The organism is Sphaerisporangium perillae (assembly GCF_023276435.1).
Classification (GTDB): domain Bacteria; phylum Actinomycetota; class Actinomycetes; order Streptosporangiales; family Streptosporangiaceae; genus Sphaerisporangium; species Sphaerisporangium perillae.
The window spans coordinates 54791-111266 of sequence record NZ_JALLPO010000007.1 but is presented as its reverse complement, the minus strand read 5'-3'; the positions used below and the strand labels follow the sequence as shown (position 1 = coordinate 111266).

Sequence of the window (56476 nt, the reverse complement as noted above, 5' to 3'; positions counted from 1 at the left end):
CTGGTCCTTGTCAACGATCACCGCGTTGTTGACATTGCCATTTTCGATCTGGCTGATGACGAACGAGGTGTCCTTCTGGGCATAGTTGCTGTTGCCGCTCCAGAATGTGGAGGCGAGGAGGAGCAGCACGACGATGCCCAGGATCCACAGCAGTGGCCCACGTGTAAATCGCTTGAGATCCATCCGATGCGGAACCCCTGCGGGCCCGTCCCTTCCTGAACACGGCCTGACGCCCCGGGCGAACCCGGGGTTAGCGGCATCCCGAACCGCTCCTACTGACTGCCCGGAGGCAGTCGAACCTCCGGAGACATCCGAAGGTACACCGGGGCGCGGCGCAGGGTCACTGCTCCGGCGACACCGGCTTTGTCCTACCAACGTACGTCAGGTGGCCCCGTGTTCCCCACGAGGAGACCGAATGACGACGTATCTCACCAGTTGACGGCACAGAACTTCGCTCAGGGCTTACTCCGCACCGTATACGTGCCGCGCCAGGGTGCCGATGAACGGCAGATTGCGGAAGCGCTCGGCATAGTCGAGCCCGTATCCGATCACGAATTCGTTGGGGATGTCGAACCCGACGTATTTCACATCGATCGGCACCTTCACGGCCTCCGGCTTGCGGAGCAGGGTGCAGATCGCCACCGAGGCGGGGTTGCGCGACTGGAGGTTGTGCACCAGCCACGACAGGGTCAGCCCGGAGTCGATGATGTCCTCCACCACGAGGACGTGGCGCCCGGCGATGTCGGTGTCGAGGTCCTTGAGCGTCCGGACGACGCCCGACGACTTGGTGCCCGCCCCGTACGACGAGACGGCCATCCAGTCCATCTGGACTTCGATGTGCAGCGCGCGCGCCAGATCGGCCATGATCATGACCGCACCCTTGAGCACCCCGACGATCAGTAGGTTCTTGCCCTCGTAGTCCGCGTCGATCTGTCCGGCGAGCTCCTTGATCTTCGCCTGAAGTTCTTCCTCGGGAATGAGGACCTTTTCCAGGTCCTTGCCCATGTCGGCTGCGTCCACCTGGGGTTTTCCTTCATGAGAGGGTGCTGGCGAATATCAGGGTGCCATACCGCCGGACCACTCCCACCCCCCCGGGTAGCTCCACCAGCCGCTGCCCGCGCCATTCGGTGACCAGGCGGTCCACCTGCTCGATGTGGACGGCCGCCAGAGCCGAGGCCGTCGCGCCCGCCGCGAGGGCCGCCCGCTGGATCACCCTGCGGCGGACCGCGGCGGGAAGTTCCTTCAGCCCCTCGACCGTCAGGTCCACGCCGATGCCCCTGAGCCGGGCGTAGACCTCGTCCGCCCAGTCGTCCAGCGCGTCGGCGTCGTCTCTGCACAACCCGGCGGTACGCGCGAGCGCCTCGGTCACGCCGGGCCCGAGCGCCCCCTCGAGCACCGGGAGGACGTCGTGCCTGACGCGCACCCGGGCGTACGCGGAGTCGGCATTGTGTGGATCGTCCCAGGGAGCCAGGCCCAGGGCCTCGCACGCGCGCCGGGTCGTCTCCCTGGCGACGCCGAGCAGCGGCCTGCGGTAGATGCCCCAGGCCGCGGGCATCCCGGCCAGGGAGCGGGTGCCGCTCCCCCGCGCCAGCCGCAGCAGCACGGTCTCGGCCTGGTCGTCGCGCGTGTGCCCGAGCAGCACCGCCGAGGCGCCTAGCCGTCTCGCGGCCGGCGACAGCGCCGCGTACCTGGCCTCCCGCGCGGCGGCCTCCGGCCCGCCGGCCTTGCCCACCGTCACGGTGAGCGCCTCCGCCGGCGTGAGGCCGAACCTGGACGCCAGGCCCACGACCTCCTCCGCACGCTCGCGCGAACCCTCCTGCAGGCCGTGGTCGACGGTCAGCAGCCCCGCGCGCAGCCCCTGCCGGGGCGCGGTGAACGCCAGGCAGGCGGCGAGCGCCAGCGAGTCGCCGCCGCCGCTGCACGCGACCAGGACGAGGGCGCCCTGCGGCAGATCGGCGAGCGACAGCCGTACGGCACGGCGGATCTCCGCGACGGCGGGATGCGGTCCCATGCTCCTAGTTTGGTGCGGAGCGGGACCTACCCGTGCCCGTTCGCCGACGGGAGCTCGGGGGCGTGCACCACGCGGGCGATCCACTGCTCGGGATTCTTGATCTCGCTGTGGTCGGGCAGCGTCGTGGGCGAGCCCCAGACGCGGTTGAACCCGTCGATGCCGACCTCGTCGACGACCTTGCGCACGAACGCCGACCCCTCGGCGTACTGCTTCAGCTTGAGCTCGACACCGAGCAGGCGCCTGATCGTCTTGTCGAACCGGGAGCCGCCCTCCCTGCGGTGCTGGAACTTCGAGCGGATGTCGGCCACCGATGGCACCACGGTGGGCCCGACGGCGTCCATCACGTAGTCGCCGTGCCCCTCGACCAGGGTCATCACCGCGGTGAGCCGGTCGAGGATCTCCTTCTGCTCCGGCGTCTGGATGGCGTCGATGAGGTTGCCCTCACCGCCCTTGAGCGCGTCGGCGACGGCGTCCGAGGCCGCGCGCAGGCGCTCCAGCATGGTGCCGAGGTCGATGTCGGAGGCGAGGAGGAACTCGGTCATCTGGGCGCGCACGTACTCGCGCAGCCACGGCACGCCGGTGAACTGCACCCGGTGGGTCTCCTCGTGCAGGCAGACCCAGAGCCGGAAGTCGCGGGGGTTGACGCCGAGCTCCCGCTCGGTGTGCACGATGTTGGGCGCGACCAAGGTCAGCCGCCCGATGGGGGAGCGTCCGCCGGGGTCGGGCGGCAGGAACAGCTCGTACTGCCCGAGCACGCGCGTCGCCAGGAACGCCAGCACCGCGCCCACCTCGACGCCGGTCACCCGGGAGCCGACGGCGCCCACGATGGCCGGGATCTGGGTGCGCCGGGAGGTCATGCGCTCGGTCAGCGGCTCCAGGACGACCCGGAACCCCTCGACGTTGGCGCGGATCCAGCCCGGGCGGTCGACGACGGTGGCCTCCTCGGGCTCCGCCGCCCCGTTGATGCGCGCGAACTCCTGCACGTGCCCCTCGGCCTCGCGCGACAACCGCCGGAGCTCGGTGACGGCATGCCTGGCCTCCTCTCGGGTCACCTGTGGCCCGGGTCGGACAAGGCGGACACCAGTAGAAACGGCCAGATCCCAGTCGATCACCTGCATATTCACCACCGTACGTCGTGCGGTGCGGTTATGAGCAACCGCACCCGCTGACGAGCGCGGCCAGCCGGTCGAGCGCCGCCACTGCCCCGTCGGGATCGGTCACCTTGTCCGCCATGAACGCGAAGGCCACGAGCCGGCCATCGGCGGTCCTGGAGAGTCCCGTCAGGGTGTTCACCCCGTTCAACGTGCCCGTTTTGGCCCTCACCACTCCCGCCGCCGCCTTGCTGTCGCGCTTGTCGTACCGGTGGCCGAGGGTGCCGGTGAACCCGGCGACGGGCAGCCCGCTGATGACGGCGTGCAGGTGCGGGTTGGCCGGCGAGGCCGCCAGGGCGATCAGCCGGGCGAGCGCGGCCGGGGTGATGCGGTTGCGGGTGGACAGCCCGCTGCCGTCGTAGACCAGGACGCCGTCGGCGACGCCGAGCCTCTTGAGCGTGCTCTGCATGGCCTGCGCGACGCCCGAGAACGTGCCGGGCCTGCCCTCCTTGACCGCGACGAGGTGGGCGAGCGCCTCGGCCAGGTCGTTGTCGCTCTGCGTCAGCATGTGCTCGACCAGCTCGTACACCGGCGGGGACTCGACCCTCGCGATCTCGCGGGCGGTGGACGCCGTCTCGTCCCGCTTGACCTGCTTGCCCACCTTGAGGCCGTAGCGCCGCAGCAAGGAGGCGAAAGCCTCGGTGGCCGACTCCGGCGGGTCGGCGTACCGCGCCGAGCCGCCGGGGTTCTGGCGGCCCTCGTCGATGGTGAGCGCGGTCACGGGGGCGACGCTGCCCTCCGGCACGTACCCCGGCTTCCAGCCGGGCGCGGTGCGCGGCCCGCTGAACAGCGAATCGTCGTAGGACAGGCTCACAGAGGTGACGCCCGCCGCCTTCAGCGCGCGCGCCGTGCGGGAGGCCAGCATGACCAGCGAGGCGGAGCGGGGATAGCCGGGCGACCTCGCGGCCTTCGGACCGGCGAGCGTCGGATCGCCCCCGCCGACCAGCGTGATCGTGCCGGGCTTCTCCTGGACGACGCGCGTGGCGACCCGCGTGTCGGGGCCCAGGGAGGTCAGCGCCGCGACGGCGGTCACGATCTTGGTGGTGGAGGCGGGGGTCAGACCCGTGTTCGCCGCGCTGCCGAACAACGTGGACCGCCCGCCGACGTCGATCACGACGGCGCCGACGCTGCCGCCGAGCGCGGAGTCGCCCAGCGCGCGGGTGAGCCGGGCCGCCAAAGTACCCTTTCCCGGAAGAGGTCCGTCAGGAGCCGGTGGCAGCACCGGGCCCGCGGTCACGATGGCGACGGGAGCCGGTGTCGGCGTGACGGTCTTGGCCGGGGCCTTCGTGGCGAGATCGTCGCCCGGCCCACCTGCGAGAACGTATGCGCCGGCGGCGCAGACGAACGCCTGCAGCAGGGCGAGGGTCGCCACCGCTACCAAGCGCTCGCGCCGCACCACCTCACCGACCTCTTTCCCGCATGCGTCATCCTGGATATACGCCTACGAGACATTAACGCCCGCCCCGGACTGCCCGGGAGGCTTGAGCGGAGGAACCGCAGTGGAGTTCGACGTTGTCGTTGAGATCCCTAAGGGACAACGCAACAAGTACGAGGTTGATCACAAGACGGGCCGCATCCGGCTGGACCGTCTTCTTTTCACCTCCACGCAGTACCCCGCCGACTACGGCTTCATCGAGAACACCCTGGGTGAGGACGGCGACCCGCTCGACGCGCTCGTCCTGCTCCAGGAGCCCACGTTCCCCGGCTGCCTGATCAGCTGCCGGGCCGTCGGGATGTTCCGGATGACCGACGAGAAGGGCGGGGACGACAAGGTCCTTTGCGTTCCGGCCACCGACCCCCGCATGGAGCACATCCGCGACATCCACCACGTCCCGGAGTTCGACCGGCTGGAGATCCAGCACTTCTTCGAGGTCTACAAGGACCTCGAGCCGGGCAAGTCGGTCGAGGGCGCCAACTGGGTCGGCCGGGTCGAGGCCGAGGTGGAGATCCAGCGCTCGATCAAGCGCGCTCTCGATCACGAGGAGCCGGCCGAGGGTGAGGAGCCCGCCGCGGGCGAGGAGCATCCGGTCATCGACGAGCACTGATCGCCGTCCGCGCCCGTCCGCGCCGGCGCTGTACGGCCGCGCGGCACGCCATGACGAAGGACCGGCCGCCGCGGCCCGCCGACACCAGGCAGGCGAAGCACCACGCGCCCGTGCTCACGTGGCGACCCGGTTCTTCGGCCGGACCACGCCGACCATGTTCGGGCGCCAGATGGAGGCGATGCGCACCACGTCCCCTCTCTTGGGGGCGTGGACCATCTGGCCTCCGCCGATGTAGATGCCGACGTGGGCGATGGTGCCGGGGTCGCGCGTGCGACGCCCGAAGAACAGCAGGTCGCCCCGGCGCAGCGAGGCGAGCGGCACCCGCCGGCCCGAGGTCCACTGGGTCCCGGTCCAGTGGGGCAGGGGCACCCCCACCCGCTGCCACGCGCGCATGGTGAGGCCCGAGCAGTCGTACCCGCGCGGGCCGGCGGCGGCCCAGACGTACGGCTTCCCGAGCTGGGTCAGCGCCCAGTTGGCCGCCCGGTCGCCGAGCCGCCCGCCCGTCACGGGCCGCCCCGACCAGGCCGCCCATGACCCTGGCGACCAGTAGGCGGTGGCGGCGGGGTGGGCGCCGGTCAGGGCCCACGCCGCGCACTCCGAGGTTCCTACCAGGCCGCAGGCGAGGACGATCGCCACAGCGGCCGCACGGCGTCGCACATCCCGTGGCATGCGCACCCCTCTCGACTCGCCAAGGTGAGGATGAGGCGTGGCGCGGAGTGACATCGCGCCACACAGTCCACAGGATTCCCACCGGTCACGCTCCGCACACGCCTTTCGCTACTCTCCGTGACCAGGCGAGGTCAGGCGAGGTCAGGCGAGGCGGAGCAGGCGTGAGATCCACGGGCGGACGCCGGCCGGTGGGGGCAGAGGGCTGCGAGGGTAGGTGAAGACCGGCGCCTCGCGTCCGTACGCGGCGCCCAGCTCGGCGGCCTTGCACCAGTCGGCGACCGTGCGGCACGCCGCCCACGCGGCGCCCAGGGCGGGCCGCGCGTCGGCGTGCCGCTCCCAGATGCGCATCAGCGTGACGGTCGCCTGGGCGGCGGTGTAGCCGTCGTCGGGATAGGCGGTGCCGGCGAGGTAGGGCGCCGTGACCTGGCCGGCGAACCGGGTGTCCAGCACCCAGGTCCAGTTGGAGACCACCAGGCCGAGCACAGGGTCGGGGATCGCGGTGGCCGCGGTGTACATGAGGTGCTGGCGCGGCCCGGTGAGGCGGCGGCCGGGCCAGAGCCAGGCGACGTCCCCGGGAGCCTCGCCGTGCGACAGCCAGGAGAGCACGGCCAGCCCGCGAGCGGTCTGCAGGCGGCACAGCTCGAGCAGGTCGCGCAGCATGCGCGGCCCCGGATCGTGCCAGACCGGCCAGTCGACACGGTGGACGCGGGGGACGAGGCGGGTCAGTTCAGGCGCGACCGGGCGCGGGAAGACCCTGCACCCGAGAGGGGAGTCCTCACTGAGGGTGAACACGGCCCACGGCCTGAGGCGGGGACGCCGGGCTGTCCGCCGGAGGGGACGCGCCGTCCGCCGGAGGTGACGCGCCGTCCGACGTGGCCGGCGGCGGCGAGGGTGAGGTGCCCGTCGCCGTCGGGGTGGGCCGGGCGCTCTCGGGGCAGGGGCTGCGCCGGGGACGGTGCTGATGGTCGCCCCTCGGGCCGGGCCTGCCCGGCGGCCGCTCCCGTGGCGGGCCGGGAGGCGTGGCCGGGGGCCGGGGCGTGGCCACCGGCGGGTCCACGCTGGTCGGACCGCCGGTCGGCCTGTCCGCGGGCTTGTCCGTGGGCCTGTTCGTCGGTTTGTCCGTGGGCTTGGTCGTCGGCTTGTCCGAGGGCTTGGCCGTCGGGAACGAGGACGGCGCGGACGACGACGGGGCCGGCGCGCGCGGCGGCCGGGCGGCGAGCCCGCCGGCGGGCTCGAAGACCGCGATGGGCACCGCCGACGCGGGCGAGGGCTCGGGCGGCGTGTCCCCGGCGACGGGGGTCAGCGACGAGGGAGGCTCGGCGGCGGCCGAACTCGCCGGCGCCTGCCCTGCGGAAGGAGGCCGGGGCGCCGGGAAGGCGCCGTAGACGTTCCCAGCGAGGGGTGCGTCGGCCTGGCGTACGGCGCCGGCGAGGACTACAGCGGCGATGACGATCGCGATCGCCGCCACAGTGCCCGCAAGAATCTGAGGCCGCCGCCGAGACCCTTTGGTCTCGCGGGCCGGGAAGCCGTCGGCGCCGAGCAGGCCGGTGCGGCGGGCGACGAACCGGCGGTAGGGAACCAGCTCGGGGTCGATGAAGCAGCTCATCACGCGCACGCGCAGCGTCTCGGGCAGCCCGGCGAGCGGAAGCAGGTTGAAGACCTTGGCGGCCGAGACCTGGCGCTCGCGGTGGGGGGCGCAGACGGTGCAGTGCTCGATGTGCGCGAGAAGCCGCTCACGCCTCTCGGTGTCGAGCGTCCCGGAGAAGCCGGTGAGGATGTGCGCCCTGCCGGCGCAGTCGGGGGAGGCGTTACGGGCGAGGATCTCGGTGGTGACGAGGTCCTGCAGCCGGTCGCAGGCGGCGTGGCGGAGCTGCTCGGCCTGCGAGGCCGTGATGCCGAGCACGGCGCCTAACTCGTCCTCGGGGATGGCGTGACGGGTGAGCAGATCGAGGATCTCCCGCTCACCGTCGGGCAGCGCTCCGACGGCGTTCATGGCGACCAGCCGCAGGTCGGCGTCCGGGGCGTCGGGCGGGACCGTGCCGGGCGCCGTCTGGTCGCCGTCCACCGGCTGGAGTGCCGATCTCCTGCGCAGGCACTCCCCTCGCGCGAGGGCGTAGAGCCAGACCCGTAGACGCTCGGGAGCGGCCAGCGCGTGGACGTGGGCCTCTGCCGCGATCAGCGTGTCGCGCAGGGCGACCTGCGCGCTGTCGGAGTTTCCGAGCAGCGCCCAGGCGTATCTGTAGATGCTCTCGGCGTAGGTGTCGTAGAGGGCAGCGAGGGCCCCCGGATCGCGGGCGCGGAGTGCCTCGACCAGGACGCTGTCATTCATGTCACCGACAGTAAAGGTTCGGTAACTCCTCGCTCCACCGCTTCCCGGACAATGACCTGCCTTGTATTAATACCGTAATGAAAGTCGGCAAGATTGTTTGGGATGGCCCGCGTCCGATATGGCCATCAAATTCGACAAATCACCATTAGTGGGGTCGGTGGGCGAAGGTGCAGGTGAACGGCGGTGGAACATCGCCCCTTTTCATCACCTTATGGTGCCACTTTTCGCATGACGACTGATTCCGCCAAGCCTGCCATTAGCCCCGAACGGGCTCCCGCCGATCAGGCGGAGGCGTGCAATCCGGCCTGCTCGCAACCTCGCGCCAGGGACGCGAGCCCGAAGGCCTCGACCGGTCCCACCGCTCCACAGGCGGCCACGCCCTCGGTGGCGGCGGTGACGGCCCCCCAGGCCAGCACGCGAGCGGTGAAGTCGTACGGGTCACCGCCGTACAACTGGACCGTGGCGATCTTCTTGCCACCCTTGTCGTAGGCCTCGGCGACGATCTCGGAGGTGATCCCCTCGCCGGCCGTGGCCGGCGCGCCGTCGCGGCCCGCCGTTCTGATCACGCGGTCGGCGACGGCCTCGGTGACCCGCTTGGCGCCGGGGATCGCCGCGATGAACGGGGTGGCCCTGGCCAGCACGCCCGCGGCTCTGGTCAGCCCGCCGAGCCAGCCCAGGTAGACGTTGACCTCGCGAAGCCCGGAATGCGTCCGGGGCAGGGCGAAATGCTCGGAGGCGCCCACGGACAGCGCGTGCCGGCTGCGGCCGTTCACGGTGAAAACCCGGGTGCGTCCGTGCTCGCGGAGAATGCGGCCGTCGCGGAAGCCGTACATCGGGTCCAGGACCATGCCGAGAGCGGAGGCACGCGTGCCCGCGCTGGCCCGGCGCGCCATGTTGCCGCGGACGAAGTACCCGACATCCACTCGAACCGCTTCCGAGCCCGCCTCCTGGAGCGCGAGCGACGCCGCCAGGTTCCCTGGCACGTAGTCATATCCGAAGGCGGTGAGCAGCGTCGCGCCCGACGCGGCCGCCGCCGGGCCGTACCGCTGGAAGATCCGCCTGATGAACGTCGGCTCGCCCGTGGAGTCCAGATAGACGCCGCCCGCCTCGATCGCCGCCTCGACCGCGGGCTCCCCCCAACGGGCGAACGGCCCGACGGTGGAGATCAGCACGGTCCCCGGCTCGATGATCCGCCGGAGCGTGGCCGGCCGGTTCACGTCGGCCACGGCGGTCGGCAGGTCCACCGGCAACGATGAGGCGAGCGCCTCCAGCCGCTGCGGGTCGCGTCCGGCCAGCACCGGGTGGGCGCCGCACGCCAGAAGCGCGTCGACGGTGAGCCGGCCGGTGAACCCGGTGGCACCGAACAGGACTATCCGGGGGGAAGTCATGTAAGTACCGTAACCCGCCGGTGATTTCAAGATCCATAGTGGGGCGGGCCGGTCGCCGCCGGAAATGGGAACCGTCAGCCCGGCGCTCACGGCCGTCGGTCGACCGGCATCGCCTGGTACCCCCGGTCCCTCGCGAACGGCGGCGTCTTCGGCCTGGCCGTGCTCGGCGGCATCGCGCCGCTCATGGCCAGTTCCTCGTACGGCCTGCCGCTCGATCCCCACGTGCGGGCGGTGATGTCGGTGCGCGTCACCGGGCCCGTGCCGTTGAGGCTGTCCACCGTGAGGACGAACCGGCGAGGGGACCCCGCGTGCACGTCGTCCACGTATGTGCTGGCGCCGCCGACGAGCCGGCCGGCGGCGTCGCGCAGCAGCGCGGTCACCACGAGGCTGGTCGCCGCCTTCTGGTACGGGTTGCCGACCGCGCCGGTCACCAGGTAGGAGCCGTTGCCGAGCTTCTCGGTGTTGGCCGACGAGATCGGGAACGGCACGAACGCCGAAGGGATCCGCGACGCCAGCCGCCACTGGGCCGGCTTGTAGGTCAGCTTCACGTCGACCGGCCTGGCCGACGCCGTCGCCTGGCCGGTGAACTTCAGCGACCCCGACGGCGGCACCGCGTCCAGCGGCTGCTCCATGCGGACGACCTCCTTGCCGGCCGCGTCGCGTCCCACCACCGTCGCGGCGACGTTCTCGCCGAAGTACCAGCGGTTGGGATTGCCGATGACGCCCGCCCACGTCACCACGTAGCCACCCGTCCCCTGGGTGACCGACGACGTCTGCTCCTTGATCACGAGCGGCTTGAGCGGCGGCCGCTTCGGCTCCGGCTCGCCGCCGCACCCGGTGAGCAGCGCCGCCGCCGTCCCGAGCGCCAGTACGAGTGCTGTCGTAATGCTTCGACTACGGTGGGTCACAAGGCCGTCATAGCCCGGCTAGTCGGGCGTGACTCCTCCGACACGCGCAAGCCGTACCAAACCTTTAACGGCCGCAGGGGCCCGCTCAGCGCTCGCGGGCCACCCGCGCCTCGTCCCACACCGGCTCCGGAGCCTCGTACACGCGGCCGTCCGCGCCGAAGACCAGGTAGCGGTCGAAGTCGGCCGCGAACCAGCGGTCGTGCGTCACGGCCAGGACCGTGCCGTCGAACTGGTCGAGCCCGTCCTGCAGCGCCTCGGCGCTCGCGAGGTCGAGGTTGTCGGTCGGCTCGTCCAGCAGCAGGAGCGTCGCGCCCGACAGCTCCAGCAGCAGGATCTGCAGCCGGGCCTGCTGGCCGCCGGAGAGCGTCTCGAAGCGCTGCTCGGCGATGCTCCCCGCCAGCTCGTAGCGCGCCAGCGCCTTCATCGCCTCGTTCTTCAGCCTGGCGTGCTCCTTCATGACGATCTCGCAGGGAGTCCGCCCCTGGAGCTCGGGCCGGGCGTGCGTCTGGGCGAAGTGCCCCGGGACGACCCGCGCGCCGAGCCGGGCGACACCGGTGTGCCGGACCTCCTCGCCCGCGACGAGCCGCAGGAAGTGCGACTTGCCCGAACCGTTGGAGCCGAGCACCGCGACCCGCTCGCCGTACCAGATCTCCAGGTCGAAGGGCCGCATCAGCCCCGTCAGCTCCAGGCCCTCGCAGATCACCGCCCGCTTGCCGGTGCGGCCGCCCCGCAGGCGCATGCTGATCAGCTGGTCCTTGGGCGCCTCCTCCGGCGGCCCGGCCTCCTCGAACCGCCGCAGGCGCGTCTGGGCGGCGTGGTAGGCCGGGGCCATGCCGTCGTTGTACATGGCCTTCTGCTTCAGCATCACGACCAGGCGCTTGATCTTGGCGTGCTCCTCGTCCCAGCGGCGCCGCAGCTCGTCCAGGCGCTCGTTGCGCTCCCTGCGCGCGGCGGCGTAGGTCGCGAAGCCGCCGCCGTGCACCCACACGTTGCCCGACTCGACGGTGACGATGCGGTCGGCGGCGTTGGCCAGGAGCTGACGGTCGTGGGAGACGAGCAGGACGGTCTTCGGGGTCTCCCTGAGCGCCTGCTCGAGCCAGAGCTTGCCCGGCACGTCCAGGTAGTTGTCCGGCTCGTCCAGGAGCAGGGTCTGGTCGGGGCCGCGCAGCAGCGCCTCCAGCACCAGGCGCTTCTGCTCGCCGCCGGACAGGGTGTTGACCTCGCGGTACTTGACGTTGTCGTACGGGGCGCCGAGCGCGGCCATCGTGCAGGTGTCCCAGAGCACCTCGATGTCGTAGCCGCCGGCGTCGGTGAAGTCCGTGATCGCCTGCGCGTACCGCATCTGCGTCTTCTCGTCGTCGCGCTCCATCATGGCCAGCTCGGTCTCGCCGAGCTTGTGCGCCGCCTCGCGCACCCGTTCGGGGGCCACCGACAGCAGCAGGTCCTGGACCGTGCGGTCGTCGCGGATGCTGCCGATGAACTGGCGCATGATGCCGAGGCCGCCGGAGCTCGCGACGCTGCCTTCGACCGGCCGCACATCGCCCGCGATGAGACGCATCAGGGTCGTCTTCCCCGCGCCGTTCGGCCCGACCAGGGCCGCCTTGACGCCTTCGCCGACGCGGAAGGAGACCTCGTTCAGCAACGGGCGTCCGTCCGGTAGTACGTACGTCAGACGGCCGACTTCTATGTGCGCCACGACGATCCTCCCCAGCCTTCTCGCGGAGGTTACCTATTGCGGGGATGTCCCGCACCCGGATATCCGGCGGCCCGAGGGGCGGGGCGACGGGCGACATTAGCGAAATATGGCTGTACGGCCTGGCGGCAGCGGAAAACGCCTTTCGCCGCTCCCCCGTGGCGGCGTATGGTGCGGCCATGACATGGCGACATTGATCCTCACCTGAGTCGAGGCTCGCGGGCAGGCTCTACGCCTACGCCTTCCTCGACGACTTCGTGCTGCTCTATCCGGTCTATGCCGTACTGTTCGCCGGCACCGGGCTGTCCACCGCCGAGATCTCCTCGCTGTTCGTCATCTGGGCGGCCACCTCCCTGCTGCTGGAGGTGCCGTCAGGCCTGTGGGCGGACGCCTTCTCCCGCAGGCGGCTGCTGGTGGTCGCGCCCCTGCTGACCGCGTCGGGGTACGCGGCGTGGACCTTCTTCCCCTCCTACGCCTCCTTCGCGATCGGCTTCGTGCTGTGGGGCGCGGGCGGCGCGCTCCGTTCCGGGACGCTGCAGGCGCTGGTCTACGAGGAACTGGCCAGGGTGGGCCGGTCCAGCGCCTACGCGCGCCTCATGGGCCGGTCCGAGGCGATCAGCACGGCGGCCATTATGGCGGCGACCGTCCTGGCGGCGCCGGTCCTCGCCATGGGCGGCTACCTGGCGGTGGGTTGTGCCAGCGTCGCCGTCACCCTGCTCGGCGCCCTCGCCGGCCGCTCCTTCCCCGAGTCCCGCGGCCCGTCCCCGGAGGGTCAGGGCTTCGGCACGGTGCTGCGTGACGGCGTCCGCGAGGTACGGCGCGCCCCCCGCGTCAGGAGCGCCCTGGTGCTCGTCGTGGTGCTCATGGGCGCGGGCGCGCTGGACGAGTACATCCCCCTGCTCGCCGAGTCCACCGGCGCCGGCGCGTCCGCCGTGCCGCTGCTCGTCCTGCTCGTCACGGCGGGCACCACGCTCGGTGGATGGTTCGCCGGGCGCGGCACGCGGTGGGCGGCGCCCGCGCTGGCCCTCGCCGCCGGATGCCTGGCCGCCGGGGCCCTCGACGGCCGTCCCGCCGCGATGATCCTGGTCGCGGTCGCGTACGGGATCTTCCAGTGGGCGATGACCGCGGCCGAGGCCCGCCTGCAGGACCGCATCGCCGACCGGGCCAGGGCCACGGTAACCTCGATGGCCGGCTTCGGCGCGGACGCGGTCACGGTGCCGGTGTACGCCGCCTACGGTCTCGGGTCCACCCGGCTCGGCCCCGGACCGCTCTACGCGCTCGCGGCCATCCTGTACCTGCTCATCGCCCTGGCACTGTGGCGAGGCGGATCGGGCGAGCGAGCGGACCGAGAGGGGGGTTAAGCGATGATCTCCATCTGGGCCATCATCCCGATCGAGGAATGCTCCAGGTAGTGGCAGTGGTACACGTACCGCCCGAGGTAGTCGCCGAAGGTGGCCTGGATCCGCAGGGACCCGCCCGGCGGGACGTGCACGGTGTCCTTCAGGCCCGCGTCCTGCGGCAGCGGCGGGCCGCCGTTGCGGTCCAGCACCTGGAACTGGGCGAGATGCATGTGGAACGTGTGGTCGATGGTGATGGTGTCGGCGTTCCTGACGTGCCAGATCTCGGTGGTGCCCCGCCTGATCTGGAAGTCGACCCGGCCCGGATCGAACGGCCTGCCGTTCACCAGCCCTACCGGGTCGGTCCCCGACAGGTCGAAGCTCATCGCCACCTCGCGCTCGACCGGCGCCACGGGCAGGGCGGGCAGCGGGCGCAGCACGTCGGGCAGCCAGCTGTCGTCCGCCGCCTCCCGCGTGACGTCGAACCTCAGCACCGGGTCGCTCCCGTTGAAGAGGATCAGCTGCTCGCCGACGGGGTGGCGCGAGAAGTCCACCACTATCTCGGTCCGCTCCGCGGAGGCGAGCACCAGCTCGGTCACCGGCACGGGCGCGGGCAGCAGGCCACCGTCCGAGGCGATCTTCATCATCTCCTGGCCGCCGAGGTTCAGCCGGAAGACGTGCTCGTTGGAGGCGTTGAGCAGCCGGAAGCGGTACTTGCGCGCGGCGACCGGGAAGTAGGGCTGGATCTTGCCGTTGGCGAGGATCGTGGTGCGGTTGGCCGGGTCGTCGAAGAAGATCAGCCCGCCGGTCTCGTCGAACTCCGAGTCGCGCAGCATGATCGGCACGTCGTACGCCCCCTGGGGCAGCCTCAGGGACCTCTCGCTGTCGTCGTCGATCAGGTAGAAGCCGTGCATGCCCCGGTAGACGTGCTCGGCCTCCATGTGATGGCTGTGGTCGTGGTACCACAGCGTCGCGCCCTGCTGGGTGTTCGGATAGTCGTAAAGCCGGGCCTCGCCGGGCTGGATGACGTCCATCGGATGCCCGTCACTGCCCGGCGGCACGTGGCCGCCGTGCAGGTGCACGTTCGCGGGCATGTCCAGCCGGTTCCCGTACACGATCTTCACTGCGCGCCCGGACTTCGCGCGGATGGTCGGGCCGACGAAGGAGCCGCCGTAGGTCAGCACGGGGGTGCGCAGGCCGGGCACGATCTCGACCTCGGCGGGCTTGATCACCATCTTGTAGATGTCGGTGCCGTAGGCGGACTGCGCCGGCTGCAGGACCGGCGGCACGGGCATCCGCACGGAGAACGGGGTGACGGCCGGCCGCACGCCGGTGGCCGCGGTACGGGCCCCCAGGTGGTAGCCCTGGTGCAGCGGCTCCCCCTCCTTGGCCCCGACCGGGGTCAGCTTGGTGAACGGGAGCAGCATCGCCCCGCCCATGGTGGCGCCGAGTGCCAGTAATCGTCGCCGGTTCAGCATCGGTTCCCCAATCGATACGCGTCCGGGGCGCGGCCCCCTCCGAACCGCCGCAACGCACCCCCCGGCGAGACACTCGCCACAAGAACGTTGCACCCGCCGTATCCGCGGTGGCTTCCTTTAGATTGCTGACTCGCGCCCGCTACACCCCTGTTGCGCCCTGCACAGGACCCACCGGGTCGGACACGACGGCTTCCCGATGGAGGTCGTCCACGGGCGGCACGGCTCCATCATCCTGACCAGACCCGTCGATGACACCGAAGTAGAACTGGGCGGCCACTGCGCCACCGAACCGTCCTCCCCCGAAATCCAAGCCCAAGTAGACAAGCTCTACGAACCCGCAACATCGGCCATAACCGGCTAACACGATGACCACGTGCCTCCACCCGGGAACCCCGTTCCCCGCCAGGTGTGGTCACTGGGCGAAGGATGAGGGTGCCTCGCGCGCGTCGATCAGCTCGTCCCAGTGTTCAGACGCCCAGGCGCATGCGGCGTCGAGCGGTTCGAGCAGGCTACGGCCGAGCGGGGTCAGCTCGTATTCGACCCGCTGGGTGGGCCCGGCGTAGGCCGTCCGGGCGACCAGGCCGTTGCGCTCGAGGGTCCGGAGCGACTGCGTGAGCACCTTCGCGGTGATGCCGCGCAGGGGGACCCGGAGCTCAGAGAAGCGCCGCGGGCCGTGTTCGAGACAGCGGATGATCATTCCAGCCCATTTGTCACCGATGCGGATCGGCGAGAGATCGGACGGGCAGAGCGGGTCGAACATGTCCGGATCAAGCGGTTCTGTCACGGCTCCACGCTAACCGGTATCCGGCTGGTAACCAGGTGCCTGAGTACCGTTCGAGGCGGCGATCGATGACCGCGATCGGCCCCGGAGGAGAGGTACTCAATGAGCGAGATCATCGTGTTCGGCGCGGGCGGCAGGGCCGGGCGGGCGGCCGTCCAGGAGGCCTTGCGGCGCGGCCACCAGGTCACCGCTGTCGTCCGCGACCCGGCGAAGTACGGCGACGTCGCATGGGACGGCGCGGCGGCGGACGACGTGACGGCAGGCGGCACGACGGCAGGCGGCGCGGCCGCGACGGACAGCGTGGTGTCACCGGTCGGCGTGGTGACCGGGGGCGGCGAGGTGACCGGGGGCCGTGTGGTGGTCGTCGCCGGTGATGTCACCGACGGCACGAGCGTCGCCCGGCTCGCCAAGGGGCATGACGCCGCGATCAGCGCCGTCTACGACCCTGTCGTACAGCCGGACGTCTTCTTCACCGAGGCCGCACGCGCGTTGCTGGACGGCCTCCCACGGGCCGGCGTGGAGCGGCTGATCGTGGTCGGCCTGGCATCGGTACTGGAGACGGCATCTGGCGCGTTGCTCATGGACACACCCGGCTACCCGCAGGAGTACCGGTCGTTCTACCTGGGACACGCGGCCGGGACGGACGTGCTGCGCGGCGCGGCCACCACCCTCGACTGGCTCGTCATGAGCCCTTCCGGTGACTTCGACCACGGCGGAGCGCGTACCGGCGGATACCGCACGGCCCCCGCCGAGGCGGCGTCCCGTATCTCCTACGCCGACTTCGCGATCGCCATGCTCGACGAGATCGGCACCCATGAGCACCACCGGACGCACCTGGGCGTCGAGGAGAGCTGATGGAGGAACCCTGGCCTCCCTCCGTCCCCCCCTGGCAGTCTGTGATGATGCGCGGACGGGTGACTCACGATGGATCCACGCTTCGCGAGGCGAGGCACGACTGGTGGGGGGTCGTGCTGGAAGCGCCCGACGCGCGTGAACTCGCGCTCTTCTACTCGAGGCTTCTGGGCTGGGAGATAGCCAAGCAGAGCCCGGAGGATGCCGCCATCGGCCCGCCGGAGGGCGTCGCGTACATCGCCTTCCAGACCTCGGCCGGGTACGTGCCACCGGTCTGGCCCGCCGAGGAGGGGGCGCAGCGGATGACGATGCACCTCGATTTCGAGGTGGTGGACCTTCCCGCCGCGGTCGCGCACGCGCTGGAGCTGGGCGCCCGGGAGGCGGACCATCAGCCCCAGGACAACGTCAGGGTGCTGCTCGACCCGGCCGGGCACCCGTTCTGCCTGTACACCGACGGATAAGGCACCCCACCGGAAATCCGGGAGTCGAGTGCCGTCCTGCTCCACCGCGCCGCCGTCCTGCTCCGCTGCTCCACCGCGCCGCCGTCCTGTTCCGCTGCGGCGCCGTACGCCGAGCGGTACGCCCGCGCGGCCCACCGCCATCGCGGTAGGTGAGTGAGGTGCCACGACCGGCCCGGCCTCACCAGGCAAGACCCCGCTTCTCTCCCCGATGACCGGACCCCGATCACAACGGGCGCGCTCGCCTTGTGCTGAAAGTTTCAGCCACTCAATGAGGCGGCGGCACGCCTTGCCTGCGGCTATGAGGTTGCGGACCAGACGTCACCGGCCTTGCTCTTCTGGGGACCGGCGGCGATTACCTACGATCCGAGGACCGGTGGGAGCGCTCCCACCCTCTGGACTGGAGTATGCAATGGCTCGTAGAAGGCCCACATGGGCGGCCACCCTCGCCGCGGCCGCCATGGTCGCGGCGGGGGCGGCCATCTTCCCCTCATCCGCCGCCCAGGCCGCCGACTCCGCCTTCTATGTGGATCCGCAGACCAACGCGGCCAAATGGGTCGCCGCGAACCCCAACGACAGCCGTACCGCGGTGATCAGGGACCGGATCGCCGCCGTCCCCCAGGGCCGGTGGTTCGCGAGCTACAACCCCACGACCGTGCGCGGCCAGGTCGACACGTACGTCGGCGCCGCCGCCGCGGCAGGCAAGATCCCGATCATGGTCGTGTACGAGATGCCGAACCGCGACTGCGGCGGCGCGAGCGCGGGCGGCGCGCCTGACCACGCCTCCTACCGCAGCTGGATCGACCAGATCGCGGCCGGCCTCGGCGGCCGCCCGGCGACGATCATCCTCGAGCCGGACGCGTTGGCGATCATGACGAACTGCATGAACTCCTCCCAGCAGGCGGAGGTGAAGGCCTCCATGGCGTACGCCGGCAAGAAGTTCAAGGCCACGTCCTCCCAGGTCAAGGTCTATTTCGACATCGGCCATGACGCCTGGCTCCCGGCCTCGGAGGCCGCGTCCCGGCTGAACGGCGCGGACGTCGCCAACAGCGCCGACGGCATCGCGGTCAACACCTCGAACTACCGGTCCACTTCAGGCCTGGTCTCGTACTCGAAGAGCATCATCTCCGCGACCGGCGTGTCCAAGCTGCGCGCCGTCATCGACACCAGCCGCAACGGCAACGGCCCCGCCGGGAGCGAGTGGTGCGACCCGGCGGGCCGCGCCACGGGCACCTGGAGCACGACCAACACCGGTGACTCGTCAATCGACGCGTTCCTCTGGGTCAAGCCTCCGGGCGAGTCGGACGGCTGCATCGCCACCGCCGGACAGTTCGTGCCCCAGCGGGCCTACGACCTGGCCATCGCCGCACCGCCGCCCACCGGCAACCCGACCCCGACGCCGACCCCCACTCCGACACCGACCCCCACCCCCACTCCCACGCCCACCCCGACCCCCACGCCCGCTCCTCCGCCGAACGGCGCGGGATGCACCGCGGCCTACAAGGTGACCAGCAAGTGGCAGGGCGGCTTCCAGGGCGAGGTCACGGTGAAGAACGCCGGGACGGCGGCCATCAGCGGCTGGAAGGTCCAGTGGTCGTTCCCGAGCGGTCAGTCGATCACTCAGGCGTGGAACGGCAACGTCTCAAGCAGCGGCGGGAACATCACGGTGACCAACCTGAGCTGGAACGGCAACGTCGCGGCCAACGCGACGGTCACGTTCGGGTTCCTCGCCAACGGAAACGCCGACACCAGCACGCCGTCCCCCATCACCTGCACCTCTTCCTGATCCAGTACCGGCACCCTCCCGGCCGTCCCTGATCGGGAACCGGCCCTGCCGTCCCTGAGCAGAACCTGCTCGACCGTGTCACCCGGGCCTCTGCACGCACCTCAACCCGCAGAGGCCCGCGCACGCTTCAGCCAGAAGCCGAGCAACTGCGCGTCGCCGAGGATCTCGACGCGTTCGCTCAGAACGGACGCCAAGCGCGCGCCGGGCTCCCCGGTGTCCTCAGGGGGAGACGAAGCGCCGGACGAAGGCGAGGGCGGTGTCGGCGACCTCGCGCCAGCCGCTGTCGATGGTGAGGGAGTGGCCGCGGCCGGGCAGTTCGACGATCTCGGTGACGGCGTTCGCGTTGCGCTTCTGCTTCTTGTAGGAGGCGTTGGCGATCGCCCAGGGCACGGTGTTGTCCTTCTCCCCGGAGATGATCAGCAGGGGGCCGCGCTCGGGGTTCGTGCTGTCGACCTTGGTCTCGCTCCAGGGGTTGAAGTTGCCGAAGGCCGCCTGGAACAGGGGCGCACCCGGGGCGGGCACCGAGAACGTCTCGTACAGCTCCTTGGCCTCCTCCTCGCCGACCGCGTTGGCGAAGGCGAAGCGGAACTGGTCGTAGGTGAGCGGGATGGCCCGGTGGATGTTGGCCGGGTTGGTCAGCACCGGCGCCGCGGCCCGCAGCGCGGACACCGGCAGCGGCAGCACGCCCTGGAAGGGAGCGGGGTCGATGGCCACCGAGGCGCAGGACAGGCCCCGGCCGGCCAGGATCTGCGCCAGCAGGCCGCCGAAGGAGTGGCCGATCACGGTGGGCTTGCGCTCGAGTTTGTTGATCAACTCGGCGAAGTGGTCGGCCACCTGCCCGACGGTCTTGTCCGCGAAGACCTCTGGATGGGCCTTGGCCTCGGCCACGGTCTCGGGGTCGTCCGGCCAGCCGGGGGTCACGGGAGCGAAGCCCGCCTCGGCGAACACCTGCGCCCACCGGTCCCAGCTGCTGGGCAGCAGCCACAGTCCGTGGACGAAGACGACCGGAATGCGGCCGGACGCGTTGGCCTGCTCGATCTGGGCGATGTCGTGGGCGTTGGTCATGGTCACTCCTTGGTGGACAGGAAGGCGATGGCCTGCTCGATGGCGTCCTGCGCCGCTCGGCCGTGATCACCAGTGCCGGGGGCAGGCCCGCCGGTTCCTCGACCGACGCGCGCAGACAGGTACGGCGGGTTCGCGGTCGCCTCCGCGAACGCCCGCGCCGCCGGCTCGAGTATGGCTTCGGACATGGACATCACGCTCCTGACCTGTGGACGTGATGAGAACTATGGTCGAGGCCCGCCCTGGTGGAATCCTGGAAACGCCTTAGTCTTTCCGTGACCATCGGCACAGGCAAGGTGCGCGACCATGATTTTGCAGGGCCGGGAGCGAGAACGTGAGCGGCCGGCCGAGCTGCTCGCCCGTCACCGCCCGCCCCCTTCGTCCCAGGTGTTCGCTCTGACATGAGGAAGTGGACCGAGCGCCCCAAACGTTACAAACAACCTCCCAACTGTGCCGATGAGCGCCCGGACGAACACGCCCGAGGTCAGTCCGCGACGAGGCGCGACCTGACCCCTCCCTGCTCGCGCTGCCGCCGGACGACGTAGGTGCCCGGCGTACAGCCCGTCGCCCCATGCTCGGGATGCAGCAGGTAGGCGACGGCCGAGGTCTCGAAGATGCCGATCGCCAGCCGGTCGGAGTCCGACACGTTGGTCGTCCACCGGCAGGTGTCCAGGCCCGCGACGAGCGTGTGCGGGTTGCCGCCGGCCACGCCACGCAGCAGCTCGACTCCCTCGGGCGGCACGTCCGTCCAGTGGGCAGCGGGCCAAGGCCGCACGTACGAGGCGACGACGGGGAGCGGGATGACGATGAGGTCGCCCTGGGCTTGGAGCCCGTCGACGACGGGGATGCTCACCGAGTGGTCGAGCACGGCGAGTCCGGTCTGCTGGGAGAGCGAAGCGAGAGTCACGGTCATGGAAGTCACCTCAGGTTCGTCGGACGAGAAGGGAGTACTGCTCGGCGGACAGCCCGTAGGTCCAGCCGGCGGCGGCGATCGGATCTTCGAAGACGCCCGGCACGGTCAGCCCGTACCGGCGGCGACGCCCGTCCCGTTCGACGGACCCGTTGACCGCGAGGAGCACCCTGGTCTCCCTCCGCATGTCGTAGAGCCGCAGTTCCGAGCCGGGGTTGCCGGGGTCCGGCGCGGAGGCGACCAGCCGCAGCCCGGCCTCGGCGATGTAGGCCGACCAGCCGATGTGCTCGATCGCGCACCGCCTGACCTCGACATTGGCCTCGCGCTCGATCCGGTGGACGCTCGGATCGGTGACCACCCAGGAGGGCACCCGCGTCCCGTGCCAGGCGTGCACGTCCCAACCGTCCGCGTAACGCACCGCCGGGCCGTTCGCACAGTGCGCCCGCACTTCGCCGTCATCGCCCCACACCTCCGTGTGGACGGCGACGGGCCGCTCGGAGATGACGCACACGCCTTCACGTGGCCACCACCAGCCGCACGACCTGGCCACGGCCGCCCAGAGATCGAAGCGCCGGGTCTGCTCGGGAGTGAAGACCACGCCGGCCGCCCGGCGGAGGGCGTCGTAGTGGGCGATCCAGGAGACGCACTGCACCTCGTACCAGGCGTTCCTCGGGTGGAACGGCGAGTCGTGCGCCGCCTCGAGCGGCATGAGAAGCGAACTGTTCCTGGATCGCGAGAGCGAGCCGCGAACCTTCTGGTGGATCAGCTGGTCCAACGGCCGATGGACCCATCTGACCTGGGCGTCGAGTTCGAGGCGCATCTGCTGCGCCAGCAAGGTGAAGCGAGGCGGCAGCGGCCATTCGGACATGCGCTCGACGGCCTCGCGAGGCCGTAGCCGCACACCCGGCGGGACGGTCGCCAGGGCCGCGACCGGTGAGGGAACCCAGTGGAAACGTGGTGGAGCGAGACCGACCAGGCGGTACAGCTCGGAGATGGCGGCCTCTGCGGCCGGACGGTCGGCGGGCAGCGTCGACAACGCCCGGCCCAGCCATTCTTCGCGGATTTCGGCAGCTTCCCGCTGCACGAGAACGCTCACCAGATGAAGGTGGCGTCGTCCTTTCTCACGATCATGTCTGGAATGGTGACAGATCGACGCGGCGTCTGTCCACCGTCCCCTGCGCGCGGCCGCCCGCCTGACCGAGGGGTCAGACGGCCGTGAACCCGGCGAGCACCACAATGGTGATCCCCCGCGCCAGGCGAGGCACCGGAACCTGCGACAACCCAATCCCCCCGCCTCAGACCAAGGCAAGCCTATGGGCGGAGTCCGGAGGTATCGGCCAGCCAGTCGAAACCGCGGCGCGACCACGAGCACCCCCAGGCATCAGGGGATCACGAGCGACGTGGCACCCTCTCATCCGCCCGCGGAGATGACGCCTTGTCGGACGGAGATCCATCGGTCATTCGATCGTCCGGGACCTCGTCGCGGCCGGACTCGTAGCATCGCGGCATGAGATCGTCGCGGCTGCGGTCGTTCTCCGCCGACGACATCCCGGCACGCTGACGACCAGGCGATGCTCGAGCCTCGCTCTCGAAGAGCGCATCGAACGAATGGGGACGCATGACGGGCACGGACCATCGCATCCTCGCCGAACGGGTGGAACTGGTCCCGCTGGCGGTGGAGGACGCCGACGAAATGGCGGAGGTGCTGGGCGGCGAGGAGCTGTACACCTTCATCGGCGGCTCACCGCCGACCCGCGAGTCCCTGCGCGCGAGGTACACCAGGCTCGTCGCCAGTCGATCGGCCGACGGCTCGCAGGACTGGTACAACTGGATCGTCCGCCGCGGGCCGGACGGGCAGGCGGTCGGCACCGTGCAGGCGACGGTCACCGACGGCGGACGGCACGCCGAGATCGCCTGGGTGGTGGGCCTGGCCTGGCAGGGGCAGGGGTACGCCTCCGAGGCCGCGACCGCGCTGGCCGGCTGGCTCGGCGCCCGTGGCGTCTCGCGGATCACGGCCCACGTCCACCCCGACCACCACGCGTCCATGGCGGTGGCGCGACACGCCGGCCTGGAACCGACCGGCGACTTCCACGACGGCGAACGCCTCTGGCTCCGCGAATGACCCGGCAGGCGCCGCCGTACCCGGCCGACCTTCGTGGACTTCGCGCAAGGCCGCCCCAAGACGTACGAGGAGATGATTGCCCCGGACCACCAGGTCGAAGCGAGCCGCCCGACTCTAGGGCACGCATGACCTTCGAGGCGGTGGCGTCGGCGATCAGTGTCGCCGTCACACCAAGCGAGCGTCGGCGAAGGACTCGATCATCACCGGCATCCGGTCCGGCGTCGAAACTCGGTTGCCGCGGGTGACGGGGTCCGCGATGATGCCGCCACATGGGCGCAACGAAAATGCATGCCGATGAGATCGAGACCGATGTCGGGCTTGTGCGTCGCCTGCTCGCGGGGCAGTTCCCGCACTGGGCCGGTCTGCCGGTCGAACCGGTCGCGTCGTACGGGACGGATCACGACATCTATCGGCTCGGTGACCGCCTGGCTGCTCGGCTGCCGCGCATCGGATGGGCCACCGCGCAAGCGGCGAAGGAGGCGGAGTGGCTGCCGAAGCTCGCGCCGCACCTGCCGCTCGCGATTCCCGTGCAACTGGCGATGGGGCATCCGGCCGAGGGCTATCCGTTCGCCTGGTCGGTGTACGAGTGGTTGCCCGGGGAGAACGCCAACGGCACGATCGGCGACCTGGATCAGGCGGCAGTCGATCTGGCCGCGTTCGTGACCGCGCTGCGCCAGGTTGACACGGCTGGTGCACATCCGCGTCCTCCCGGCGCTCGAGGTGGACCGCTTGCGGATGGCGACGAGCATGTTCGCCGGTCGATCGCGCAGCTGGGCGACCGAATCGACGGCGATGCCACGCTCCGCTCGTGGCAGGAGTCCCTGAGCGCCCCGGCATGGGACGGGCCGGAGGCCTGGGTACACGGCGATCTGCTGCCGGGCAACCTGCTCATCGTGGACGGCCGCCTGTCGGCGGTCATCGACTTCGGTGGCCTCAACGTGGGCGACCCCGCGTGTGACCTGCAGCCTGCGTGGAACGTCTTCGCGGGTGACAGTCACGAGCGGTTCCGCGTCGAACTCGCGGTCGACGATGCGTCGTGGTCGCGTGGCCGCGGCTGGGCGCTCTGTCAGGCCGTGACGGGGCTGGCGTACTACTGGGACACCAATCCCGGAATGATCCGCCAGACCTCGCACGCACTGGCGCAAGTCCTCGCCGACGGCTCCCGCTGATAGGGGCCCACGCTCCCCCCTGTGACAGGCTTCCGAGAACGTCAAGCTCAGAGAACGTCAACGAGAAGGGACATGGCGATGGGCGACAGACACCCGGCGCTAGCGCGACTCGACGCCCTCGTAGGCCGCTGGGCGGTACAGCCGAAGGTTCCCGGCGTCGGCAGCGCATGGACAGAGTTCGCCTGGCAGGACGGCGGCGCGTTCCTGCGGCAGGAGTCCGACATCGATTCGATTCCGGCCACGACACCAAAGGCCTGGCGGGAGAACGCGCCGTTCCCGACCCTCGCGCTGATCGGGCTGGACGACGCGAGCGAGGAGTTCACGATGCTGTACGCCGATGCCCGCGGCGTACATCGGGTGTACCGGATGACGTTCGCCGAGGGCGAGTGGCGGATGTGGCGGGATGCTCCCGGATTCGACCAGCGCTTCACCGGCACGCTGAGCCCGGACGGGGACACCGTGGAGGGGCGATGGGAGATGTCGAAAGATGGCGTGACCTGGAACCTCGACTTCGAGCTCACGTACTCGCGTATGCGTGACTCTTAGCGCAGATGGCGGATGCGGCGCGGTGGCGTGTGACCGTGTGAAGGGGTGTCCTGTACGGCCATGGTCCCCCTGAAGACGCGCCCGTGGCGTTCGTCGAGGAAGAGGTCGATTCCCAGGCCAACATAACGGGGCTGGTCGGCATCTAAGTGAACATGGAGCAGAGAATCTCTGTACGGGTCATGATCTCGGTGACCGCTATCGCCGCCGCCACGGCGGCCTTGACCTCGGCACCCGCGCTCGCCGCGACCGCGCCGATCCCGGCTTCCGGTGAAGCGCCCGCCGCCGCCAGTGGCCTGCTCACCACGGCTGCTGCGCCTACCACTACCAGTGAAGAGGCGCCCAAGTGCATCCGCGTCAGGGGCGCGGCGGCGTGCGTGGGACCGGACGAGAGCGACCGGCCGGGGATCTCGATCGAGGACACTGAGCCCGACAAGCTCCATGCCACGGTCGAGTACTACCTGAACGGCTACCTGGGCACGAAATATGTCATTCACAATCTGGCGGGCGAAGGCGAGATCCGGGGAAGTCGCGAAGTCGGCAAGATCGTGACCTTCAGAGCGGCGCTGTACAGAGGAAATCATCGGATCAAGGTCAGCCGATGGAAGACGGCTCTCAGCGACACCAAGTACCCCGTCAAACGAGATGTACGTGTCACCCCGTCCACCGCGCGGGCACGGTCGGAGATCTGCACCTCGACCAAGGGCGCCGCCAGCATGTGCTTCGCCGAGAAGAACACGTTCGTCTTCGCGTGTGACACAGGTGCCGACCAGAATCAGGCCCGCGCGGAATACTTCGTGGGGGGCGATCCGACGGCGCGTTTCGAGATCCATCAACTGGCCGGGTTCAACACCTGCGGGAAGGCCGAACACGGCGATCTCGCCATAAGCAAGTACCGCGCCTCGGTGTTCGATCACAACCACCGGGTCGCCACCAGGCTGTACAAATACAATTAGGTCAGGCAGCGGGACCGGCCTGCCAGAGGTGCAGGCCGGTGGTCGCGTACACCTTCACCGTCCGCCACGGTAGTAGTAGTCGGCGAGGGCGGTGCAGGTCCTCGCGGACGGCAGGTCATATGACTGGCTCAGATCGCGTGAGCTAGCGACCCGGGCCCTGCCGGTCCACGGCGTGGCCGTCCTGCCGGTCACTGGTGTGGGCGGACCACGCTGTCCCTCGGGTGGCGAAGGGAGAGTATCGAGGCACCCAGCGCAGCAGCGCGCCCGCGGCGATCACCCCTACCGCACCCATCGCGGTGATGCCGGAGGCCAGGCTCCCCAGCCCGGCGGCGGCGGAGACGATGAGCGGTCCTCCGGCGCTTCCTGAGTCGGCGCACAGCCGCCACAGGCCGAGGAACTTCGCACGGGTCTCCGGCGGCGCGACGTCCGCACCCAGAGTCATCAGGATGCCTGCGCCGATCCCGTTGCCGAATCCCATGAGCATCGCCACGACGGTCAGCGACACGAGGCCGTTGGTGAGCGGCAACAGGCCCTGCGTGATCCCGAGTACGAGCATCGATGGGACGGCGATCCACAGCCTGCCCGCCCGGTCCATGACCTTTCCTGAGGGATAGAAGGTCATGGTGTCCACGAGGCCGGCGATCCCGAAGACGATGCTCGTCATGGAGGGGTTCAGGCCGAGATGCTCGGCCCACAAGGGCAGCACCGTCTGCCGGGTGGCGCGCACCGAGCCGACAAGGAGCACGGCCACACCGAGGGTGAGGAACACCTTGTGGTGCCGCACCACCACCGAACGGACGGAGATGGATGACGAACGGCGCCCTTGGGCCGTGGTGGGGTCGGACACGTCAGGAACGAGAAGGACGATCAGCCCGGCTGCGATCGTGCATCCCAGGCTGAGCCAGAAGATGGTGCCCACCGGATGGTCGTGCACGACCGCGGCTCCGATGAACGGCCCGATGAAAGCTCCCACCCGGCTCATGCCGCCAAGCGTGGACATCGCCCGGGCCCGGAGCGCCGTGGGGATGATCTCGGTGAGATACGCCTGCCGGGCCAGTACGAACACGGCGTTCGTCGCCCCGGTGGCCGCGACGGCCAGCCCCAGTTGCCAGACCGTGCGCGCCATGGCGCATCCCAGGAGCGTCACGATCGCGACCCCGGCCGCGATGAGCATCGCCTTGCGGTCGCCGAGCCGGGCCGCGAGGGCTCCCGCAGGTACGTCTCCCAGAATCTGCCCCACGCCCAGCAACGCCAGGATCAGCCCCGCCTCCCCGATCGAGGCTCCGAGCGCGCGCCCGCTCAGTGCGATCATGGGTGTGAGCGCACCCATACCCGTCTCGAAGACCAGCGCGGGCAGGAAGACCGCCGGCGCCACGCTGATGAGGGACACCCGAGGAGAACTCACCGGCATCAGCCTCGCTTCGACCTCCTTGGGTGCGTCACGCCTGGGCGATCATATTCGGGCGTTCATCACGAGTCGCAAGCAGGGTAACTCCAACGTCGCAATACCCGCCAATTGCCCCCATGTGGACGAAAAGGGATGAAACCTCGCAGGTGCCGCTCGTCTCCCTACCGGATCGTCGAGGATCTTTGAAGCCGGTGGCCGCAATCCGAGCGCGGTCGGACGCCGGTTCGCGATGCCAGGAAGAACAGGCTTCACCCCCCGCAGGCCACCTCCTAGCGATGTGGTCGACTGGTACAAGGGGCTTGGCTATGCGTCCGTGGCAGCACTGGCCGATGAAAAAGCGTTTCACGATCTTCGCAGGCGTGGCGGCCGCTGCGCTGTGCGCGCTGTGCGCCACGCTGCTCATGGTCACCATCCATCGGCTCGCCACCGAGTACCTCACCAACGAAGTCACGGCCGCGAGCCAGCGTGTGGCTTACCTGGTCGAACAAGGAAGGATCCACAACCCCATCGCTCACAGCCAGATCCGCAACCTCCAGGTGGTGGACTCCCAGGGGAGGGTCGTCGTGGCGAGCAAGGAGATGCAGGGTAAGCCGCGCATGGCCACGTTCGTTCCCCGCGACTCCAGCGACACCGCGGTCGTATGCGACCGTGTCTTTCCTCGTGACGAATGCGACATCGTGGTCGCCCAACGGGTTTCCCGCTCTGGCCAGACGTTCATCGTCTACAGTGCCGCCCCGGTGGTTCCGCCCCTGGTCCATCCCATGTTGGCAACGCTGATGCTCGGCATCGGGGTCCTCCTCACCGGCCTCATCACCTACGGCACCTACCGGGTCGTCAGGGGATCCATGAAACCGGTGGACGCCATCCGCACCAAGTTGGACGAGATCAACACCACCTGCCTGGACAGCAGGGTGCCGATCCCGCGGAGCGAAGACGAGATCCACGCCCTCGCCGAAAGCGTCAACCACACCCTGGATCGGCTGCAGGCCGCGGTCGAGCGCCAGCAGCGGTTCACCTCGGACGCCTCACACGACCTGCGCACCCCGATCACCGCGATGCGCGCCCAGGTCGAGGACGCCCTCCTGGCCCCGGACGACACCAGCGTGAGCGAGGTTGGCAGCGTCCTGCTGGGCAGCCTCGACCGGCTGCAGGCGATCGTCTGCGACCTCCTGCTGCTCGCGCGGCTGGACGCCGGGGTGCCGTGCGCTCACGGGCGGGTGGATCTCGCCGAACTGGCCGCCACCGAACTCGCCAACCGTCCCCCGGCGAAGAAGGTCGAGTGCGACCTGGAGGACGGCGTGGTGGTGATGGGCGACAGGCTGCGGTTGGCCCGATTGCTGGCGAACCTGGTCGACAACGCCGAACGGCACGCCGACCGCCGGATCACCATCAAGGTGTACCACGAGGAGGACGGGCAGGCCGGCGACCATCGCTTCCCCGCGGGCACAGCCGTCCTGGAGGTGCTCGATGACGGCGCCGGCATCGCACCTGAAAAGCGCGACAGCGTCTTCCAGCGGTTCGTGCGCCTGGACGAGAGCCGCGCGAGGGACTCCGGGGGTACCGGCCTGGGCCTGCCGATCGCCCGGCAGATCGCCGAAACCTGCAGCGGCACCCTCATCATCGAAGATTCCCCCAAGGGCGCGCGCCTCGTACTCCGGCTCCCCATGGCGTCGACTGAGTCTTCACCTGCGAGCCAGGATTGAGCGGCGAACGACGCGCGGGTGACGCTGCTGGACGCGGCCGGGAACGTGGTCGGCGCCACGACGACCGGCGAGGACGGCGCGTACGCCTTCGCCGACCTGACCGGCGGCCAGCGCTGGAGCCGGATGCCGCGCGGAGCACGCCGACCGGTTCGCTCCTCCTCCACTGTCGGCACTCAACGAAGAGGTCGTCCGTGCGGAAGCCGGTCGACCCGGGCCGTGATCGCGGGCTGACCCCGACAACAGGCGGCGCCAGGCCGAATGGGATCCGATCACTTCTCCTCGTGCGGGATCTGCATCGCCTGGACGCGAGCATCCTCGCCGAGCTTGGCCTGACGGCGGCGGCGCCGGGAAGCCAGACCCGCGACGACGAGCCCGCAAAGGACGACGAGGAAAAGCAGCAGTGCCCAGGGGATGGTCCAGGCGTGCGCCGTGGTCTCGACGACGGCGAGCGGGGCGACCGAGTTCGACGCGTCGGTGAGCAGCGGGACGAGGCCGACCGTACCCGTCAATCTCAGCGCGGGAGCCACTCCGTGTACCGGCACGGAGACCTTCCAGGTGTCGCCTGGGAGTAGTTGGGGCGAGTCGTCGATCTGCCCCGCGCGGACGCCCAAGCGCCCGAAGGGGCCGGATACGGACACCGCCTGCCGAGCGGCGAGGATGGCGTTGCCCGTGTTGTGGATCGTGTACGTGACGGTCGCGCCACCCTTACCGAAAGGATTGGACGTGCCCGAGTAGCGCACGTGCAGGTCCTCTACCGACAGGCTCGGCTTGAGCACTCCACCCACGCGCAGACGGATCCGGACGCCGAGCCGCCGGTCCACATTGGTCCCGTCCGTTTCGCCGGCCTGCGTCGGCGAGGTGACGATGCCGCCCAAGTATTCGCCGGGCGCGGCGTTGTCCGGAAGAGTGACCGTGAACGGCACCTCGACCGACTCGCCGGGCCGGACCGTCACGTCGGGCCGGTCCGTGTGGACCCACGCACCCACCCGTGTCGACTTCGCGTCCTTGGTGACCAGGTCGAGCCGGCCCTCCTTGGCGGTGAACCCATCGGCGGCGTACACGGCAAGGTGCAGCGGCGTGGTGCCGTGGTTGACGACCACGAGACCGTCCTTGAGCTGCCCCCCCGGGTTGATGGTGTAGCTGTAGTTCTGCCGGCCGGACCCGAAGTCGTTGGAGGCCGTCGTGACCGCCCAGGAGGCGTCGCCGTCCGCCGCCGCAGCAGGTCCGGCCACCACTTCGAGGAAGCCGAGCGCGGCGAGCATCACCACGACGGTGGCCTGGGCGAAGGCTCGGGCTGGTGTGGTCGTACGTGGTCTGGGCGGGTGCATCTGGTGATCCTCAGGCGGTCTGGGAGCGAGGTGAAAAACGTACGGTGGGGTGGGCAGCCGACGGCGCCCACCCCACCACCTGGAGCGGCCGGATCAGCTCAGCGTGGTGAGCCTGAGATCCCCGGCACCGCCCTCGGTCGTCTACTGAAGCCAGCCGGCCTTGCCGACGAGGCCATTGCCGTTGCCCTTGCCGCCGTACGGGCGGATGACCACCTTGTCGACGGTGGAGCCGACCGGCTTAGCAGCGCTGGCGCCGCTGTCCGGGCCGCACCACGGGACCTTGCCGAGTTCCACCGCGGCGTTGGGGGTGACGCAGGTGCCGCTGCGGATGTTCTCGACGACGAGCTTGTTGTCGCGCACCTGGACCTTCACGTAGGTGCGGACGTGCTCCTGGTTCTCGACCGAGTTGGCCCAGTGGCTGTTGGGGTTCAGCGGGTCGGGACCGTAGTTCGGGTCCTGGGTCGTGTCCGGAGCGGTGAGGTCGTAGTACTTCGAACCCGACGCGGAGTTCGCCGTCACGTAGATGACGCCGCCCGGCCCCTGCGCCACCTGGGCGGCACCGGGCTGCTCGCTCTTGTTCGCCTTCTGGCCGTTCTTGATCACGTAGCTGCGGGAGTAGCTGTGGTCGTGACCCTGCAGGACCAGGTCGACGCCGAGGTTCGAGAACGCGGTCGGGAAGTCCTGACGGCGCTGCTTGTTGTCGGTGTCGTTCGCGTGGTCGGCAGGCGAGTAGATCGAGTGGTGGTAGACGAGCACCGTGTACTTGGCGTCGTTGCCGTGCGCCTTGACGACGTTGGTGATGTAGCTGATGTGCGCGGCGTCGGCGCCGGTGGCGTAGGCGTTGCTGTTGAGGTCGATGAACAGGACGCCCTTGTAGATGTACCAGTAGTCACCGCCCGACCGGATGGTCGCGTCGCCGTTGTAGAACGGCGCGGAACGGTCGGTGTTCGGGGTCCAGAAGTGCTGTTCGTACGCCTTGCCGCCGACGTCGTGGTTACCGATGGTGGCGGCCCACGGGTACTGGCGCAGCTTGTCGGACGCGAGGAACGCGTTCCACTGCGTCTCGGTGTTGGCGGTCTCGACCTGGTCGCCGCCCGAGACCAGCAGCTCGGCCTTCGGGTTGGCGGCGAGGGAGACGTTCAGGGTGTCCGCCCACCCGGCGCCGTCCTTCGCCACGTCGCCGGACGAGCCGATCTGCGGGTCGCCGAAGAACAGGAAGTCGAAGTTGCCCTTGAAGTCCTGGGTCTTGAACGAGTACGTCGGGGACCAGTTGCCCTCGGTGCCGACGCGGTAGGAGTAGGAGGTGTTCTTCTTCAGGCCGTCGATCGTGGCGTGAGCGTTGTAACCGCCGTTGACGCTGTTCGCGGCGACCGTGGCCGGGAAGGAGACGGCGTGCTTGTCGAACTGGCCCTTGACGAGCTTGGAGGTCGGCGTGATCTGGACCACCTGCGCGGTGCCGACCGAGGAGTACCAGGACACGACGCGCTGCGACTCGGTCGCGCCCACGCCGAGGATGATGCCGGTGGCCGTCGTCGAGCCGGCGTCGGCGTGAGCCGCCGTCGCCAGGCCGCTGCCGAACACGGCGGTAAGGCCCATGACCGCCGCGGTGGCGCCCACAGCCATCCGGCGTCGGACAGGTCCGGGGCCCTGTGTCCGGTTGTCGAACTTCATTGGGTTTCCGTCCATTTGAGGGGCATTAACGAGCTTTGTTACGGTTTCGGAGGTCGGTGTCCTGGAAGTGAACGTGAGACAGGCGCACCATTGCGCTTGCCGGAAGTTGTGATGTGGTCTCAGATTCCGAGAGCTCGCTGCACGAACCACACCAGGCCCATCACGGACACACCCGCTGCGACCGCCCCGGTCGTCCACAGCCCCGCCACCGGTCTGCGGTGGCGCAGCAGGGCGAGCAGCGGGAAGACGGCCACGATGATCGCCAGCTGGACGACCTCGATGCCCACGTTGAAGACGAGCAGCGACCACAGCAGCGACCACGACAAGGCCTGGTCGATGCCCAGTGCCGCGGCGAAGCCGAGTCCGTGCACGAGGCCGAAGCAGAAGACCACCGCCAGCCGCGTCCAGCCCGCGCGGTCCAGGCTGAGGTGACCGTGACCGACCGTCTCGAGATCCGTGGCGTGCGACCGGCGTCGCCGGATCCGCCGCAGATGCCAGCCCGCGACGACCGCGATCGAGAGCGCGATGACCGGCTCCACGAAGGACGCAGGCGCCTGCACGAGGCCGAGGGCGGCGAAGATGAAGGTCACCGAGTGGGCCAGCGTGAACGTCGTCGCCGCCAGCACGATCTCGCGCAGGCGGCGTGAGCCCGCGATGAGCGCCAGCAGGAACAGGATGTGGTCGAGCCCGGTGAGCAGGTGCTCGGCTCCGAGCCGGAAGAACTCCCAGAACCGCTCGGTCCAGGTCTGTTGCGTGGAGAACGACGGATGCTTGGCGTCGAGGGCGGCGCTTCCGGACTTCAGATCGAGGTCGTAGGTGACCACCGTCTTGCTGTCGCGCACATAGCCCTCGGAGTCCGGGAACAGCCCGCTGCGCACCTCGTGCGCTTCAGCGGACTCCGGGCACCGGTAGTCGAGAACCAGCAGCGCGTACGGGACACCGTCCCGTTGCTCGATCGTGAAGTGGCCGACCTGGGCCGGGGTGCACGCCTGGCCCCCGGCCGTGACGCCGAAGCGCTGGGTCGCGTACGCGACGACCGAGGCGGCGTGGGCGTCGAGCGCGGCGGCCTGCTTCGCCGCGTCGCCGGCCTCGAACGCCCCGTTGCCCGCTTGGAAGAGCGGATCATCCTTCTCATAGTCGGCAGCCGAGACGACGAGCAGGTCGTACTCCAGTCCGAGCTCGGAGCGGACGTGCCCGGTCTCGGGCGAGGTGAGGTCGACGTACACGGTCGAGCTGAACCCGTGGGCAAAAGCGGGCACGGCACTGAGCAGGACGGCCACGGCTACGGCGGCGACGACGGCACAGGCACGACGCCGAGCGACGTGGGACATGTGACTCCTCTTCGGTTGGCGAACGCAATCTGCTCGGCTCAGATGAACGAACGGCAACTCATGCGCAAACCAGTCATGAACCACGTATGACGGAAATAACGCCCGTATCGGAAGATTGCACGCAATGGGGTATGAAGTAGTCGCACTTTACGCCACCCCCGGAGGACGATCCCTATGCGCTCTCGACTTCTGCCCGCGAGCGCGCTGGCCGCGGCGGTCGCGACCGCCGTACTGGTCAGCGGATGCAGCTCCGGCGACGACTGGTCCGGGCCGCACGCAAAGCCCACCGCCGTCGGCACCCTCGGCCCGGGGTTCTTCAACCCCGCCGCACCGCCCGCCCCGGAGGCGACGATCACACCGCGACCCCGCTCCTGGGGCGGGGTCGGCCCGTCGAAGGGCTACCGCGTGGTGCTGCTCACCGCGGGGGAAGACCCCCAGACCAGGACGCTGGTGAGCGCCGTGACGGAGTGGGCCGAGGAGGAGCACGTCAGCCTCAAGACCGTCACGGCCACGGCGCCGGACCAGTTCATTCAGCGCATCAGCACGGCGATCGACCTGGCGCCCGACCTCATCATCAGCGCCGGCAACGACCTCGTCGACCCCCTGACCCTGGTCACCCCCAACCACCTCGACCAGCAGTTCCTCGTGGTCGGCGCCGAGCTGGCCGAGCCCACGGAGAACGTCACCGCCGCCGACTGGACCGGTGCGTCGTTCCGCGGCGAGGGACTCGGCATGTCCTCGAGGTACGAGCCCGCCACCTTCACCCCCGAACGCGCCGCGCGCGCCGTCCGGGCCGGTGTCGCGGCCGTGCTCAACGGCCTGACCGGCATCGTGATCTGGCTCGACTAGCTCCGCTCCTCATCGGCCGCCAGATGTACGGCCGAGCCGGCCTTCCACGCGGACCTCCATCGAAGCCGGCGGCCTCAGAGCCTGTTGAAGGGGCGTTGGCGCCGGCGCGCATGGGGGCTATAGAGTCTGGCCCGAGGTCAGCGCGACGCCGGACCTGAGGAGGCGGATGTCCATCACGCCGCTGTCCCTGCCGCAGCCGCCTCAGAGGGCGCCGGAGTTCGGGCGGGACGCGCTGATCGTCTGCGAGAGCCTGGTGCGGATCTATCAGTCCGGGTCGGTCGAGGTGCAGGCACTGCAGGGGCTGGACCTGGTCGTGGACAGCGGCGAGATGATCGCCGTCGTCGGGGCGTCCGGGTCGGGCAAGTCGACGTTGCTGTCCATCCTCGCCGGGATCGACGCCCCCACCGCCGGGCGGGCGCGCGTCGACCGGTGGAACCTGCTGGCGATGTCTCGTGCCGACCGCGTGCATTACCGGCGGCACACCGTCGGATTCGTCCGGCAACAGACGGCCGGCAACCTCGTGCCCTACCTGACCGCGCGGCAGATGATCGACCTGCCGATGACGGCGGCCCGCATGCCGGCCCGCACCCGCCGCACCCGCACCGCCGAGCTGCTGGACACCCTCGGAGTCGCCGACTGCGCCGACCGGCGTCCCGCGCAGCTGTCCGGCGGGCAGCAGATGCGTGTCGCCATCGCGGTGGCCCTCGCCAACAAGCCCCGCGTCCTGCTGGCCGACGAGCCGACCGGCGAGCTGGACACCGCCACCTCTGCGGAGGTCTTCCTGGCGTTGCGGAACGTCAGCCGGCAGCTCGGTGTCACCGTCGTCGTCGTGACCCACGACCCTGAGGTCAGCGGCCAGGTCGAGCGAACCGTGGCGATCCGCGACGGGCGCACCAGCAGCGAGGTGCTGCGCCGCACCGCCACCGGCGCCGACGGCGGCACGCACGTGATCGCCGAGGAGTACGCCGTGATGGACCGTGCCGGGCGGGTCCAGGTGCCGCGCGACTACCGCGAGGCGCTGGCGCTGACCAGGCGGGTCCGGCTGGCGCTGGAGGCCGACCACGTCACGATCCACCCCGACCTCGACGGGCACGCATGAGCGCCGGTCCGACCGTCAGGCCGCTGCTCACCGTGCGCGGCGTCCACCGGCGCTTCGGCACCGGGCCGACCGCCGTCCAGGCCTTGCGGGACGTGTCGTTCGACGTCGCCGCCGGCACCATGGTCGCCCTCGTTGGCCGATCCGGCTCCGGCAAGACCACCCTGCTCAACATCATCGGCGGCCTGGACCGCCCGGACGCCGGCACCGTCCTCGTCGACGGCACCGACGTCACCGCCCTCGACGAGGACGGCCTGTCCCGCCTGCGGCGCGAGAAGGTCGCCTACGTGTTCCAGACGTTCGGCCTGATCCCGGTGCTGTCGGCCGCGGAGAACGTCGGCGCCCCGTTACGGCTGGCTCGCACCCCGCCGGAGGAACGCGAGCGCCGTGTCGAGCTGTTGCTGGAGCTGGTGGGCTTGGCCGACCACGCCCAGCAGCGTCCGGGCGAGCTGTCCGGCGGCCAGCAGCAGCGGGTGGCGATCGCCCGGGCCTTGGCCGCCTCGCCCCGGCTGCTGATCGCCGACGAGCCGACCGGGCAGTTGGACGCCGAGACGGGCCTGTCGGTGATGGCGCTGCTGCGCGGAGTGGTGGAGTCCGAGGGCGTCACGGTGCTGGTGTCCACGCACGACCCGGTGATGATCGCGCTGGCGGACCGGGCCATCCGGATCGTCGACGGGCAGGTCGACGGGCGGTTCGAGGGGCAGGTCGACGGACAGGTCGACGGGCGGGCAACCTCGTGATCGTCCGAAGCGGCCCGTGCTGAGGCTGCTCGCCCTCCGCGCCCGCGCGCAGTGGCCACTGCTGGCAGCCCTCCTGACGGTCGTCATGGTCGGCCCCACCCTGCTGGGCATCTGCGCCCTTCTCGTCACCCGCACCGCCGAGCAGGCGCTGGAGGCCGCCGTCTCCCGCGCCGCCCCCGACGACGTCGACGTCACCGCCTACACCATGACCGTCCGCGGCCCGGACGCGCGATCCGTCGCCGACGACACCCGCGGCGTGCTCACCTCGGCGCTCGCTCCGTTCGCCGCGACGACGGCCGCGCGCGCGTCGTCGGTGATGCGGTCGCTGCCGGCGACGCGTGCCGGAGGGGACGGCGTCCCGGCTGAGACCTACCTGTCGAGTGTGGAGGATCTGCCGGCCCGCGCCCAGTTGACCATCGGACGCTGGCCGCGCGCCACGGCCGACGCCGCGAAACACGCCGCGCCGCTGGAGGCCGTCGTGCTCCAGCCCACCGCGCAGGTGCTCGGCCTCACCCTCGGCAGCCGCGTCCACCTCGGCTCGGAGCTGTCCAGCGACCCCGCCCCGGCGGTCGACGTGACCGTCGTCGGCGTCGTGCGCCCGCTGCCGGGCACCGGCTGGGACCGCGACCCCCTCACCGCCGCGGGCTACGACCTCGCCTACCAGGACGGCCGCTCCGTGCGGCCGGTCCACGCCTATGGGCCGTTCGTCGTCGACCTCGCCGACCTGCTCACCGGTGGCTCCACCATCGACCAGCTGGAGATCATCGCCCATCCTGACCTATCCGCCCCCACCCGCCGCGGCCTCGACACCGTCGCCGAGGCCATGCCCGGCGCCGACCGCCGACTGGCGCGCACCCTTGGTGACCGGGTGAGGATCGAACGCGTCGCCTCCCGGCTGCCGCTGACCCTGCTGGCCGCTAACGACCAGCAGCGGGTCACCGCCGCCGCCGTGCTCGCCGTCGCCGTCCTCGGCAGCGTCCTGACCGCGACCGCCCTCGCCCTCGCCGGCCGGCTCACCGCCGGCGTGCGCGCCGACGAGACCGCCCTGCTGTCCGCTCTGGGCGTCAGCCGCGGCCAGCTCGCCGCCGCCGCGACCGTCGAGGCCGGCACCCTCGCCGTCCTCGCCGCCGCGCTCGCGATCCCCGCCTCGTCCGCCCTGCACGCCGGCCTGACCCACCTGCCGCCAATGGCGGGCGCCGGGCTCGCCGTCCAACCGGGCGTGACCGGCGTCCAGGTGCTCGCCGTCGCCGGTGGCGCGCTGGCGCTCGCGGCGGTGCTCGTCGTCCTCGCGGTGCGGCCCGCCCCCGCGGTCAGCGATCGTCGCCGCCGGCGCGAGCTGCTGGCCCGCTCCGGTGCCGACCTGCTGCTCGTGGCGTTCGCCGCCGCCGGCTGGTGGCAGCTGCACTCTCAGCCCACCGGCTCCAGCTCCCGCGCCGACGCCGTCCTCGTGCTCGCTCCCGCGCTACTACTCACCGCGGGCTCCGCGCTGGCGCTGCGCCTGGTGCTCCCCGCGCTGCGCGGGGCCGACCGGCTGGCGCGCCGCGCCCGCGGGCTGGTGCTCCCGCTGGCCGCGTTCGAAGCCGCCCGCCGGCCGCAGGCGGTCGCCGCGGGCTTGCTGATCGGCCTGACCTGCGCGGCCGGCACGTTCGGGATCGGCTTCGACGCCACCTGGCAGCGCTCGCAGCACGACCAGGCCGACCTGTCCGTGGGCACGGACCTCGCCCTCACCCTCACCACTCCGCCGGTCACCGGGCAGGGCGCGGCCGTCAGCGCGGCCACCGGGGGTGCGGTGAGCCCGGTGACCGACCGCGGCATCGCGGTCGGTCAGTGGCTCGGCAGCGCCGGCGACCCGCCGCGGCTGGTCGCCGTCGACACCTCCCGCGCCGAGGACCTGCTACGCGGACGGCTGAACGGTGGCCGCAGCTGGACGGACGTGGGCGCCGCCCTCGCACCACCGACCCGCGCCACCGGCGTCGCCGTCCCGGTCGGCGCCGCGCTCACCCTGACCGGGACGGCGACCGGCGCGAGCCCGCTCACCGTGACCCCCCGGCTCCTGCTGCAGGACGCCACAGGCCTGCGGACCCCCTGCACCGGCGCGCCCGTCCCGCTCGACGGCAGGGCGCACCCGCTGCCGGCATGCGCGACGGCCGAAGGGCTGCGGCTGGTGGCGGTGTCCCTCCCGGTCACGGCCGGCGTGACCGCACCGGGGAACGTCAGCATCGGCTCCCCCTACACCTTCGACGAGCCCCTGGCCGGCGACAGCCGCGTCGCCGTCACGCTCACAGTGCCGGGAGCCCCCGCCTCCGCCGGCACGGCGCCCAGGTCGCCCTGGACCGCCACCTCCGCCGCACCCGCCCCCGGGCAACTCGTCGATCCGGCCGTCGCCCTCACCAGCACCCCCGCCGGCACCCAGCTGAGGATGACGACGACGGTCAAGCTCGAGGGCCCCCCGGACGCCGCCCGAAACCTCGTCGCCACCGCCTTCCCCGCCCCCGGACCGGTACCCGCCGCCGTCTCCGCCCGCTTCGCCGACGAGGTCGGTGCCCAGCGCGGCTCCCGGCTCAGCCTCACCGTCGGCACCACGCCCGTCCCGATCAGCGTCACCGAGGTGCTGCCCACCGTCCCGTCCGCCCCCGGCGCCGCCGCCGTCCTGACCGACCTGGACACCCTCTCCCGCGCCCTCGTCGTCAGCGGCAACCTGGAGTTCCCTGTGGACGCCTGGTGGGTCGGCCACCCGGCCCAGGGCGACGCCGCCGTGCGCGTCACCGCCCTCCACCTCGGCACCGTCACCACCCGCGCCGCCGAGACCGCCCGCCTCACCGGCGGCCCCCTGCGCGCCGGACTGCCGGCCGCGCTCCGGCTGCTCGTCCCCGCCTCGGCTCTGCTGCTGCTCGCCGGCGTCGTTCTGCATGTGACCTGCGACCTGCAGATCCGCGCCCTTGAGGTGGCGCGGCTGCGGGGCCTGGGGATGTCCCGGCGCGAGATCCGTACCGTGCTACTCGGCCAGCACGTCGGCGTCCTGCTGCCCCTGCACGCGGCAGGCGCGGCCGTCGGCGCGTTCGCCACCGGCATCATCGCGCCCCTGCTCGTCCGCTCCGACATCGGCGCGGCGCCCGTCCCGGCCGCCCTGGCCAGCTGGCCGTGGGCCCCCGAGGCCGCCTTACTGGCCCTGCTGCTGGCCGGGTGCACGCTTGCGGTGGCCGCCGTGGTCACCGTCCAGGCCCGCCGCGCCGACGTCGCGCACCTGCGGGTGGCATCGTGAGCGAGCGCACTGCCCTGCGGCCGCCTGGTCGCCGGCGGCCTGCCCTGCACTGGCCCAGCATCCGCGGCCGCGCCCTCGCCGACGCCGGCTCCCTGCTGATGGCCGCCGCCGTCGTCGCGGTCGTCACCCTGCTCGCCGGCGCCGTGCCGCCACTGCTGCGCGCCACCGCCGACGACGCCGTCCAAGACGCGGTCCGCCGCGCCGGCGACGACGCCGACATCGCGGTCCACGCCCGCTGGGAACGCGACGACGGGCCCAACGGCGGTCGCGTCCGCGCTCCCCGCCTCGCCGAGGACGTCGACGACTTCCGCAACAGGGCCACCGACGCGCTCGGCCCCAGCCTGCGCCCCGCGCTGCATCCGCCCGTCGCCACGGTCACCAGCGACACCCTCAAGATCACTGACGGCAGCGTGCTGCGCACCTTCCAGCTCACCTACCTCGCGAACGACCACGGCGCCGGGCCACGCGTGACCTGGATCGCGGGCGGCCCGCCCCGGCCCGCCGTCCCCGCGGCGGACAGCCACGTCGAAGTCCCCTACGAGGCGGCGCCCTGGCCGGTGCAGGTCGGCCTGTCGGAAGCGGACGCCGACGCTCTCAAACTGCGTCCCGGCGCTCGCATCCCGCTCAAGGACGACCAGAATCGCGTCAAGCATGTCCAGGTCAGCGGCATCTTCCGGGCGACGGACAGCGCCGATCCCGCCTGGCGGCTCGCCCCCTGGCTGCTGCATCCGGTCTCCGGCGCGGACGGCGTCGGTGCCACCCGGCTCGCCGGCCTGCTGTCACCCGACTCCCTTCCCGACGCCCGCCTCGCCTTCAACCAGGACCAGCTGCAGCGCACCGTCTGGTTCACCCCCGACCCGGGCGTGCTCACCTGGGATTCCGCCCAGGCGATCACCACGACCGTGGTCGCCCTCAAGGCGACCTCCGGCTCCTCCAGCGTCCTCGACAGCTCCTTGAAGTGGGAGACGCAGCTCGACACCGTGCTGCGGGACGTCCGAACCCAGGTCAGCGCCGCATCCGCGCAAGCGTCCGTCCTGCTCACCGGCGTCCTGGCCGCCGCGGTCCTGGTCCTGCTGCTCGCCGCCGACCTGCTGGTCCGCCGCCGCACCCCGGCGCTGGCCGCCGCCCGGCAACGGGGGGCGGCCCTGCCAGACCTGGGCGCCGAGCTGCTGCTCGAGTCCGCCGGGGTGGCGCTGTCGGCCGGCGCGGCCGGGCTCGCGCTGGCCCGCGTGGTCGCGCCGGGCGCCTCCTGGGGCTGGGTGGTCCCCGTCGTCCTTGCCGCTGCCGCCGCCGGCCCGGCGTTCGGCACGCTCGCCGCCGCCCGTGCCACCCGCGACCGGCGTGCCCCCGCCAACCGGACCGCACGCCGTTCGGTCCGCCGCACCCGCCAACTGCGCCGCGCCACGCTCGAGGCGGCGGTCCTGATCGCCGCGGTCGCCGCCTTCGCCGCGCTGCACCAGCGCGGGATCCTTCCGGCCGCCCCCTCCGGCGATGCGGCCGGTCCGGGGTCCGGGCCGGACGGTGGCGCGGCGCTGCCCGCGAGCGCGCCCACCCTAGGCGTTCTCGCCGGCACGCTCGTCCTGCTGCGGCTGCTGCCCGCCGGGACGCGCCTCGCGCTGAAGCAGGCCCTGCGCTCACGCCGCCCGCTGGCGGTGTTCGGCACCGCGCGGGCGGCCGCCACGTCCGCGCGCGTGCTGCCGCTCCTGGTCCTGGTTACCTCCGCCGCGCTGGCGTCGTTCGCGCTCACCCTCGACGCCACCGCCCGCCAGGGCCTGGCGGACGGCGCGTGGCGCACCGTCGGCGCCGACGCCCGCCTCGACGTCGCCCCCGCCGCCGCGACCTCCACGCCCGCGCTCGCCCGGCGCATCGCCGCCGCGCCGGGAGTACGGCAGGCCGTCGCCGCACAGGTGACCGACAGGGCAGGCGTCGTCGCCGACTCGCTGATCGTCGCCCCGCGCCTGGTGATCGTGGACGCCCCCGCGTTCCAGCGGCTGCTGGCCTCCACCCCGCTGCCGGACGCGCCGGCGCTTACCCGGCTCACGGCAACCGGTCACGGCGACGTCCCCGCGCTGGTGCGCTCGAGCGACGGCAGCCTGCGGCCCGGCATGCGGCTGGAACTGCTCCGGGACGGTGCCCCGAACATCCGGCTCACCGCCGTCGGTACGGCACCCGCCGTCGGCGACGCCGGTGACGTCGTCCTCGTGGACGCCTCGACCGTCGCCGCCGCCGGTATGCCCGCCGTCCCGAACACGGTGTGGGTGACCGGCCCCGGAGCGGCGCGGGCGGTCGCCGCGAGCGCCGTCGCCGCGGACACCGTGCTGCGCGCGGACGTGCTGAGTGCACGCCGCGCGGCGCCGCTGACCTCAGGGCTGCTGCGGTTGGCGTGGGTCTCAGCCGCGGCCCTGCTGGCCCTGGGACTGCTCGGGCTCGCTCTCGGCGCGGCGGCGAGCGCTCCGGGGAGGTGGCAAACCCTGACCCGGCTGCGTACCCTCGGCCTGCGGCCGCGGGACGCCCGCTGGGTCGCCGCGGGGGAGTTGCTGCCGCCGGTGGTGGTCGCCGCCGTGGGCGGACCGCTGCTCGGGGTGCTGCTCGCGCGCCTGACGCTCGGCTCGCTCGGGCTGCGGCTGCTCACCGGGCAGCCTGCCGACCCGGCCCTGGTGCTGCCGTGGTGGCAGCTCGGTCTGGTGACCGTCGCGTTGCTGGCGGCGGTCGCTGTGGTGGTGCCCATCGAGTCGGCGCTGCGGCGCCGCCGGCGGCTGAGCGAGGTGCTCCGCGCAGGCGAGGGATAGCCGAGCGACGGGACCACGGAAAGCGAGCAGACCGAGGTCTGAGGCAGCGTCGACACCTGCACGAGATCGTAGCGGGATAGGCTGCGGCGAGGTCCGGCATTGCCACGGCGGTGAACGGTCCGGCAGGGTGACCGTGCGGATGATTTCTGATCGCCGGTCCTGAGTGGCGCTTCAAACGCTGAGGGAGCGTTATGGACAGGGATGTTCTGAACGAGGCGTATGACCGGCTGCACCGCATGGGGCCCGAGTTCGGTGGGGACGAGGAAGGCAACCACGGGCTGACCAACCACGGCCCGATGGTCGCGGAGGTGCTGGTACGGCGAGGCCACGAGGACGACGTGCCGTGCTGGGTCGACGAGTACGTACCCCGGCTCAGGGAGCTGCCGACCGGTGGAGAACCGATCGGGGACGAGAACTGGCGCGAGGCAATCGGCGACGGGCGGCGAATCGCGGACTGGACCCTGTTCTTCTCCCGGAGCCTGGCCGAGCGGCCGTGGCAGGAGGTGCTCGCCGCATGGTGGCCGCGTCTGCTGCCCGGCATCGCGGCAGGATCCACGCACGGTGTGATCCGGGTGGGACATGCTGTGCGGGCGCTGCTGGCAGGTGAGACCGAGGTCTCGCGGAACGAGCTGGCGCACGGCCTGGCGTTCTGGGCGGGACGATGGCGGACGCTCCCCGGCCTCACCGAGCCGGCGGGCGAGCAGGACGCCGCACAGGCGCTCGCTGCGATACCACATCTGCCGGAACAGAAGGGCCTGATCGCCTTCCGCGTCCCGCGCCTGGCCGGCGTGCCTGGCTGGACGCCGGCACTGGCCGCGCTGCGCCCGCCGGCCGATGACGACGACGTGCCCGCGCGGCTCAAGGACCTGATCGACGCCGCCACCGTCCGCTACCTCGCGTACGGCAAGGGCAGCCCAGTGCTGCTGGTCCACACGGCCACCGCGCCCAACGCCGTCCTGCACACGCTGCCCGCGCTGCCCCGCCCGTTGTGGGCGCCGAGCCTGTCCGCGGTCTGGGCGGCGAGCGCCGCGATCGTGGCGATGTACGAGCCCGCCGAGGCCGTGCCCCGCGAGCTGCTTCCGAAGGCGCCGGACACGAGCGACCCGGCCGCCGAGACGCTGCACCGGGCGGTCGAGCACGGCGACGAGCACGTCATCAAGCTCGCCGACACTGCCGTCGACTCCTTTGCCAGGACGGGCGACCCCGACACCCTAGCCGCCGCCGCCCTGGCGGCCGAGCTCCTCGACGCCCGCTCCTGATCCCAGAACACGACGATCCTGCCGGCAAGAGCGGCCAGGGCACCTCGCTCGCCTCCTACAACTTCCCGGACCGGTTCATCCGCCACTACAGCAACACCGTCTACATCGCCAGTAACGGCGGCTCGAACGCCTTCGACAGCGCGACCTCGTGGGCCGACGACGTGAGCTGGGTCGTCGACCAGCCCTGGGCATAGATGCCGGGGAACACCACTCCATGTGGTCTCAGACGTCCTGGGGTGTTAGCGAGATCCCGAGATTGTCAGGACGAACACAAAGGCCCGTCCCAGGCTTTCCCTGGTGACGGGCCTTTCTCATATGCGCGGCCGAGAGGACTCGAGCCCCTAACCTTCAGATCCGCAGGGAAGGGCAGAAGCCTCGTCGATAGTAAGGTGCGTGCCGGTATCGGCTGCTCACGACATTGCCGAACCCAACGACGGGCCCGACGTCTACGAGACGGCCAACGCCGGCTGCATCCGGGCGGTCGTGCGGGTCCGCGAGATCAGCCGCAGGCCCGCGGCCGCCAGCACGGCCAGCATCGGGATGGTGCCGACGGCCGGGAGGATGGGGAGGTCGTACGGCATGAACAGCAGCCCTGCGTAGCCCAGCACGATGCTCGGCACCGTCCACCAGCCGAGCACGCCGGCGCGGGCCAGCCCGACGAAGGTGATTAGCAGCGCGAGCGACACCAGCGGGCCCGGGTTGAACGCCAGCTGTTGGGCCGGGTGCGCGAGGACCTTGTCCGACAGGGCGACGGCCTGGTCGATGGGCAGGTTGCGGGCGATCTCCATGTGGAACCAGTCGGACAGCAGGGAACCGGACGTCTCCAGCAGACCGAGCGCGCCGAGCAGCGCCCCGACGATCGTGACGATGCTGCCCTTGCGGCCACGGACCAGGAACGGCAGAGCCAGCAGGCCGACGCCCATCAGCAGGTTGCCGTAGTGCAGGAACAGCGCCGACAGCTGGGTCTGGAACGGGTCGGCGGCGAGCGACTGGAGGTACTCGGCCTTGCCATCGCCCGAGGCGGGCGGCGACGTGGCGAGGCCGGTGAAGAAGAACGCGGCGCCGGCGATGAGCGAGACGCCGCCGGCGATGGGGAGAGCCTGCTTGGCGGGGCTGGTGTTGTTGTTCATGGCCCGGAACGCTACGGCGGGGAACCCGGGCGGCTCTGCCGACTGCGGGCTCGACCCGTGTCCGCCGCGTGGCGGACACGACACGATCACGCTGTCCGTCGTACGGCCGTACCAGCGATCACCCCGTACGCCCTACATTGGGGAAATGTCCCGCCTGATCGTCCCTTGGGGAGCCGCCGCGGTCCTCGCCGTCATCGGGGTCGCGGAGATCATCCTCGAGGGTTCCTCCGCCGGCGCCCCGGCCGCTCCGGCGGCGGCGCTGGCCGCGGTCGTGCTCGGCGCGGTCGTCGCCGGCCCCTTCCCCGTGACCGGCACCGCGATCGTCGCGCTGGCCTTCCCGATCGCGGTGGTCGGCGGCCTGAACGGCCCCACCGGCGCCACCGTCCTCGCCTTCTTCCTGGCTCCCGGCTGGGCCGGCTACGGCACCGCAACGGCCCGCGGCGAGACTCCTGGATCGGGTGGTTCCGGGTCCCGCAGGGACGCGCTCGCCGCCGCCCGCAGATCCTGGCCGGCGCCGCTGGCGGCGCAGCTGATGGCCAGCCTCGGGACGTGGATCGCCGGGCGGACGGCCGGATCCACCGTCAGCGGGCTCGCCGCCATGGCCTGGGAGAACCTCTTCTTCGGCCTGCTGTGCTGGGGCGCCTGGGGGGTCGGCCTCCTCGTGCGGCGGCTTCGGGACCGGGCCGATCTCCTCGCCCGGCTCGCCGCCGCCCAGGAGGCCGAGCGCGAAGCGCGCGAGCACGCCGTCGTGGTCGAGGAGCGGCAGAGGATCGCCCGGGACATGCACGACGCGGTGGCACACTCGATCAGCGTGATGGTCCTCCAGCTCGGCGCCGTGCGCACCACCCTGCCGGCGGGCACCCCGCAGACCGAGATGCTGCTCGGCGTCGAACGGCTCGGCCGGGAGTCGGTGCAGGAGCTGCGCACCCTGGTCGGCATGCTCCGCGACGCCACGTCGGTGGCCGCGTCGCAGCCGACGCTCACCCGGGCCGAGGACCTTGTCGCCGAGGTCCGCGCCGCCGGCCTTCCGGTGGAGCTGACGACCGACGGCGACTTCACCGGCCTGCCCCGCGCGGTCGACATCTCCGCCTACCGGGTGCTCCAGGAGGCGCTGACCAACGTCCTACGGCACGCCGGCACCGTGCCGACGATCGTCACGCTGCGGAACACCGCCGAGAACGTCACCGTCACGGTGGACAACGACCGCGGTGGCGAGCGGGCCGCCACCACACCTGGGCACGGCCTCACCGGCATGCGCGAACGGGTCGCCGTGTTCGACGGCTCCCTCAGGGCCGGACCGCGCCCCGACGGCGGCTTCACCGTCCACGCCGTCTTCCCCACCGGGAGCCGGCCGTGATCCGCGTCGTCATCGCCGACGACGAGGCCATGATCCGGGCCGGCCTGCGCATGCTCCTCGACCACCAGGCCGACATCGAGGTCGTCGGCGAAGCCGCCGACGGGCAGCAGGCCCAGGACGAGGTCCGCCGGACCGCGCCCGACGTGGTCCTCATGGACGTGCGGATGCCCCGCTGCGACGGGATCGAGGCGGCGCGGCGCATCCTGGCCGAGTCGGCCGCCAAGGTCGTCATCCTCACCACGTTCGACGAGGACGAGGCGGTCCGGCAGGCGCTACGGGCCGGAGTCAGCGGGTTCCTGCTGAAGGTCGCCCCGCCGGAGCAGCTGGTGGACGCGGTACGCACCGTCGCCGCCGGGAAGGCGCTGCTCGACCCGGCGGTCACGCTGCGGGTCATCGAGTCGTTCGCCGGGGCACCCAGCGCCGACCCTCGGGCCGTCGCGCAACTCGCCACGCTCACCGAGCGCGAGGTCGACGTCCTGCGCCTGGTCGCCCGGGGACGGTCCAACGCGGAGATCGCCGCCACGCTTTACCTCGGCGAGGCGACCGTCAAGACGTACGTCTCCCGGATGCTCACCAAGCTCGACCTCCGCGACCGGGTCCAGGCCGTCGCCTTCGCCTACGAGAGCGGGCTGGTGCGGCCCGGCGTCACTGGAACAGGCTGACCAGCGACCCCGAACCTTCTGATCCGTAGCCAGTTCTAGATCGTCCATCGGCGTTCACGGGTATCGGAAAGACCTGCTCAGAGGCCCAGTCTCACAGGAGAACCGGGAGGGGCGCGTCCGGACCAGGTGGCCTTCGAGTAGTACGTGGATGCTGCGGGCATCGGCCCAGATGGTGACGGTCCGCCCGGCAGATGCGGCGGCGAACTTGATCTGCTTGTTGTCGGGCAGGCACAGCCCGCCCGACAAGAGAGACTACGGCGTCCCACTTCACCGCCGTCACGCCGGTTTCATCGGCCGGGTCCCTCGAACTCGCCGACGCTGTCCGCTCGAGCCGGTAGGAGCAAGGCGGTGACGACCACGACCACGGACAGCACCGCGCCGATGATGAAGGCCAGCCGCATGCCTTCGAGGTTCGCGAGCGCCTCCGTGGCCCCCGCGGATCTCAGGACATCGGCTCGCGCGCTCATCACGGTGATCACGAGCGCGGTGCCGATGGCCGCGGAGACCTGTTGCAGCGTGCTCAGGATCGAGCTGGCGTGAGAGTAGAGCGGTGGTGGAACTGCTCCAAGCCCGAGGGTGAATACCGGGGTGAAGGTCGCGGCCAGACTCACCATCAGCAGCGCGTGCAGACCGAGGAGCTGCCAGAACGGCATGGTCATCGTGACCTGGGTGAAGCCAGCGAGCGCGAGCGTGATTCCGATCGCGCCGGGGATGACCAGAACCCGGCCGCCGAACCGGTCGAACAGGCGGCCAACGGTCGGACCGAGCAGCCCCATCGCGAGGCCGCCCGGCATCACGAGGAGTCCGGTCTGCAGAGGGCTAAGCTCGCGGACGTTCTGCAGGTACAGCGGCAGCAAGATCATCGAGCCGAGCATCGCCATGAAGGCCACCGACATCAGGATCAGCGCGACCGTGTAGGTGCGGCGGCGCAGGGTACGCAGGTCCATCAGCGGCACGCCGCGCTTCTGCAACGACAGCTGGCGGACGACGAAGACGGCGATGGCCACCAGGCCGGCCGCCACGATCGCGGCGGCAACGCGGACGTCACCGCCCTCGAACCGGCTGAGCCCGTAGACCAGGCCGCCGAAGCCGGCGGCGGCGGTCACCACGCTCAACCAGTCGATGGTGCTGAACTGGGGCTCCCCGACGTTCTTGAGCTGTTTCAGTCCGCGCCATGTGATCACGGCGGCGATGGGGAGCACCACGGCGAACAGCAGCCGCCAGGACCCGAATTGGAGGATCACCCCCGAGACCGCCGGGCCCATTGCGGGCGCGACCGAGATGGCCAGGGTGACGTTGCCCATCACCCGGCCCCGGTCTGCCTCGGGCACCACCTGCATAAGCGTGGTCATCAGCAGCGGCATCATCACCGCCGTCCCGGACCCCTGGATGATGCGGGCGCCCAGCAGCACCTCGAACGTCGGCGCGACGGTGGCCAACGCCGTGCCGAGCAGGAACAAACCCATCGCGGTGGTGTACGCGTGGCGGGTGGACACCCGCTGTAAGAACCATCCGGTGATCGGGATGACAGCGGCCATGGTCAGCATGAAGGCGGTCGAGAGCCACTGCGCGGTCTGCTCGGTGATGTGCAGCGCGCCCATCAGCCGCGGGATCGCATTGATCATGATCGTTTCGTTGAGGATGACCACGAACGTGGCGAGCACCAGCAGTCGGATCACGGCCGGGGTTCGATCTGAAACGGCGGTCGCGGGCTTGGCAGGTGAGTCGAGCTGTGGGCTGGGCACGGCACCTCGATCGGAGTTGTCGGACATGACGTCGTCATTGCTGGCGTTCCAGCCGTGGGTCTCACAAAAAGTTGTGGTCATGCAAAGACTGACCGGTACCACCGACAAAACTCATCGCCCATGCCCAGAATTCCGGCAAGTGATGCGAAACGTCACCCGGTTTTCACCGGCGGCGGACGACCTCCAGATCGTGCGAAGGAGCACCCCTATCGCTCCATGGCCTGGGTGAACACCTCTCACACCGCGCCGCCCCGAGGGCTGGGCCACCACGGTAGCGAGCACCACGAACCGGGTTGGTCGTCGATCCCGTGACAGCTTGCACCTGCGGTCGGACAACCTGATGATCCTCTGCGGTAGGAACGGCTATCGATCAGCCAGGCCGGCAGCCGCCTCATGGGGTACCGGCGTGTGTCCGAGGGGCGACTCGAACCGTTGGCCTACCTGGTTGGGCAGGCGGATCAGTGGCTAGGGCTCGACTGAATCAGGAGCCGGTGGGAGCTGTCGATCGAGGCGCCATCGATCGACGCGCCTATGTCTTCATGGCCGATGATCGTCACGACGACGCCCCATGGGTGCTCTTTGGTCACCCGCACACGAACCCGTTGACCAGGAACGAGGTCGGCTCCTGCGGCATCGAATCGGCGCACGAGGTCATTGTGGCGGATCCTCGCGCGGATTCGCTCACCCGATCCTTCCGCCTGGGCGCGACGTTAACGGTCGGCGAGCGAAAGTCCCTACCTGCTATCTGACCCGCCGGCGATGATCGTGTAGTGCCGCACAGGATCAGATTGTGCCGCTCTTGGCGGGGATCCGCTTGCCGAGGTTGATGAAGAAAAGGATCAAGCCCACGGTCAGCACGATGTGCCCCAGTCCGGCGATGCCGGAGATCGCCGCACTGGTCTTGGCGCCGAGGACCGTCTGGGTGCCGTGGATGATCATCATGAGGACGGTCAACGCGAGACCCGCGTTGTAGACCCAGAAGGACCAGTTGAAGAGATTGCTCGCCGATAAGGTGAACAACTTCTCCAACGCCAGCACGACGAGGTAGAAGAGCATTCCGAGCACGAGCAGGTGCGTGTGCACCACTCCGAGTTGGTTGTCGCCCGTGAAGTCGTTGAACTTGGTGAGCTCGCGATAGTACAGACCGCTGACCACGCCGAGGATCATGTAGATGTGTGCCGCGTAATAGAGCTTTTTCATGATTGCGACCTTAGTAGGTGATTTGCAGGGGTTGAGTGGGGGTGATCGGCTGGAACGCTCGACGGCGGTTTCAGGGCCTGGCGTTTTTCCAGGTCGCGCTGCTGAGGAAGTAGGTGTCGTAGAGCTCCTGGACCTCAAGGAGGCTTTCGGGGGGCACCTTGCCGTAGGCGACGCGCTCCAGGTGGCGGAAGTACTCGAACCGGTCGACGCCGGGGGTGATGACGATGAGGATGTCGGCGTCCTGTCCCGGTGCGGCGGCGAAGGCGTGCGCGAGACCGGGCGGCACGATCACCAGGTCGCCGCGTTCGGCGGTCACGACCTGCTCGCCGGACAGCAGCTGGGCGGTGCCGTCCAGCATGTAGAACAGCTCGGCCGAGCCGGCGTGGCGGTGCGGCGCGGCGCCGTCCGCGCCGCCGGTCAGGGTGACCCGCTGGGTGGACAGCGCGCCGCCGGTCGAACCGCTGTCGGCCAGCAGCCGGATGGTGGTCGGGGCCCGGCCGATCACTTCGGCCTCCGCGGAGCGGACGATAACGGACCGGTCGAACTCCGGTACGAACAGCGACATGTGGGTGACTCCTTGCTCGGGGTGATCGGGTGGCGTGCGGGGGTGTGGATCTCAGGGAGCCGTGGCTCTCAGACGGCGAACAGCAGGGCGGCGCTGATCAGGACGACCACGGCCGTGGCGAAGTGGATGCCGAAGGCGGCCGCCTTGGTGCCGCCGTGGCGCAGGACGATGAGGGTGTCGCCGAGCGGGGCGAGGGCGACGATGAGCATGAACCAGGCCTCGGCGCGGGCGCCCGCGAAGGCGAGCAGGGCCAGGCCGAGGATGCCGTAACTGAGGTCGCGCACGCCCTTGATGCTCAGGTAGGCGGCGTTTGCGTCCTTGTTGGCGGGGACGCCGTAGCCGGCGGCCGCGGCGTAGGGCGCCAGTAGGAACCGCAGGCCGATGAAGACGACGAAGAGGTCGAGCAGGATGGCCAGTCCGTAGGCGGAGGTCATGAGCATGATCTTCTCTTTCGCTAGCAGCGCTAGATGCAATAGCGAAACTAGCACAACGTCGACAGGAACTCTAGCGGCGCTAGAATGATTGCATGCGGGTGAAGTATGTCGGGCTGGACGGTCGTTGCGTCCGCGTGGTCAGTCAGGGCGATCCCTGCCCGGCCGCACGAGGCCGGATTCGTATGCTGCCACGGTGGCCTGCACTCGATCCCGCACGCCGAGCTTGGCCAGGACGCTGGCCACGTACGACTTGACGGTGCTGTGGGCCAGGTAGAGCCGGTCGGCGATCTCGGCGTTGCTCAGTCCGCGGGCAAGGAGGCGCAGGACGTCGGTTTCGCGTCGGCTGAGGTCGGGCAGGCGCACAGGAGGTGATGGGTGTGTCGGCGAGGCGTCGAGCACCTTTTTCACCAGCCGGCGCGCCACCTGGGGAGCCAGTTGTGCCTCCCCGGACGCCACTCGGATGACGGCTTCGATGATCCGCTCACGCGGCGCGTCCTTGAGCAGGAACCCGCTGGCGCCGGCCCGCAGCGCCGCGACGATGTACTCATCGAGGTCAAACGTGGTGAGTACGAGGACGTAGGGCGACGGCGGGTCGGCGAGGATTTCGGCGGTCGCGGCGATCCCGTCGAGGCGCGGCATGCGGACGTCCATGAGCACGACGGTGGATCGCGCGGTCGATCGCACGCCATCGGTGGCGACATCCTGATCGTGCTCGGTCTTCCGGCGATCCTCGCGGTCCAGGGACGCCGGGCGGCCAAGCTCACCCTGGTCGGCTACGTCGGACTGTTCCTGGCCCTGGTGATGCTGAACATCGGCGAGGGCGTCATCGAGGCGTTCGTCAAGCCGTACCTGGTAACTCACGGCGGCATCCCCAGCACCCCACCGAGCGGCTACGGCATCTACGAAACGATCGCCCTGCTCGGGCTGCTGATAGGTCTGATCTGCCTGGGCATCGCGGTGATCCGGGCCCGTGTGGTACCGATCTGGGTCGGCATTCTGTTCATCGCATCTCCGCTGGTCAACTTCCTCGGTCTCAGCGGCGCGCTGGCCCTACTCAGCGACTACCTGGCCTTCATCGCCATGTTCACAATGGGCGTTTACGCCATCCGGCCGGCATCGGTCGACGCGCCGGACCCGGTGCCCGCACTGTCCTGATCGGGAGGGGACGGTGGCCGGTGTCAGCGGAACAGCACCGGCCACCGCTCCCGCGGGCGCAGAAGAACCGCAGGTTGCTCCGCGATTCGGCGGTTCAGATCATGAGGCGCATTCTCCTGCGTATCGACTGTGAGCGACATCACGCGTTAACCGTGACACAAGGGTGTCGCGGCGGGGCGGCACGCTTGGCCGCATGAACGTACCCACCATTCACCTGATCGGCCCGGACCCCGACGAGTTGGCCGAGACCCGCGCCGTCAACGACCGCATGGAGAAGCTGCTCGACGGCCAGGTGCCGCTGCACGTCCAGGACGACCCCGTGGCGGCCCGTGAGTTCCAGCGCGCGGGCGGCGGCGGGTTCCCCACCCTCGCGACGGTCTCCGAGGCGAACTGGCGCACCGTGACCACCTCCGACGGCGGCCGGCTCTGGCTCCGGGCCTTCCTCCCGCCGGACGAGCGCGCGCCAGAGGGCGTGTTCCTGCACTTCCACGGCGGTGGCGGGGTGATCGGCTCGGCAGACGGGCAGGATCCGCGCTTGCGCGAGGTGGCCGCCAACTGCGGCGTGGCGGTGCTCAGCGTTGAGTTCCGGCTCGCCCCGGAACACCCTTACCCTGCTGCGAACGACGATGCCGAGCAGGCAGCGCTCTGGCTGCTGGCTAACGCCGCCGCCGAGTTCGGCACGCAACGGCTGCTCATCGGCGGGGAGTCGGGCGGGGCGCGGCTGGCCGTCACCACGCTCCTGCGGCTGCGTGACCGGCACGCCGTGGCGCCCGCCGAGGCGTTCCTGGCCGCACAGCTCTCCTTCGGCGGCTACGACCTGGGCCACGGCACACCCAGCAGCCGCGCATCGGGCGATCGAAACCGCCTGATCAACAGGCCGATCCAGGAATGGTTCTGGAGCAAACAGTTTCCGGGACTGTCGCCCGACAAACGCCTCGATCCCGACATCTCCCCTCTCTATGCTGACCTGCGTGGTCTGCCCCTCGCGCGGTTCACGGTGGGAACAGCCGATCCCTTGCTCGACGACACGCTGTTCATGGCGGCCCGCTGGGCGGCGGCCGGCAACGCGGCCGAGCTGGTGGTGGCGGAGGAGGGCTGGCACGGGTTCACATTGCATCCCACGGCGCTGGCCAGGCGAGAGCTGGCGGCCCAAGAGGAGTTCCTGCGCAGATGGCTGGCCTAACCTGAGAAGTCTGACCGTGCCCGTGACCCGATGACGCCATGAACCGTACCGAACGCCTCTATGCCCTGGTAGACGAGCTGCGCGCGGCCGCGCCCCGGCCGCGCACCGTGGGCTGGCTGGCGGACAGGTTCGGGGTGTCGCGGCGTACCGTGCAGCGTGATCTACAGGCGCTGATGGAGGCGAGGGTGCCGGTGCGTGCGGAGGCCGGGCCGCACGGGGGCTGGTTCATCGACCGCGACACCGCCCTGCCGCCGGTCAACCTCACTACGGCAGAGGCACTGGCAGTGGCCGCGGCGCTGGCCGGGGCCGAGCACACGACGCCGTTCTCGGCTGCGGGACCAGCCGCCATGCGCAAGTTGGCTGCCGTCCTGGGCGAGTCCGCCGCGGAGGAAGTACGCGCCCTGACCGAACGCATCCACGTGCTGCCCGCCCGCACCGCCTCCGGCGTACTCCCGATCGTCGAGCAGGCGGTGGCCCGCCAGCGCGTCATCTGGATCCGATACGCCGACTCGGCGGGGCGGGAAAGCGAGCGCGAGGTCGAGCCGGGCGGCCTGCTCACCGCCTCGGGCTCGTGGTACCTGATCGGCTGGTGCCGCAGCCGCCGAGCGGGGCGAGGCTTCCGCGTGGACCGCATCCTCGCCGCCGAACTGCGGGGCGAGCCCTGCCCGGTCCGTACGGTGCGATCCTTGGACCATGCTCTGGCCGAACGCGTCCGCCGGGCCGAAACGCTGCGGTCCCTCAGCTGGGATACCGCGCCCTTGTGATCCAAGCCGTCGCCCGCCCCCTGCGGGGCGACCCGCACGTGGCGCATGGACTCGGGATCGCAGCGGACCCAGATCGCGGCAAGGTCGATGCCCTTGGCGGCGCACCGGTTCTCCAGCCGGGTGAACCATGCCTCGTCGCGCAGTTCGGAGATGAACGGTGCCGACAGGATCGCCGAGGTGCCGCAGTTGAGGTTGTCCCATGCGGTTTCCATCAGGCACCGGTACAAGATGTGGAAGGTCCTGGTGAACTGCGCTATTGCCCGCGCCGCGCCACCGCGATCGTGCAGGCCATCCTCGTCCTGCCCGCCATCGAAGCCAACCGCTACCCAGGATGAAAAGGGTTCGTTCATCCCGTGGCCAAGGCTTCGGTCGGAGTGAGGGCGGCGGCGCGGCGGGCCGGGTAGAGGCCGGAGACGATTCCGACCAGTACGGCTGCGGTGACACCGAGCGTGATGACCTGGGCGGGGAGGGCGAGAGGCCAGCCTTGGGCTAAAGCGAAGAGCAGACTCGCGGCCAGGCCGACGATGGTCCCCGTGACGCCCCCGCACAGGGACAGGGCCACCGCTTCGACCACGAATTGCAGACGGATCTGCCCTCGCGTCGCCCCGAGGGAGCGGCGCAGGCCGATCTCCTGGCGGCGTTCCAGCACCGAGATGACCATGACGTTGGCTATGCCGATGCCGCCGACGAGGAGGGCGACCGCGCCGAGTCCGAGGAAAAGGCCGTTGAATGCCGCACGCGCGGCCAATTCCGCGGTGAGAGCGTCGGACGGGCGGCTGACCTGAACTTGGTCGGGATGTTCGGGGTTGGCGGTTGCGGCGAGTGCCTTTGCGATCGTGGTGACGCGGTCGTCGGTCGACCGTTCGTACACGATGGTGGGGTGGCCGTCGAAGCCGAGTTCCTTTTCCGCGTACGGCCAGCCGACGAGCGCGGCGTTGTCGAGGTCGGGGGCGAGTGGGAGCGGGTCGAGTATGCCGATGACCGTCATCCACCGGCCCGCGATGTAGATCTGCCGTCCGGGTCGGTCGATGCCGAACCGGTCGGCGGCGTACGTGCCCAGGACGACGGCCGGGTACCGGGCGGTGGCCGGGTTGAGGAACGTGCCCGACCTGACCGTCCCCTTCAGCGTCGCGAGGAGGTCGAGCCTCACGGCGGCGACTCCCACTCCATTGGTGACCGCCGGGTCGATCAGCTTGGTACGGCGGGCGGTCGCCCCTTTCACGTACGCGATGGCGGTGGCGCCGACCACACCGGGGATGTGGGAGACGCGGGCGACCGATTCGAGCGGCAGTGACGCCTCCTTCCCGTTGATCGAATGACCCGGCGCCACGGTCAGCACGTTCGTCCCGACACGGGCGAGTTGCTCCTGGAGACCGGCACCGCTGACCGTGCTGATGCCCATTACGGCGACCATCGACGCGATCCCGATGGCCACTCCGAGGGCCGACAGCACGGCCCTTCCCCGGCGTGCCCGCAACCCGGCCAGCCCGACGGCGACCAGGTCCCATGCGCTCAGCCGGGCCGGTTCGGGAATCACTGGAGCCTCCCGTCCAAGACGTCCACGCGGCGTGGGAGCGCCTCGGCCAGGTCGGTGTTGTGGGTGATGACCACGACGGTGGTGCCCTCCTCGTGCAGTTTCCACAGGATGTCGACGATGCCCGCGCCGGAGGCCGTGTCCAGGTTGCCGGTGGGTTCGTCGGCGAACAGCACCACCGGCCGGGCGACCAGGGCGCGGGCGATGGCCACCCGCTGGCGTTCGCCGCCCGACAGCTCGTGCGGGCGGTGGGTGAGCCGATCGCCGAGCCCGACGCGTTCGAGCGCCTCGTGCGCGGCCATGATGCGGCGGCGGGCGGGGACGCCCAGGTAGAGCAGCCTGGTGGCCACGTTCTCCGCGGCCGTCAGGTGGGCGGTGAGGAAGAACTGCTGGAAGACGAACCCGATCCAGTTCGCTCTCACCGCCGACAGCCGCCGGTCGGACAGAGCGGCCGTGTCGTGGCCGAGCAGCCTGACGCGGCCCTCGCTCGGCCGGTCGAGCGTCCCCATGAGGTGCAGCATGGTGGACTTGCCCGACCCGGACGGCCCGCAGACGGCCACCAGCTCCCCTGGGCCGATCGTCAGCGTCGCGTCCCACAGGGCCCGCACCCCGCCCGGGTACGTCTTGGACGCGTGCTCCAGCTCGATCACGCTCATGGTTTGGGCACCTGGACCCGCGTACCCTCGGCCACTCCGGTGACCTCGACGAGCCCTCCGGCGAACAGTCCGATCTCGACCGGGACAAGCCTTCCCGCCACGTTGACCGCGAACGTGCCGTCCGCCTGCCCGAGCAGGGCCTCGACGGGTACGGCGAGCACGCCCTTGTGAACGGCGCCGGCGAACCCGGCGGTGACAGGTGCGGCGACGAGACGTCCCGCGACCCTCGGGTGGTCCAGGGTGATCGTGACGGCGATGGTGGCCGTCTCGGTGCCCTGCCCGGTCTGACCGGTGGTCGCCGCCTTCGCGACGGTGCCGATGGTGGTGACGTGCCCCGTCGTGGTCTTTCCACCGGGGAGCGTGATGGTGACCTTTCCGCCTTTGACCGCGAGTTGCTGCTGGTCGACGGGAATGTCGACGACGACCTGACGTTTCAGGCCGGTGACGGTGAGCAGCGGGCCCGAGGCGGGCCCGCCGAGCCGTGCGGCACGTGAGGCGACCCTGATCGGGCCGGGTTCCACGACAGTGTCCGACGGGGTGAGCGTGCCGGTCTGGGGCCGGCCGAGGTGGCGCTGCCACGCCTTGACGGCCTGCGCCGTCGCCCAGGTAAACCGGTCATCCACGACCAGCGAGTAGCCCAAGGCGGCGAGATTCCGCTCGACCACCCGCACATCCCGGCCTCGCACTCCAACCGACAGCGTTCGCCACAGTGGGGTCCGCCCGTAGATGAGCGGAACGGCGTGCCCGTCGGCTGCATAGACCCGCTGGCCGAGCCTGATGATCCGGCCTTCCGCGGGCAGCCACGTCACGATTCCCGAGCCGCCGGCCACGGTTGTGCGGCCGGCGTAGCCGAGCGTGCCGTCCACGTTGGTCCTGCTGACCAGGTCCGTACGGACGACGGGTGTCGTGGGGAACGACGGGGTGGCCGCCTGCGTCGGAGTGCAGGCGGTCAGCACGAGCGTCACGGCGACCAGCCGTCTCACTCCCCCACCTCTTTCCGGCAGGCG

At 70.7% G+C, this 56476-nt stretch carries 55 protein-coding genes and 1 pseudogene (2 of these 56 cut by a window edge); 25 read left to right on the top strand and 31 right to left on the bottom strand.

What is annotated here, in order from left to right; translation table 11 throughout:
- From ftsH to dacB, 5 genes are all read right to left on the bottom strand, one after another.
- Positions 1–183: the 5' portion of an ATP-dependent zinc metalloprotease FtsH gene (ftsH, locus tag MYF83_RS08835; protein ID WP_248959736.1), read on the bottom strand. Its footprint begins 1836 nt before the window's first position; 183 of the gene's 2019 nt are visible here — the first part of the coding sequence; the start codon lies at positions 181–183; its stop codon lies off the left edge, out of view.
- A gap of 279 nt (positions 184–462) precedes the next feature.
- On the bottom strand, positions 463–1020 hold the full coding sequence (gene hpt, locus MYF83_RS08830) for a hypoxanthine phosphoribosyltransferase (protein WP_248959735.1): 558 nt from the start codon (positions 1018–1020) through the stop codon (positions 463–465).
- A gap of 13 nt (positions 1021–1033) precedes the next feature.
- Positions 1034–2011 carry a tRNA lysidine(34) synthetase TilS gene (gene tilS, locus MYF83_RS08825; RefSeq protein ID WP_248959734.1) on the bottom strand — a complete coding sequence of 326 codons (978 nt, stop codon included), beginning with the start codon at positions 2009–2011 and terminating at the stop codon, positions 1034–1036.
- A gap of 26 nt (positions 2012–2037) precedes the next feature.
- On the bottom strand, positions 2038–3129 hold the full coding sequence (locus MYF83_RS08820) for an Rv3626c family coenzyme F420 biosynthesis-associated protein (RefSeq protein ID WP_248959733.1): 1092 nt from the start codon (positions 3127–3129) through the stop codon (positions 2038–2040).
- Between the two features lie 28 nt (positions 3130–3157).
- Entirely contained in the window at positions 3158–4561 is a 1404-nt protein-coding gene (dacB, locus tag MYF83_RS08815; RefSeq protein ID WP_248959732.1) for a D-alanyl-D-alanine carboxypeptidase/D-alanyl-D-alanine endopeptidase, read from the bottom strand.
- A 100-nt stretch (positions 4562–4661) separates the two neighbouring features.
- Between dacB and MYF83_RS08810 the strand changes: the two genes are divergently transcribed.
- Positions 4662–5207, top strand: coding sequence for an inorganic diphosphatase (locus MYF83_RS08810; RefSeq protein WP_248959731.1), 546 nt, complete (start codon positions 4662–4664; stop codon positions 5205–5207).
- A gap of 114 nt (positions 5208–5321) precedes the next feature.
- Here MYF83_RS08810 and MYF83_RS08805 read toward each other — a convergent pair whose 3' ends face one another.
- From MYF83_RS08805 to MYF83_RS08780, 6 genes are all read right to left on the bottom strand, one after another.
- Positions 5322–5876 carry a C40 family peptidase gene (locus tag MYF83_RS08805; RefSeq protein ID WP_248959730.1) on the bottom strand — a complete coding sequence of 185 codons (555 nt, stop codon included), beginning with the start codon at positions 5874–5876 and terminating at the stop codon, positions 5322–5324.
- Between the two features lie 141 nt (positions 5877–6017).
- Positions 6018–6668 (bottom strand): hypothetical protein, encoded by a 651-nt coding sequence (locus MYF83_RS08800; protein ID WP_248959729.1) that lies wholly within the window; start codon positions 6666–6668, stop codon positions 6018–6020.
- Positions 6652–8205 carry a hypothetical protein gene (locus tag MYF83_RS08795; RefSeq protein ID WP_248959728.1) on the bottom strand — a complete coding sequence of 518 codons (1554 nt, stop codon included), beginning with the start codon at positions 8203–8205 and terminating at the stop codon, positions 6652–6654. The genes MYF83_RS08800 and MYF83_RS08795 overlap by 17 nt, the downstream gene beginning before the upstream one ends.
- A 281-nt stretch (positions 8206–8486) precedes the next feature.
- Entirely contained in the window at positions 8487–9593 is a 1107-nt protein-coding gene (locus tag MYF83_RS08790) for a saccharopine dehydrogenase family protein (protein ID WP_248959727.1), read from the bottom strand.
- An 86-nt stretch (positions 9594–9679) separates the two neighbouring features.
- Positions 9680–10501: an FxLYD domain-containing protein gene (locus MYF83_RS08785; RefSeq protein ID WP_248959726.1), complete on the bottom strand. Its 822-nt coding sequence runs from the start codon at positions 10499–10501 to the stop codon at positions 9680–9682.
- A gap of 85 nt (positions 10502–10586) precedes the next feature.
- On the bottom strand, positions 10587–12197 hold the full coding sequence (locus MYF83_RS08780) for an ABC-F family ATP-binding cassette domain-containing protein (protein WP_248959725.1): 1611 nt from the start codon (positions 12195–12197) through the stop codon (positions 10587–10589).
- Between the two features lie 254 nt (positions 12198–12451).
- On the opposite strand from MYF83_RS08780, the gene MYF83_RS08775 reads away from it, so the two are divergent.
- Positions 12452–13555 (top strand): MFS transporter, encoded by a 1104-nt coding sequence (locus MYF83_RS08775; protein WP_248959724.1) that lies wholly within the window; start codon positions 12452–12454, stop codon positions 13553–13555.
- Here MYF83_RS08775 and MYF83_RS08770 read toward each other — a convergent pair.
- Positions 13552–15009, bottom strand: coding sequence for a multicopper oxidase family protein (locus tag MYF83_RS08770; protein ID WP_248959723.1), 1458 nt, complete (start codon positions 15007–15009; stop codon positions 13552–13554). The genes MYF83_RS08775 and MYF83_RS08770 overlap by 4 nt on opposite strands.
- A 412-nt stretch (positions 15010–15421) precedes the next feature.
- Positions 15422–15793 carry a winged helix-turn-helix transcriptional regulator gene (locus tag MYF83_RS08765; RefSeq protein ID WP_248959722.1) on the bottom strand — a complete coding sequence of 124 codons (372 nt, stop codon included), beginning with the start codon at positions 15791–15793 and terminating at the stop codon, positions 15422–15424.
- 99 nt (positions 15794–15892) lie between these two features.
- Between MYF83_RS08765 and MYF83_RS08760 the strand changes: the two genes are divergently transcribed.
- The 3 genes from MYF83_RS08760 to MYF83_RS08750 all read left to right on the top strand — a co-directional run bounded on the left by MYF83_RS08760 (position 15893) and on the right by MYF83_RS08750 (position 18886).
- The gene (locus MYF83_RS08760) at positions 15893–16645 is read left to right on the top strand and encodes an NAD(P)-dependent oxidoreductase (RefSeq protein WP_248959721.1); all 753 of its coding nucleotides are present in this window, start codon (positions 15893–15895) and stop codon (positions 16643–16645) included.
- A gap of 59 nt (positions 16646–16704) precedes the next feature.
- Positions 16705–17103, top strand: coding sequence for a VOC family protein (locus MYF83_RS08755; protein WP_248959720.1), 399 nt, complete (start codon positions 16705–16707; stop codon positions 17101–17103).
- 409 nt (positions 17104–17512) lie between these two features.
- Positions 17513–18886 carry a glycoside hydrolase family 6 protein gene (locus MYF83_RS08750; protein ID WP_248959719.1) on the top strand — a complete coding sequence of 458 codons (1374 nt, stop codon included), beginning with the start codon at positions 17513–17515 and terminating at the stop codon, positions 18884–18886.
- Positions 18887–19105: 219 nt separating this feature from the next.
- Here MYF83_RS08750 and MYF83_RS08745 read toward each other — a convergent pair whose 3' ends face one another.
- From MYF83_RS08745 to MYF83_RS08730, 4 genes are all read right to left on the bottom strand, one after another.
- Positions 19106–19951, bottom strand: coding sequence for an alpha/beta hydrolase (locus MYF83_RS08745; protein WP_248959718.1), 846 nt, complete (start codon positions 19949–19951; stop codon positions 19106–19108).
- Between the two features lie 2 nt (positions 19952–19953).
- Entirely contained in the window at positions 19954–20136 is a 183-nt protein-coding gene (locus tag MYF83_RS08740) for a hypothetical protein (protein ID WP_248959717.1), read from the bottom strand.
- Positions 20137–20432: 296 nt separating this feature from the next.
- Positions 20433–20861 carry a DUF8820 family protein gene (locus MYF83_RS08735; protein WP_248959716.1) on the bottom strand — a complete coding sequence of 143 codons (429 nt, stop codon included), beginning with the start codon at positions 20859–20861 and terminating at the stop codon, positions 20433–20435.
- Positions 20862–20871: 10 nt separating this feature from the next.
- Positions 20872–21942, bottom strand: a complete 1071-nt coding sequence (locus MYF83_RS08730) for a DUF6745 domain-containing protein (protein ID WP_248959715.1) — start codon at positions 21940–21942, stop codon at positions 20872–20874.
- Positions 21943–22476: 534 nt separating this feature from the next.
- Here MYF83_RS08730 and MYF83_RS08725 point away from each other — a divergent pair.
- From MYF83_RS08725 to MYF83_RS08710, 4 genes are all read left to right on the top strand, one after another.
- Complete coding sequence (locus MYF83_RS08725; protein ID WP_248959714.1) at positions 22477–22980, top strand: GNAT family N-acetyltransferase; 504 nt, start codon at positions 22477–22479, stop codon at positions 22978–22980.
- Between the two features lie 269 nt (positions 22981–23249).
- Entirely contained in the window at positions 23250–24149 is a 900-nt protein-coding gene (locus tag MYF83_RS08720) for an aminoglycoside phosphotransferase family protein (protein WP_248959713.1), read from the top strand.
- 78 nt (positions 24150–24227) lie between these two features.
- Positions 24228–24695, top strand: a complete 468-nt coding sequence (locus MYF83_RS08715; RefSeq protein ID WP_248959712.1) for a hypothetical protein — start codon at positions 24228–24230, stop codon at positions 24693–24695.
- Between the two features lie 179 nt (positions 24696–24874).
- Complete coding sequence (locus MYF83_RS08710) at positions 24875–25648, top strand: hypothetical protein (RefSeq protein WP_248959711.1); 774 nt, start codon at positions 24875–24877, stop codon at positions 25646–25648.
- 142 nt (positions 25649–25790) lie between these two features.
- Here MYF83_RS08710 and MYF83_RS08705 read toward each other — a convergent pair whose 3' ends face one another.
- The gene (locus MYF83_RS08705) at positions 25791–27053 is read right to left on the bottom strand and encodes an MFS transporter (protein ID WP_248959710.1); all 1263 of its coding nucleotides are present in this window, start codon (positions 27051–27053) and stop codon (positions 25791–25793) included.
- 332 nt (positions 27054–27385) lie between these two features.
- On the opposite strand from MYF83_RS08705, the gene MYF83_RS08700 reads away from it, so the two are divergent.
- Positions 27386–28759 carry a sensor histidine kinase gene (locus tag MYF83_RS08700; protein ID WP_248959709.1) on the top strand — a complete coding sequence of 458 codons (1374 nt, stop codon included), beginning with the start codon at positions 27386–27388 and terminating at the stop codon, positions 28757–28759.
- Between the two features lie 18 nt (positions 28760–28777).
- Positions 28778–28990: a hypothetical protein gene (locus tag MYF83_RS08695; protein WP_248959708.1), complete on the top strand. Its 213-nt coding sequence runs from the start codon at positions 28778–28780 to the stop codon at positions 28988–28990.
- 38 nt (positions 28991–29028) lie between these two features.
- On the opposite strand, the gene MYF83_RS08690 is transcribed toward MYF83_RS08695, so the two are convergent.
- The 3 genes from MYF83_RS08690 to MYF83_RS08680 all read right to left on the bottom strand — a co-directional run bounded on the left by MYF83_RS08690 (position 29029) and on the right by MYF83_RS08680 (position 33089).
- Entirely contained in the window at positions 29029–30087 is a 1059-nt protein-coding gene (locus tag MYF83_RS08690; protein ID WP_248959707.1) for a WxL protein peptidoglycan domain-containing protein, read from the bottom strand.
- Between the two features lie 141 nt (positions 30088–30228).
- Positions 30229–31704, bottom strand: a complete 1476-nt coding sequence (locus MYF83_RS08685) for a purple acid phosphatase family protein (RefSeq protein ID WP_248959706.1) — start codon at positions 31702–31704, stop codon at positions 30229–30231.
- Positions 31705–31877: 173 nt separating this feature from the next.
- The gene (locus MYF83_RS08680; protein ID WP_248959705.1) at positions 31878–33089 is read right to left on the bottom strand and encodes a HupE/UreJ family protein; all 1212 of its coding nucleotides are present in this window, start codon (positions 33087–33089) and stop codon (positions 31878–31880) included.
- Between the two features lie 174 nt (positions 33090–33263).
- Between MYF83_RS08680 and MYF83_RS08675 the strand changes: the two genes are divergently transcribed.
- From MYF83_RS08675 to MYF83_RS44200, 7 genes are all read left to right on the top strand, one after another.
- The gene (locus MYF83_RS08675) at positions 33264–33938 is read left to right on the top strand and encodes a type 1 periplasmic-binding domain-containing protein (RefSeq protein WP_248959704.1); all 675 of its coding nucleotides are present in this window, start codon (positions 33264–33266) and stop codon (positions 33936–33938) included.
- Between the two features lie 166 nt (positions 33939–34104).
- Entirely contained in the window at positions 34105–35037 is a 933-nt protein-coding gene (locus MYF83_RS08670; RefSeq protein ID WP_248959703.1) for an ABC transporter ATP-binding protein, read from the top strand.
- Complete coding sequence (locus tag MYF83_RS08665) at positions 35034–35774, top strand: ABC transporter ATP-binding protein (protein ID WP_248959702.1); 741 nt, start codon at positions 35034–35036, stop codon at positions 35772–35774. The genes MYF83_RS08670 and MYF83_RS08665 overlap by 4 nt, the downstream gene beginning before the upstream one ends.
- 16 nt (positions 35775–35790) lie before the next feature.
- Positions 35791–39036, top strand: a complete 3246-nt coding sequence (locus MYF83_RS08660) for a permease (RefSeq protein WP_248959701.1) — start codon at positions 35791–35793, stop codon at positions 39034–39036.
- Positions 39033–41825 carry an FtsX-like permease family protein gene (locus MYF83_RS08655; protein WP_248959700.1) on the top strand — a complete coding sequence of 931 codons (2793 nt, stop codon included), beginning with the start codon at positions 39033–39035 and terminating at the stop codon, positions 41823–41825. The genes MYF83_RS08660 and MYF83_RS08655 overlap by 4 nt, the downstream gene beginning before the upstream one ends.
- 191 nt (positions 41826–42016) lie before the next feature.
- Positions 42017–43084: a questin oxidase family protein gene (locus MYF83_RS08650; protein ID WP_248959699.1), complete on the top strand. Its 1068-nt coding sequence runs from the start codon at positions 42017–42019 to the stop codon at positions 43082–43084.
- Positions 43081–43278: an AbfB domain-containing protein gene (locus MYF83_RS44200; protein WP_372500116.1), complete on the top strand. Its 198-nt coding sequence runs from the start codon at positions 43081–43083 to the stop codon at positions 43276–43278. Before MYF83_RS08650 ends, MYF83_RS44200 begins: the two co-directional genes overlap by 4 nt.
- Before the next feature lie 252 nt (positions 43279–43530).
- Here the strand turns inward: MYF83_RS44200 and MYF83_RS08645 are convergent, their stop codons facing one another.
- Positions 43531–44214 (bottom strand): hypothetical protein, encoded by a 684-nt coding sequence (locus tag MYF83_RS08645; protein ID WP_248959698.1) that lies wholly within the window; start codon positions 44212–44214, stop codon positions 43531–43533.
- Positions 44215–44359: 145 nt separating this feature from the next.
- On the opposite strand from MYF83_RS08645, the gene MYF83_RS08640 reads away from it, so the two are divergent.
- The gene (locus MYF83_RS08640; protein ID WP_248959697.1) at positions 44360–45571 is read left to right on the top strand and encodes a sensor histidine kinase; all 1212 of its coding nucleotides are present in this window, start codon (positions 44360–44362) and stop codon (positions 45569–45571) included.
- The gene (locus MYF83_RS08635; protein WP_308201420.1) at positions 45568–46233 is read left to right on the top strand and encodes a response regulator; all 666 of its coding nucleotides are present in this window, start codon (positions 45568–45570) and stop codon (positions 46231–46233) included. Before MYF83_RS08640 ends, MYF83_RS08635 begins: the two co-directional genes overlap by 4 nt.
- A 287-nt stretch (positions 46234–46520) precedes the next feature.
- On the opposite strand, the gene MYF83_RS08630 is transcribed toward MYF83_RS08635, so the two are convergent.
- The gene (locus MYF83_RS08630; protein ID WP_248959696.1) at positions 46521–48005 is read right to left on the bottom strand and encodes an MDR family MFS transporter; all 1485 of its coding nucleotides are present in this window, start codon (positions 48003–48005) and stop codon (positions 46521–46523) included.
- A 464-nt stretch (positions 48006–48469) separates the two neighbouring features.
- On the opposite strand from MYF83_RS08630, the gene MYF83_RS08625 reads away from it, so the two are divergent.
- The gene (locus tag MYF83_RS08625) at positions 48470–48727 is read left to right on the top strand and encodes a hypothetical protein (protein WP_248959695.1); all 258 of its coding nucleotides are present in this window, start codon (positions 48470–48472) and stop codon (positions 48725–48727) included.
- 34 nt (positions 48728–48761) lie between these two features.
- Here MYF83_RS08625 and MYF83_RS08620 read toward each other — a convergent pair whose 3' ends face one another.
- The 4 genes from MYF83_RS08620 to MYF83_RS08605 all read right to left on the bottom strand — a co-directional run bounded on the left by MYF83_RS08620 (position 48762) and on the right by MYF83_RS08605 (position 50918).
- On the bottom strand, positions 48762–49178 hold the full coding sequence (locus MYF83_RS08620) for a DUF2871 domain-containing protein (protein WP_248959694.1): 417 nt from the start codon (positions 49176–49178) through the stop codon (positions 48762–48764).
- A gap of 70 nt (positions 49179–49248) precedes the next feature.
- Positions 49249–49743, bottom strand: coding sequence for a cupin domain-containing protein (locus MYF83_RS08615; RefSeq protein ID WP_248959693.1), 495 nt, complete (start codon positions 49741–49743; stop codon positions 49249–49251).
- Between the two features lie 68 nt (positions 49744–49811).
- A complete protein-coding gene (locus MYF83_RS08610; RefSeq protein ID WP_248959692.1) occupies positions 49812–50183 on the bottom strand; it encodes a DUF4267 domain-containing protein in 372 nt (123 codons plus the stop codon).
- Between the two features lie 132 nt (positions 50184–50315).
- The gene (locus MYF83_RS08605) at positions 50316–50918 is read right to left on the bottom strand and encodes a LuxR C-terminal-related transcriptional regulator (RefSeq protein WP_279339311.1); all 603 of its coding nucleotides are present in this window, start codon (positions 50916–50918) and stop codon (positions 50316–50318) included.
- Here MYF83_RS08605 and MYF83_RS08600 point away from each other — a divergent pair.
- The 4 genes and pseudogenes from MYF83_RS08600 to MYF83_RS08585 all read left to right on the top strand — a co-directional run.
- Entirely contained in the window at positions 50886–51332 is a 447-nt protein-coding gene (locus MYF83_RS08600) for a hypothetical protein (protein ID WP_248959690.1), read from the top strand. The two genes, MYF83_RS08605 and MYF83_RS08600, sit on opposite strands and share 33 nt — an antisense overlap.
- Positions 51333–51525: 193 nt before the next feature.
- A complete protein-coding gene (locus MYF83_RS08595) occupies positions 51526–52515 on the top strand; it encodes an alpha/beta hydrolase fold domain-containing protein (protein WP_248959689.1) in 990 nt (329 codons plus the stop codon).
- A 38-nt stretch (positions 52516–52553) separates the two neighbouring features.
- Positions 52554–53279, top strand: a complete 726-nt coding sequence (locus MYF83_RS08590) for a helix-turn-helix transcriptional regulator (protein ID WP_248959688.1) — start codon at positions 52554–52556, stop codon at positions 53277–53279.
- A gap of 225 nt (positions 53280–53504) precedes the next feature.
- Positions 53505–53614: pseudogene (locus tag MYF83_RS08585) on the top strand (IS5/IS1182 family transposase); the annotation flags it as partial.
- An 11-nt stretch (positions 53615–53625) separates the two neighbouring features.
- Here MYF83_RS08585 and MYF83_RS08580 read toward each other — a convergent pair.
- The 4 genes in view from MYF83_RS08580 to MYF83_RS08565 are tightly spaced (each overlapping or abutting the next) and all read right to left on the bottom strand, a layout consistent with a single transcriptional unit that may run on beyond the window.
- Positions 53626–54816 carry an ABC transporter permease gene (locus tag MYF83_RS08580; protein WP_248959687.1) on the bottom strand — a complete coding sequence of 397 codons (1191 nt, stop codon included), beginning with the start codon at positions 54814–54816 and terminating at the stop codon, positions 53626–53628.
- Positions 54813–55469, bottom strand: coding sequence for an ABC transporter ATP-binding protein (locus tag MYF83_RS08575; protein WP_248959686.1), 657 nt, complete (start codon positions 55467–55469; stop codon positions 54813–54815). The genes MYF83_RS08580 and MYF83_RS08575 overlap by 4 nt, the downstream gene beginning before the upstream one ends.
- Positions 55466–56452, bottom strand: a complete 987-nt coding sequence (locus MYF83_RS08570) for a peptidoglycan-binding domain-containing protein (RefSeq protein WP_248959685.1) — start codon at positions 56450–56452, stop codon at positions 55466–55468. Before MYF83_RS08570 ends, MYF83_RS08575 begins: the two co-directional genes overlap by 4 nt.
- Positions 56449–56476, bottom strand: the final stretch of a protein-coding gene (locus MYF83_RS08565) for a hypothetical protein (protein ID WP_248959684.1). The gene runs 395 nt beyond the window's last position; only the last 28 of its 423 coding nucleotides appear in the window; its start codon lies beyond the right edge, outside the window; its stop codon occupies positions 56449–56451. Before MYF83_RS08565 ends, MYF83_RS08570 begins: the two co-directional genes overlap by 4 nt.

Excerpts from the sequence above, each read along its gene's own strand:
- tilS (WP_248959734.1), bottom strand. The coding sequence starts at position 2,011 with ATGGGACCGCATCCCGCCGTCGCGGAGATCCGCCGTGCCGTACGGCTG.
- MYF83_RS08820 (WP_248959733.1), bottom strand. The coding sequence starts at position 3,129 with ATGCAGGTGATCGACTGGGATCTGGCCGTTTCTACTGGTGTCCGCCTT.
- MYF83_RS08805 (WP_248959730.1), bottom strand. The coding sequence starts at position 5,876 with ATGCCACGGGATGTGCGACGCCGTGCGGCCGCTGTGGCGATCGTCCTC.
- MYF83_RS08795 (WP_248959728.1), bottom strand. The coding sequence starts at position 8,205 with ATGAATGACAGCGTCCTGGTCGAGGCACTCCGCGCCCGCGATCCGGGG.
- MYF83_RS08790 (WP_248959727.1), bottom strand. The coding sequence starts at position 9,593 with ATGACTTCCCCCCGGATAGTCCTGTTCGGTGCCACCGGGTTCACCGGC.
- MYF83_RS08770 (WP_248959723.1), bottom strand. The coding sequence starts at position 15,009 with ATGCTGAACCGGCGACGATTACTGGCACTCGGCGCCACCATGGGCGGG.
- MYF83_RS08760 (WP_248959721.1), top strand. The coding sequence starts at position 15,893 with ATGAGCGAGATCATCGTGTTCGGCGCGGGCGGCAGGGCCGGGCGGGCG.
- MYF83_RS08750 (WP_248959719.1), top strand. The coding sequence starts at position 17,513 with ATGGCTCGTAGAAGGCCCACATGGGCGGCCACCCTCGCCGCGGCCGCC.
- MYF83_RS08745 (WP_248959718.1), bottom strand. The coding sequence starts at position 19,951 with ATGACCAACGCCCACGACATCGCCCAGATCGAGCAGGCCAACGCGTCC.
- MYF83_RS08740 (WP_248959717.1), bottom strand. The coding sequence starts at position 20,136 with ATGTCCGAAGCCATACTCGAGCCGGCGGCGCGGGCGTTCGCGGAGGCG.
- MYF83_RS08735 (WP_248959716.1), bottom strand. The coding sequence starts at position 20,861 with ATGACCGTGACTCTCGCTTCGCTCTCCCAGCAGACCGGACTCGCCGTG.
- MYF83_RS08725 (WP_248959714.1), top strand. The coding sequence starts at position 22,477 with ATGACGGGCACGGACCATCGCATCCTCGCCGAACGGGTGGAACTGGTC.
- MYF83_RS08720 (WP_248959713.1), top strand. The coding sequence starts at position 23,250 with ATGGGCGCAACGAAAATGCATGCCGATGAGATCGAGACCGATGTCGGG.
- MYF83_RS08715 (WP_248959712.1), top strand. The coding sequence starts at position 24,228 with ATGGGCGACAGACACCCGGCGCTAGCGCGACTCGACGCCCTCGTAGGC.
- MYF83_RS08710 (WP_248959711.1), top strand. The coding sequence starts at position 24,875 with ATGATCTCGGTGACCGCTATCGCCGCCGCCACGGCGGCCTTGACCTCG.
- MYF83_RS08700 (WP_248959709.1), top strand. The coding sequence starts at position 27,386 with ATGAAAAAGCGTTTCACGATCTTCGCAGGCGTGGCGGCCGCTGCGCTG.
- MYF83_RS08690 (WP_248959707.1), bottom strand. The coding sequence starts at position 30,087 with ATGCACCCGCCCAGACCACGTACGACCACACCAGCCCGAGCCTTCGCC.
- MYF83_RS08680 (WP_248959705.1), bottom strand. The coding sequence starts at position 33,089 with ATGTCCCACGTCGCTCGGCGTCGTGCCTGTGCCGTCGTCGCCGCCGTA.
- MYF83_RS08675 (WP_248959704.1), top strand. The coding sequence starts at position 33,264 with ATGCGCTCTCGACTTCTGCCCGCGAGCGCGCTGGCCGCGGCGGTCGCG.
- MYF83_RS08670 (WP_248959703.1), top strand. The coding sequence starts at position 34,105 with ATGTCCATCACGCCGCTGTCCCTGCCGCAGCCGCCTCAGAGGGCGCCG.
- MYF83_RS08665 (WP_248959702.1), top strand. The coding sequence starts at position 35,034 with ATGAGCGCCGGTCCGACCGTCAGGCCGCTGCTCACCGTGCGCGGCGTC.
- MYF83_RS08650 (WP_248959699.1), top strand. The coding sequence starts at position 42,017 with ATGGACAGGGATGTTCTGAACGAGGCGTATGACCGGCTGCACCGCATG.
- MYF83_RS08645 (WP_248959698.1), bottom strand. The coding sequence starts at position 44,214 with ATGAACAACAACACCAGCCCCGCCAAGCAGGCTCTCCCCATCGCCGGC.
- MYF83_RS08640 (WP_248959697.1), top strand. The coding sequence starts at position 44,360 with ATGTCCCGCCTGATCGTCCCTTGGGGAGCCGCCGCGGTCCTCGCCGTC.
- MYF83_RS08630 (WP_248959696.1), bottom strand. The coding sequence starts at position 48,005 with ATGTCCGACAACTCCGATCGAGGTGCCGTGCCCAGCCCACAGCTCGAC.
- MYF83_RS08620 (WP_248959694.1), bottom strand. The coding sequence starts at position 49,178 with ATGAAAAAGCTCTATTACGCGGCACACATCTACATGATCCTCGGCGTG.
- MYF83_RS08615 (WP_248959693.1), bottom strand. The coding sequence starts at position 49,743 with ATGTCGCTGTTCGTACCGGAGTTCGACCGGTCCGTTATCGTCCGCTCC.
- MYF83_RS08610 (WP_248959692.1), bottom strand. The coding sequence starts at position 50,183 with ATGCTCATGACCTCCGCCTACGGACTGGCCATCCTGCTCGACCTCTTC.
- MYF83_RS08595 (WP_248959689.1), top strand. The coding sequence starts at position 51,526 with ATGAACGTACCCACCATTCACCTGATCGGCCCGGACCCCGACGAGTTG.
- MYF83_RS08590 (WP_248959688.1), top strand. The coding sequence starts at position 52,554 with ATGAACCGTACCGAACGCCTCTATGCCCTGGTAGACGAGCTGCGCGCG.
- MYF83_RS08575 (WP_248959686.1), bottom strand. The coding sequence starts at position 55,469 with ATGAGCGTGATCGAGCTGGAGCACGCGTCCAAGACGTACCCGGGCGGG.